Source organism: Paeniroseomonas aquatica, assembly GCF_030409335.1.
GTDB classification, from domain to species: domain Bacteria; phylum Pseudomonadota; class Alphaproteobacteria; order Acetobacterales; family Acetobacteraceae; genus Belnapia; species Belnapia aquatica.
Genome location: NZ_JAUFPN010000206.1, coordinates 55,983 through 112,259 on the forward strand (window position 1 = coordinate 55,983; position 56,277 = coordinate 112,259).

Genomic DNA, 56,277 nt, shown 5'->3' on the forward strand with positions numbered 1-56,277 from the left:
GATGGGCCGCGGCGTCGATGCCCCGCGCCAGGCCGGAGACCACCACCAGCCCGGCCGCGGCGAGCTGTTCGGCTAGGTCCTCCGCCATGCGCCGGCCCCCGGCCGAGGCATTGCGGGCGCCGACCAGGGCGACGGCACGGCCGGTCAGGGCGGCCGGGTCGCCAAGCACGGCCAGGACCGGCGGCGCATCCTCCTGCAGGTCGAGCAGCGGCGGGTAGGGGAGCTCCCCGGCGAAGAGGAAGCGGCCGCCGAGGCGCTGCACCGCGGCCCATTCCCGCCGCGCATCCGCCTCCGGGCAGATCACCAGCGGTGTGCCGCGGCGGGCGGCCAGCCGGGGCAGGGCAGCGAGCGCGGCGGCGGCGCTGCCGTGCCGGGCCATCAGCCGGCGGAAATTGACCGGACCGATGCCGTCGGTGCGGGCCAGCCGCAGGCGGGCGAGCTCCTCGGCCTCGGTCTGGCGCGGGCGGGCTGCGAACAAGGCGCCGGATCCTTCATTCTTGCAGCGCAAGAATAGCCGGTTTTCGCGCCTGGCGCCCTAATCTCGTGAGATGCTCAACTCCGCCGGCCGATCCTCGGCTCCGTCCCCGCCAGCAGCCGCGCAATGTTGCCGCGGTGGCGGATGACCACCAGCGCGGCGATCCCGGCGCTGAAGAGCGCCAGGTCCGGCCGCCCGGCCAGCAGGGCCACCACCGGCGCCGCGGCGCAGGCCGCCATCGACGCGGCGGAGGAGATCCGCAGGCTGAAGGCGACCGCCAGCCAGACCAGCGCCGCGGCGAGGCCGAGCCACCAGCCGGCGGCCAGGAGCACGCCGCCCCCGGTGGCGACGCCCTTGCCGCCCTTGAACCCTAGCCAGACCGGGAAGGCATGGCCCAGCATGGCGCCGAAGCCGGCCGCCAGCCCGGCCTGCTCGCCCCAGAGCTGCCCGGCCAGCCAAAGCGCCAGGGCGCCCTTGCCGACATCAAGCGCCAGGGTGGCGGCGGCCAGCGGCTTGTTGCCGGTGCGCAGCACGTTGGTCGCCCCGATGTTGCCGGAGCCGATGGCGCGGATGTCGCCGAGCCCGGCCGCGCGGGTCAGCAGCAGGCCCCAGGGGACCGAGCCCAGCAGGTAGCCCAGGGCCAGGGCCAGCAGCAGGCTCATGCGCCGAAGACCCGCCGCCCGGCCTTCCAGGTGCCGAGGACACGGCCTTCCAGGGCCCGGCCGTCGAAGGGCGAGTTCTGCGCCTTGCCCGGCAGCGCCCCGGCCTTGACCTGCCAGCCGCGGTCGAGGTCGAACAGCACGAGGTCGGCCGCGGCGCCCTTGGCCAGCCGCCCGGCCTCGATGCCGAGCAGCGCGGCGGGCCGCGCGGTCAGCAGGTCGAGCGCCTGCAACAGGGTCAGGTCGCCGCCATGGACCCGCGCCAGGGTGACGCCGAGCAGGGTGGCGAGACCGGCGCCGCCGGGCTCCGCCTGGGCGAAGGGCAGGCGCTTGTCGTCGGCGTCGCGCGGCTGGTGGTCGGAGGCGATGGCATCGATGGTGCCATCGGCCAGGGCTGCCACCACCTGCAGCCGGTCGGCATCCGGGCGCAGCGGCGGCGAGAGCTTGGCATAGGTGCGCCAGTCGCCGATGGCGGTCTCGTTCAGGTCGAAATAGGGCGGGGCGGTGTCGCAGGTGACGGCGAGCCCCTCGGCCTTGGCGGTGCGGATCAACGCCAGGGCCGCACCGGTGCTGACATGGGCGAAGTGGACGTGGCCGCCGGTGAGCCGGGCCAGGGCGATGTCGCGGGCGACCAGCATGGACTCGGCGGCGGCGGGGATGCCGGGCAGGCCGAGCCGCGTGGCCAGCTCCCCCTCGGTTGCGGCGCCGCCGGCGGCAAGGCTTGGCTCCTCCGGATGCTGCACCACCATGCGGCCGAAGGCGCGGGCATAGGAGAGCGCGAGGCGCATGGTGCGGGCACTGCCGATGGCCCGCCGGCCATCGGTGAAGGCGATGGCGCCGGCTTCCAGCAGCAGCCCGTATTCGGCCAGCTCGCGGCCCTCGCACTGCTTGGTGGCGGCGCCGTAGGGCAGCAGGGTGATGCAGCCGGTCGCCGCGCCGCGGCGGAGGACGAACTCCACCAGCGCCGGGTCGTCCAGCGCCGGATGGGTATCTGGCAGGGCGCAGAGGGTGGTGATGCCGCCGGCGACCGCGGCGCTGGCGGCAGAGGCGATGGTCTCGCGGTGCTCGAAGCCCGGCTCGCCGATGGCGGCGCGGAGGTCGATGAGGCCGGGGGCCAGGCAGAGGCCGGTGGCGTCGAGCGTCGGGATGCCCTCGGGGCGGCCGAAGCCGGTGCCGGTCTCGGCGATGCGGCCGTCCCGGATCAGCAGGTCGCCGGGCGAATCGAGGCCGGTCGCCGGGTCCAGCAGGCGGGCGCCAAGGAACAGAATATCATGCATTGCGGCGAAGGTCCCGGGCCAGCACGTCCAGCACCGCCATCCGGCAGGCGACGCCCATTTCCACCTGTTCGCCGATGACGCTCCGTTCCGGGTCGTCGGCGATGGCGCTGTCAATCTCGATGCCGCGGTTCATCGGGCCGGGGTGCATGACGATGGCGTCCGGGCGGGCCCAGGCCAGCTTCTCCGCGTCCAGGCCGAAGAATCGGAAGAACTCGCGGGAGGAGGGGACCAGGCCGCCGGTCATCCGTTCCTTCTGGAGGCGCAGCATCATCACCACATCGGCGCCGTCGAGACCTTTCTTCATGTCGTGGAAGACCTCGACGCCGAGCCGTGCGGCCTCGGCCGGGATGAGGGTAGGCGGGCCGATGAGGCGGACCCGGGCATTCATCGCCGTCAGCAGGTGGATGTTCGAGCGCGCCACCCGGCTATGCAGCACGTCGCCGCAGATGGCGACGGTCAGGCCTTCCAGGCGGCCCTTGCGGCGGCGGATGGTGAGCGCATCCAGCAGTGCCTGGGTCGGGTGCTCATGGGTGCCGTCGCCGGCATTGATGACGGCGGCGGAGACCTTCTGGGAGAGCAGCGCCGGAGCGCCGGACTGGCCGTGGCGGACCACCAGCAGGTCGCAATGCATGGCGTTCAAGGTGGTCGCCGTGTCGATCAGCGTCTCCCCCTTGTTCACGCTGCTGGTGGAGACCGCCATGTTGATCACATCCGCCCCGAGCCGCTTGCCGGCCAGCTCGAAGCTAGTGCGGGTGCGGGTGCTGTCCTCGAAGAAGAGGTTGATCAGGGTGCGGCCGCGCAGCAGGTCCCGCTGGGTCTTTCCCTGACGGTTGAGCAGCGCATAATTCTCCGCCAGGTCGAGCAGGGCGCCGATATGCGGCGGCTCGAGCCCCTCGATGGCGAGGAGGTGGCCATCGGGGAGGATGGGGAAGGAGAAGGACATTCAGGGACAGCCTGTACCGGGTGGCGGCACCCTAGCCGCCGGGCCCCATCTGTCCAAGCTGGTGGCGTCCAGGGCCGACTGCAGCATCCAGGCCGCCGCCGCTGCATCCACCGCCGCGGCCCGCTTGGCCCGGGTCAGGTCCGCCTCGCCGATCAGCATGCGGTTGACCGCGGCGCTGGACAGCCGCTCGTCCCAGAGCGCCACCGGCAGGCCGACCGCGGCGGCGATGGCCATGGCCCAGTCCTTCGCCGCCTGGGCCGCCGGGCCGAAGCTGCCGTCCATCGACAGCGGCAGGCCTGCGACCAGCCCGCCGACCGATTCCTTGCGGATGATCGCGGCCAGCTCTGCCGCATTGGCGGCCAGCTTGCCGCGCCGGATCACGCCGTAGGGGCTGGCCAGCATCAGCGAGGGGTCGGACAGTGCCAGCCCCACCACCCGGCTGCCGGGGTCGAGGCCGATGAGGCGTTGGCCGCGCGGCAGGCCGGCGCGGAGGTCGATCAGGTTGAACAGGGCCATGGGGGGCCTTATAGCCCTCCGGCTGCGCAAGACTGGAATGGACCATGTCCCTCGATCTCGACCAGGTGAGGCGGATTGCCTCGCTCGCCCGCATCCGGCTGAAGGAATCCGAGCTCGGCCAGGCCCAGGCCGAGCTGAACGGCATCCTCGGCTGGATCGAGCAATTGCAGGCGGTCGATACCGACGGCATCGAGCCGATGGCCGGCGGCGGCGCCGTCGCGCTGCGGCCGCGGCCGGATGCGGTGACCGATGGCGGCCAGGCCGAGCGGGTGCTGGCCAATGCGCCGGACCGGCAGGGCGAATATTTCGGCGTTCCGAAGGTGGTCGAATAACATGCACCCGACCGATTTCACCCTGCGCGGCGCGATCGACGCGCTGAGCGAGGGCATCATCAGCTCAGTCGAGCTGACGAGCGCGCACCTGGACGCGATCGCGAAGCTGAACCCTCGGTTGAACGCCTATATCAGCGTGACCGGCGAGCAGGCGCTGGCCCAGGCCAGGGCCAGCGATGCCCGCCGGGCCGAGGGCACCGCGGGGCCGCTGGACGGCGTGCCGCTGGCGATCAAGGACCTGTTCTGCACCGCCGGCACCCGCACCACGGCCGGCAGCCGGATCCTCGGCAATTTCACCCCGCCCTATGAGAGCACCGTCTCGGCCAACCTGCTGCGGGATGGCGCGGTCTTCCTCGGCAAGGCGAACCTCGACGAATTCGCCATGGGCTCCTCCAATACCACCAGCGCCTTCGGGCCGGTGGAGAACCCATGGTCGCGGCGCAACGACCCGGAGACGCGGCTGGTGCCCGGCGGCTCCTCCGGCGGGTCGGCCGCCGCCGTCGCGGCGCGGCTGGCGCTGGGGGCGACGGCGACGGATACCGGCGGCTCGATCCGCCAGCCGGCGGCCTTCTGCGGCATCGCCGGCATCAAGCCGACCTACGGGCGATGCTCGCGCTTCGGCATCGTGGCCTTCGCCTCCTCCCTCGACCAGGCCGGGCCGGTGGCCCGCACCGTCGAGGATTGCGCCATCCTGCTGAGGTCCATGGCCGGCTTCGATCCGAAGGACAGCACCTCGGCCGACGTGCCGGTGCCCGACTTCGGCGCCGCCTGCGCCCGCGGGGTGAAGGGGCTGCGGATCGGCGTGCCGAAGGAATACCGGCTGGACGGGACGCCGCCGGAGATCGCGGCGCTCTGGGAGCAGGGCCTCGCCTGGCTCCGCGCGCAGGGGGCCGAGACGGTCGAGATCAGCCTGCCGCACACGCAGTACGCCCTGCCGACCTACTACATCGTGGCGCCGGCCGAAGCTTCCTCCAACCTCGCCCGCTACGATGGCGTACGCTTCGGCCTGCGGGTGACGGAGCCGGGCAGCGACCTTAAGGACCTCTATGAGCGGACCCGGGCCGAGGGCTTCGGCGCCGAGGTGCGGCGACGCATCCTGATCGGCACCTATGTGCTGAGCGCCGGCTACTACGACGCCTATTACCTGAAGGCGCAGAAGATCCGGGCGCTGATCAAGCGGGACTTCGACGAGGCCTTCCGGACGGTCGATGCCATCGTCACCCCGGCGACGCCCTCCGCCGCCTTCGGGATGGACGAGAAGCAGGACGACCCGGTGAAGATGTACCTGAACGACGTCTTCACCGTGACCGCCAACCTCGCCGGCCTGCCGGGCCTGGCGGTGCCGGCCGGGCTGGACGGGCAGGGGCTGCCGCTCGGCCTGCAGGTCATCGGCCGGGCCTTCGACGAGGAGACGGTCTTCGCCGTCGGCGCCGCCATCGAGCATGCCGCCGACTTCACCGCCTTGCCGGCTTTGAGGGCTGGGATATGAGCTACACACTCGAGGGCCGCACCGGCACCTGGGAGATCGTCTGCGGCCTGGAGGTCCATGCCCAGGTCACCTCGCAGTCCAAGCTGTTCAGCGGCGCCGCCACGGCCTTCGGTGCCAGCCCGAACAGCCAGGTGTCGTTCATCGATGCCGGCTTCCCCGGCATGCTGCCGGTCATCAACCAGGAATGCGTGGCCCAGGCGGTGCGCACCGGCCTCGGGCTGAATGCCGAGATCCATCTCTGGTCGCGCTTCGACCGCAAGAACTACTTCTATGCCGACCTGCCGCAGGGCTACCAGATCAGTCAGTTCGCCCATCCCATCGTCGGGACCGGCACGGTCGAGATCACCCTGGCCGACGGCAGCACCAAGCCCATCGGCATCACCCGGCTGCATCTCGAGCAGGATGCCGGCAAGTCGTTGCACGACCAGCACCCGCAGAAGAGCTTCATCGACCTGAACCGCTCCGGCGTCGCGCTGATGGAGATCGTCTCCGAGGCCGACATCCGCAGCCCCGAGGAAGCCGGCGCCTACCTCACCAAGCTGCGGCAGATCCTGCGCTACCTCGGCACCTGCGACGGCAACATGGACGAGGGCTCGATGCGGGCCGACGTCAATGTCTCCGTCCGCCGCGCCGGCGAGCCCTACCGCACCCGCTGCGAGGTGAAGAACGTCAATTCCATCCGCTTCGTCATGCAGGCGGTGGAGGCCGAGGCGCGGCGGCAGATCGAGGTCTGGGAGGAGGGCGGCGAGGTCCAGCAGGAGACCCGGCTGTTCGACACCGGCCGAGGCGTCACCCGCTCCATGCGCTCCAAGGAGGATGCGCACGACTACCGCTACTTCCCCGACCCCGACCTACCCCCGCTGGTGCTGGATGCCGCCTGGGTGGAGAGTCTGAAGGCGGCGCTGCCGGAGTTGCCGGATGCGCGGCGGGCGCGCTACGCAGCCATGGGCCTGTCGCCCTACGACGCCCATGTCCTGACGCTCGAGAAGGAGACCGCGGCCTTCTTCGAGGCGGTGGCCCAGGGCCGCGATGCCAAGACCGTGGCGAATTGGGTGACCGGCGATTTCTTCGCCGCCCTCAACCGCACCGGCCACGACATCGGCTCCAGCCCGGTCGGCGCCGCCGGCCTGGCGGAGCTGCTCGACCTGATCGCCGACAAGACGATCAACGGCAAGATCGCCAAGGACGTGCTGGCGCTGATGTTCGAGACGGGCGAGGGCGCGACCGCCATCGTCGATGCCCGCGGCCTGCGGCAGGTCGTGGATACCGGCGCGATCGAGGCGGCCATCGAGGCGGTGATGGCGGCGAATGCCGGCAAGGTCGCGGAATACCGCTCCGGCAAGGACAAGCTCTTCGGCTTCTTCGTCGGCCAGGTGATGAAGGCGATGCAGGGCAAGGGCAACCCGGCCCTGGTCAACGACGTGCTGAAGCAGAAGCTGGGCTGAGTCAGGCGCGGCGCCGGTTGGCAGGCGCCGCACCGCTCCAGTCCGGTCGGTCGCGGCACCCCGGGGGGAGGGAGCCGCGATCGGTCAGGCGCCGGGGACCGGGTCGTTCAATTCGCGGGTCATGCTGGGGATCAGCAGCGCATCGGCCAGCGCCCAGGTGCCGGTGGTGACGAAGCCGAGCAGGCCGAGGCCGCTCCAGATCAGCGGCACCGAGAGGACCGTGATCGCGGCCATGCCGGCGGCCGAGAGGGTACGGCCGAGATAGAGCCGGTGCAGCCCGAACAGGCCGAACAGGGCCCAGAGCATATAGGCAAGGCCTACCGACTTTCGGCGCGGCGCCCGAAGTGTCATCGCCAGCATGAAGATCATCCCCCAAAGGTCGGCGCCGCAACCATTTCCCCAGCCCGGTGCCGCCCTGTTGCATGTGCGGCAGCGCGTCGCGGTTGGGAAGCCGTTTCGCGGGACTCGCTTGTCTTCTTGGCCGCGCGTGGCCCCGCCGCCACAATCGCAGGTTGCTCGCCAGCATGACGGTGCTCGGCTAGGCTCCCCGCCAAGCAAGCGGAGAGAGGCAGCCCATGATCGAGCTACACACCTGGAATACCCCGAATGGCCGCAAGATCAGCGTGGCGCTGGAGGAGATGAGGCTGCCCTATACGGTGAAGGTCGTGAATATCGGCAAGGGCGAACAATTCAACCCAGAGTTTCTTGCCTTCAGCCCGAACAACCGGATCCCGGCGATCGTCGATCCCGACGGCCCGGGCGCGGCACCGATCACCGTCTTCGAGAGCGGCGCCATCCTGCTGTACCTCGGCGAGAAGACCGGCAAGTTCCTGCCCAGCGACCTCCGGGCCAAGGTGCCGGTGCTGGAGTGGCTGATGTGGCAGATGGGCGGCTTCGGCCCGATGCCCGGGCAGGTCCATCATTTCCTGATGCAGCCCGATGGCCCGGCCAAGGACTACGGCGTGAAGCGTTACGGCGACGAGACCAAGCGGCTCTACGGCGTGCTCGACCGGCGGCTGGCCGGGCGGGACTTCGTCGCCACCGAGGGTGAGCCCAGCGTGGCCGACTTCGCCATACTGGGCTGGGCTTGGCGGCATGAGCGGCATCTGGTGCCCTTCGACGACCTGCCGCATGTCGCCGCCTGGTATGCGCGGATGATGGCGCGGCCGGCGACGACGAAGGGCTTCGAGGTGGCGCTGGGCTGACGGCTGCGGCCGGGAGGATGCCGCCTCCCGGCCCCACCCGGCCTAGAGCCGATCGATCAGGGCTGCCCCGCCCTTCATCACCAGGGGGATACGCTCCCCCTGGCCGGTCAGCACGCCGATGTCGGCCAGCGGGTCGCCATCCACCAGGATCAGGTCGGCCAGTGCCCCGGGCGCCACCACGCCCAGCTGCCCCTCCTTCTGCAGCAGCGCCGCATTCACGCTGGTCGCGCTGCGCAGCACCGCCGCGGCCGGCAGCACTTGCCGGCGGATGATGAATTCATCCGACTGCCGCCGGTGCATGGCGCCCAGCAGGTCGGTGCCGAAGCCCATCCGCACCCCGGCCCGGCCGAGGATCTCGAGGCTGCCGAGGCCGGCCTCCCTGACGCTGGAGAGCTTGGCCATGCTCTCGGGCGGCATGCCCAGCGCCGGGCCTTCCTCGGCCAGCGCGTCGTAGGTCACCAGCGTCGGCACCGCGAAGGCCTGCTTCTCCGCCATGAAGGCAGCGGTCGCCGCGTCGATCAGGTTGGCATGCTCGATGCTGCGGACCCCGAGCCGCACCGCCCGGTGGATGCTGTCGGGCGTATAGGCATGGGCGAGGACGTAGCTCCGCCAGGCCTTGGCCTCCCAGACGGCGCAGGCGATCTCCTCGTCGCTGTACTGCAGGGCATAGATCGGGTCGGAGGGGGAGGCGACGCCGCCGCTGGCCATGATCTTGATGGCATGGGCGCCGCGCTTGAGCTCGCCCCGCACCGCCTTGCGGACCTCGTCCACCCCGTCGGCGATGACGGCGATGGCCTGGGTGGGCGCGCAGCAGCCGCAGAACTGGTCCAGCATCACATTGGCCCGCATGTCGCCATGCCCGCCGGTCGGCGACAGCGCCCGGCCGGGATAGAAAAGCCGCGGTGCGGTGATCAGCCCGGTTTCGCAGGCGATCGCCAGGCCCCAGTCGGCGCCGCCGGCGTCGCGGATGCTGGTGAAGCCGCGCTTCAGCGAGTCCTTCAGCCGCTCCGCCGCCTGCAGCGCCTGCAGGCTGCGCGGCAGCTTGTCCAGCCGGCCCAGGTCGGCATCGACGCCATAGGCATGGACATGCGCATCGATCAGCCCCGGCATCAGCACCCGGCCGCCGCAATCCACCACCCGCGCGGCGCTGCTGGCGATGGGCCGGTCCGCGACCTCCTTGATCCGCTCGCCCTCGACCAGCACCTCCATCCCCTCCGCGAGGGAATCGGCCAGCCCGTCGAACAGGCGCAGGTTGCGGAACAGCGTGGTGGCCATGGCGGACTCCCGGAGTAAGTCCGCCCAGCTTGCCGCCGCCCGCCGGTTCTGGCGAGGGTTTCATCCGCGTCGGGTACCGGCTGGGGCATATGGTGGCGGCATGATCCTGCGCCTGTCCTGGGTGGCCCTGCCGCTGCTTCTCGCCGCCTGCTCGCTGAGCGGCACCATCACCGACCACAGCATCGCCTACAACGCCACCGTGGAGACGGCGACGGATACGCTGCTGGTCACCAATATCCTGCGCGCCCGCGACCGGGCGCCGCTGCACTTCACCACCATCGGCGCCATCCATGGCTCCTTCAGCCTTTCGGCCGGTCTCGGCTACGATCTGACGGCGGTGAACAACGGGACCCAGCCGGCCCTGCTGGCCGCGAGCAGCCCGAGCTTCGATATCGGCCCGCTCGACCGGCAGGAATTCGCCCGCGGCCTGCTGCGGCCGATCGACCCGGTGCTGCTGCGGCTGCTCTCGGATCGCGGCCTGCCGGACCAGCTGCTGCTGCACCTTCTGATCTCGAAATTCGACGAGGGTCCCGGCGGCCGCATCATCACCAACGACCCCGCCGCGCGGCAGGCGCTGGACCCCGCTGCCCAAGCGGCCTGCGCCGCGGCCGGCGCCGCCGCGCTGCCACCCTGCGACCGCTTCCAGGCCGTGGTGGACCAGCTCACCCGCTTCGGGCCGCTGCGCTTCAATGGCTACACCCGGCTGATCCCGCTGGGCCCGCCGCTCAGCCGGGCGGAGGCCTCGGCGCCGGAGCGGCTGGCGATGCTGAAGGAGGCCGGCGTCAGCCTGCGCCGGTCCGGGCCGGGCTGGCAGCTCTACCGCGCCGTCAACCAGCTCGTCATCTGCGTCCCCGGCCGGCCCGGGTCGCGGCCGCCCTTCACCGCCCTGGCCCTGGACAACGAGCCGCCGCAAATCTCGCCTATCACCCAGGAGGGTGACCCCTGCAACGCCGACGAGGTGGCGGACCATGCTATTCCCGCGGGCCACGCCGCGCCCACCGGCCTCGCCTGGTACCTGCGCTCGGTCGAGGAAGTGCTGCACTACCTGGGCGCGGTGCAGCGGCGGGAGGAGCAGGGGATTCCCTATCGCTTCGTGGTGCCGCGCGCCGGCGGCGGCACCGTGATGCCGCGGCTGTTCCGGCTCTGGCCGCAGCCGCCGCCTCGGTCGCGCATCGGCACCGAGTACCGGGGCGAGCGCTGGTTCGTCGCCGAGCAGGATGATGCGGAGGACCAGACGCTGCGGGTCCTGGCGCTGACCACGCAGTTGCTCAACCTGCAGAAATCGGCCGGCGAGATCCCCTCGTCGGGGACGCTGCGGCTGGTGCGCTAGCCGCTGCTCAGAACAGCAGCCCCTTCTTCAGCAGCCCGTGCACGCCCTTCTCGCCGTTCACCGTCTGGGTCACGTGGAAGTCCACCGCCAGGGAGCAGAAGGCATAGGCCTGTTCGCGGGATAGATTGGTGCGGGAGACGATGAAGGCGATCATCTCCCGCAGCGCGCCCTGCATCGCCCGATCGAGATCCTCGTGCAGGCCCATGGTGATGTGGTGGGTCGGCGTCTCCGCCCGCGGCCGGGCCAATAGCGGCGTGCCACCCTCCGCCTTGTGCAGGATGAAGGTGAAGGCCCCGGTCAGGCAGGTCTCGAGCGCGGTGACGCAGACCTCGCCGTCGCCCTGCACGCCATGCCCGTCGCCCACCGAGAAATTCGCTCCCGGGACGAAAACCGGCAGGTACAGCGTGCTGCCCGCCGTCAGCTCCTTGTTGTCGAGGTTGCCGCCATGGATCCGCGGCTCCTTGGAGCCGATCCGCCCGAAGGCCGGCGGCGGCGCCACCCCCATCACCCCGAAGAAGGGCGCCAGCGGCAGGTCGAGGCCCCAGGGCAGCCGGCAGGTGCGGGCCGCCCGGTCGATCGGGATGATCATCAGCGAGGTTTCGTGGAAATCCTCCGGCAGGGTGCCGGCCAGCGGCCGGATCATGTTGTAGCCCCAGTCGGCGCCAGGCTCGATCGCCTCGATCCGCACCTCCAGCATGTCGCCCGGCATGGCGCCGGCGATGGCGATGGGACCGCTGCAGATATGGCCCGGGACCATGCCCGGATTGGCCGCGATGATGGCCGTGAGCTCCGGCGGCACGGCCAGGCCGCTGCCCGGGGGCGGCAGCACCTCCTCGCGGCCGGAGACGCATTGCACCTGCACGGTATCGCCCGAGGCGACGGTCATCACCGCGGGGAAGCGGGCGTCGAAGGCGCCGATGCGGACGGTCTCCGGGGTGGCGCGAAGGCTATGCTGGGCCATGGCAGGGTCTCTCGGGCAGGAAGCCGGCAGTCTCGGCATGCCGCTGGGCCATGGTCAACCGACCGCCGCTGTGGGGTAGTCTGTCGCCCAGGAGGAAACCAGCCATGTCCGACCAGTCCGAGGCGTCGCGCCTCGTCGCCGAGCTGAATGCGCTGTTGCGGCTGAAGACCACCGTGACGGCCATGAAGATGTACGAGACGGTGGCCGAGATGGAGGCGATTCCCCGCATCCGCCGGCCGAAGACCGTCCATGCCACGGACCAGATCGTCAGCATGGCCTCGCGGCTCGGCTGGACCGTCGGCATCACCGGAGCCGACCTGGTCGGCAGCCAGTGCCGCGCCGTCATCGGCCTGGCGCCCCATGACGAGGAATGGCGGCGGGGCGAAAAATATGTCGGCATCTGGCATGGCACCCAGCCGGATGCCCAGGCCCGGCAGGAGGCGCTGGATGTGGTGCCCTATGGCCGCTACCAGGCGATGGCGGTCAGCCCGTACGAGAGCGGCCGCATTCCCGACCCCGACATCTGCCTGGTCTATGCCACCCCGGGCCAGATGATCATCCTTATCAACGGGCTGCAGTACCGCAATTACCGGAAGTTCGAATGGAGCGTCGCCGGCGAGAGCGCCTGCGCCGACAGCTGGGGCCGGGCGCTGAAAACCGGCGAGCCCAGCCTCTCGCTGCCCTGCTACGCCGAGCGCCGCTACGGCGGGGTGCCGGACGAGGAGATGCTGATGGCGCTGAAGCCGGCCGACCTGCGGATCGCGGTGAATGGCATGCAGGCGCTGGCGAAGAACGGGCTGCGCTATCCCATCGCGCCCTATGGCATCCAGAACGATCCTTCCGCCGGCATGGGGGTGAGCTACGCCAAGCCCTGAGGATTTCTCTTGAAGCTTGCCCGGACGGGACGCGATGCTCCGGGCAAAATCAGGGAGAGGTCCGATGGGGTTCCTGACGGAGGACGAGGTCGCCGCGCTGCGTCCGGCGCAGGAGGCGATGTTCCGCTCGCCGATCCCGACCCAGGTGGTCTCATCGGATGAGTTCGCCCCGGTGCCGCAGACCGCGCAGCAGCGGCAGGTCGAGGCCCGGATCAAGTCCATGGCGGATGAGCTGGGCGGGCACCAGGGGCTGGACCGCCGCCGCTTCCTGGCCACCGCCGCCGGCATGGCGGCGGCCTTCGTGGCGATGAACGATGTCTACGGCCCGGTCTTCGGCGTGAACCGCGCCGAGGCGGCCGAGCCCGACCGTGCGGAGGCCCGGTCCGCCGCGCTGCGCGACCAGTTCATCATGGATGTCCACACGCATTACCTGCGCGAGGACACAAGGCTGATGGGCTTCGTCGAGATGCGGAAGGCGGTGGGACGTGCCGGCTGGAACCCGGCACTGAATCCGCAGGACCAGAGCATCGACAGCCTGATGTATGCCAACTGGTTCAAGGAGGTCTTCCTCGACAGCGACACCAAGGTGGCACTGATCAGCGGCGCCCCCTCGGACGAGCCGGCCGACTGGTTCCTGACCAACGAGATGAAGTTCAATGCCCGCCGCCGGATCAACGAGGCCGCCGGCACCCGCCGGGCGATGAGCCATGCCATCTTCACCCCCGGCCAGCCCGGCTGGCTGGAACAGGTCGACCGCGCCATCGAGGAGCTGAAGCCCGATAGCTTCAAGGGCTATACGATCGGCGACAATACCAACAAGAACCTGGCGCAATACCCCTGGCGGCTCGACGACGAAACGCTGCTCTATCCTTTCTACGAACGCCTGCTGAAGGCCGGGCACGACATCGTCTGCGTCCACAAGGGGCTCTTCCCGCCGAGCATCGAGGCGCGATTTCCGCATCTGCGGCCCTATGCGACGGTGGATGACCTCGGCCGCGCGGCGAAGGACTGGCCGCAGATGCGCTTCGTCGTCTACCACTCGGCCTATCGCTTCGCCGGCGGCGGCACGGCGGAGCAGGGGCTGGAGCAGTTCGACCGGACCGGCCGGGTCGAATGGACCAGCGACCTCGCCGAGATCCCGGCCAAATATGGCGTCAGCAACGTCTATGGCGACCTTGGCCAGATCTTCGCCCAGACCACGGTGGTGCAGCCGCGGCTGGCGGCGGCGCTGATGGGCATATTGGTGAAGGGCCTGGGTGCCGACCATGTGGTCTGGGGCACGGATGCGGTCTGGACCGGATCGCCGCAATGGCAGATCGAGGCGCTGCGCCGCCTCGAGATCCCCGAGGACATGCAACGCCGCTACGGCTACGCGCCACTCGGCGCCGCGGATGGTCCGGTGAAGTCGGCCATCTTCAGCGAGAACTCGGTGAAGATGTACCGCTACGACACTCGCCGCGCCGCCCTGGACGGCGACGGCGTTTCCCGCGCCAAGGCGCAATACGCCGCCGCCGGCGGCGAGCGCAGCAACCTCGCCTACGGCTACGTCGCCGCCGGCTAGCCCTGGATCAGGGAGAGCAACTCCCGCCGCGTATCGGGATTGGCGCGGAAGGCGCCCAGCATCCGGCTGGTGACCATGGTCACGCCGGTCTGGTGCACACCGCGCGTGGTCATGCACTGGTGGGCGCTTTCGATGATCACCGCCACACCGCGCGGCTGCAGCACCCGCTCGATCGTATTGGCGATCTGCGCCGTCAGCTTCTCCTGGATCTGCAGCCGCTTGCCATAGGCCTCGACCACCCGCGCCAGCTTGCTGATCCCGACCACCCGGCGGTCCGGAAGGTAGGCGACGTGGCAATGTCCGATGATGGGCACCATGTGATGCTCGCAATAGCTCTCCAGCCGGATGTTCTTGAGCAGCACGATCTCGTCGTAGCCCTCGACTTCGGCGAAGGTACGCTCGAGCATCGCCACGGGGTCGGTGGCGTAGCCGGCGAAGTATTCCTCGTAGGAGCGGACGACACGGGCCGGCGTGTCCAGCAGGCCCTCCCGCGTCGGATCGTCGCAGGCCCAGCGGAGCAGGACGCGGACGGCGGCTTCGGCTTCTTCCCGGCTCGGACGGCCGGTTGGGGTGGCGGGCAGGGTCATAGTGGTCCTCCTGTGGATGCCAACGCGCGTGGAACCGCATCGTTCGGATACTGATGTTCCAGCCCGTACCGGTCGCTCCGCTGGGGCGGCGGCTGGAAAGTCCTGATTGCCGGGCCAAACCTCAGCCGGCGCCGCCGGCAGCGCCATCCAAGGCTCGTCCTGCCGCTTGCCTGCGCCACGTCCACGGCTATTCGGCCGGCGCCAGCGTTGCGGCCGTCCGCTGCCGCTTCCGGCCAAAGCCGTCGAGTGCCAGATAGACGACCGGCGTGGTGTAGAGCGTCAGCAGCTGCGACAGCAGCAGGCCGCCGATGATGGTGACGCCGAGCGGCTGGCGCAGCTCGGCGCCGGCACCGGAGGCCAGCGCCAGCGGCACCGCACCGAAGACCGCCGCCAGGGTCGTCATCAGGATAGGCCGGAACCGTTCCTCGCAGGCCGCCATGATGGCCTCCACTCCGCCGATGCCCTGGCTCCGCTCATGTTCCAACGCGAAGTCAACCAGCATGATGGCGTTCTTCTTCACGATGCCCATGAGCAGGATCACCCCGATCAATGCGATGACGGTGAAGGGGGTGCCGGTGACGATCAGTGCCAGCAGCGCGCCGATGCCCGCCGTCGGCAGCGTCGACAGGATGGTGATGGGGTGCAGCAGATGCTCGTACAGTACGCCAAGGACGATGTAGATCGTCAGCAGCGCCGCCAGGATCAGCAGCGGCTGGTCCCGGGCGAAGGACTGGAAGGCCTTGGCATTGCCGGCGAATTCGGTCCGCATCCCATCCGGCAGGCCGACATCGATCGCCGCCTGTTCCACCGCCGCCGCCGCCTGGCCGAGCGACATGCCCGGCGCCAGGTTGAAGGTCAGCGTCGCCGCCGGGAACTGCCCCTGGTGGGTGACCGCCAGCGGCGCCGTCGTCCGGCTGAGCTGCACGACGCTCGAGAGCGGCACCTGGGTGCCGCCGGCGCCCGGGACGTAGATGTCGTCCACCTGCTCGGGGTACTGCTGCAGCCCAGGCTCCAACTCCAGCACGACCCGGTACTGGTTGCGGGCGCGATAGATGATGGAGACCTGCCGCTGCGAGAAGCCGTTGTTCAGCGCGGTCGCCACGGCCGAGATGCTGACGCCGAGCCGCGCCGCGGCCTCCCGGTCGATCACCAGCCGGGTCACCAGCCCGGCCCGCTGCTGGTCGGAGGAGACATCGGTGAGCCCCTCGACCGTCCGCAACCTCTGCACCAGGATCTCGGACCATGTCTCGAGCCCCTCGAGGTCCGGCGAGAGCAGGACGAACTGGAACTGCGCATTCCCCGCCCGCCCGCCGATGCCGATGTCCTGCACCGAGCGCAGGAAGACCTGCATTCCCGCCATGCCCGCCAGCGGCCGCCGCAGCCGGTCGATCACCTGGCTGGCGGTGGCATTGTCCCGTTCCGCCAGAGGCTTGAGGCTGACGAAGAGCCGCCCCTGGCTGACCGAGGAATTGCCGCCGCCGCCGCCGACGGAGGAGGCGATGCCGGCCACCGCCGGGTCCCGCATCACGATCGCCACCACCCGCTCCTGCATCTGCTGCATGGACTGGAAGGAGGTCTCCGGCGGTCCCCGGGTGGTGCCGATCAGCAGGCCGGTGTCCTGGTCCGGGAAGAAGCCCTTCGGCACGATCATGTAGAGCCAGACGGTAAGCCCGATCAGCGCCAGGGTCACCACCAGCATGATCCGGCGGAATTGCAGCACGTGCTGCAGGGACCAGAGGTAGCCGCGGGTCAGCTTCGCCATGGACCAGTCGACGCCGCGGTTGATGACGCCCGGCTTGGGCGGGGCCGTCCGGGCGAGATGCGCCGCCATCATCGGGGTCAGCGTCAGCGACACCACGCCCGAGATGGCCACCGCGATGGCCAGCGTCGCCGAGAACTCGCGGAACAGCCGCCCGACGATGCCGCCCATGAACAGCAGGGGGATGAAGACCGCGATCAGCGAGACGGTGATCGAGACCACGGTGAAGCCGATCTGCTTCGCCCCCTCCAGCGCCGCCTCGAAGGGCCGCATGCCGCGTTCCATCAGCCGCGCCATGTTCTCGATCATGACGATGGCATCGTCGACCACGAAACCGACCGAGATCGTCAGCGCCATGAGCGACAGGTTGTCGAGCGAGTAGCCCAGCAGCCACATCACCGCCAGCGTCCCGAGCAGCGACAGCGGCACCGAGGCGCCGGCCGCCGCGACGGCCGAGGTCCGCCCGAGGAAGAGCGCCACCACGGCGATGACCAGCGCGATCGAGATCAGCAGGGTCTGCTGCACGTCGTGCACGCTGGCGCGGATCGTCTCCGACCGGTCGCGGATCGTGCTGATCACCACGCCGCCCGGCAGCCATTTCTGCAGTTGCGGCATCAGCGCCTGGATGCCGTCCACCACCTGGATGACGTTGGCGTCCGACTGCTTGAAGATGATCATCATCACCGCCGGCCGGCCATCGACCGACCCGCCCTGGCGGCGGTCCCGCACATCCAGGGAGACCCGGGCGACCGAGGAGACGCGGACGATGGAGCCATTGGCCGATTTGACGATGATCCGGCCGAAATCCTCGGGCGTGCTGAGGCGGTCGTTCACCATCACCGCCGCGGATTGGTCGGTGCCGTCGATCAGCCCGGTCGCCTGGGTCACGTTGTTGGCGGCGATGGCGCGGCGCAGGGCCTCGAGGTCGACGCCGGCGGATTTCGCCGCCGCCGGGTTCACCGTCACCCGGATGGCCGGCTGCTCGGCGCCTGCGATGATGACCTGGGCGACGCCGCGGACCTGGGCGATGCGGGGCGCCACGACGCTGTCGGCCGCGTCGTAGACCGCGCCGGGGGAGACGGTCTCGGAGGCCATCGACATGATGAGCACCGGCGCATCGCCCGGATTGGCCTTGCGGAAATTGGGCGGGGAGGGAAGCCCGGCCGGCAGGTCGCTGCCGGCCGCGTTGATCGCCGCCTGGACGTCGCGCGCCGCTCCCTCCACGTCGCGGGAGAGGTCGAACTGCACCACGATGCTGGTGCTGCCAAGCGAGGAGGTCGAGGTCATCTCGGAGACGCCGGCGATGGCCCCGAGCCGACGCTCCAGCGGTCCCGCGACAGAGGAGGACATGGTCGCCGGATCGGCGCCGGGCTGGCTGGCGGAGACGACGATGGTCGGCAGGTCAACGCTCGGCAGGGGTGCCACCGGCAGGTTGAAGTAGGCGACAAGCCCGGCAAGCGCCACGCCGATCGACAGCAGCGCGGTGGCGATCGGCCGGCGGATGAATGGCTCGGAGACCGACACGGCTATTCCGCCGGCAGGGTGCGGGCGGGCCGCGCCAGGCGGATGGCGAAGGCCCGCACCTCCTCCATCGCCAGGTAGATCACCGGCGTGGTGTAGAGGGTGATCACCTGGCTCAGCAGCAGCCCGCCGACCACCGAGACGCCGAGCGGCAGGCGCAGCTCGGAGCCGGTGCCGCTCTCCAGCACCAGCGGCAGCGCCCCCAGCAGGGCTGCCATGGTGGTCATCATGATGGGCCGGAAGCGCTTGAGGCTGGCCTCGACGATCGCCTCGCGCGGCGCCAGGCCGTGGTCGCGCTGCGCCTCCAGCGCGAAGTCGATCATCATGATGGCGTTCTTCTTGACGATGCCCATCAGCAGCACGATGCCGATCAGCCCGACCACCGACAGGTCGAGGCCGAAGAGCTGCAGCGCCAGCAGCGCGCCGATCCCGGCGGAGGGCAAGGTCGAGAGGATCGTGATCGGATGGATGAAGCTTTCGTAGAGCACCCCCAGCACGATGTAGATGACGATGAGCGCGGCCAGGATCAGCCAGGGCTCGCCTTCCAGCGACCGCTGGAACTCCGCGGCGTCGCCGGCGAAGCTGCCGCTGATGGTATCGGGCATGCCGATCTCGGCCTCGGCCGCGCGGATCGCCTTGACCGCGTCGCCCAATGAGGCGCCATGCGCTAGGTCGAAGCCGATGGTCACCGCGGGGAACTGCCCCTGCTTGGTCACCGTCAGCGGCCCGGCGCCGCGGCCGATGCGGGCGATCTCGGACAGCGGCACCTGGGCCGTGCCGGTGCTGGTCGCCGGGGTGCCCTGGGCGGTCGCCTGCTGCCCCGCCGTCGCCGGCACCCGCAGCAGGCCGATCATCTGCGGGTCGTCGCGGATTTCGGGGGAGGCCTCCAGGACCACGCGGTACTGGTTGTTCTGGGCATAGATGGTGCTGATCTGCCGCTGCCCGAAGGCATCGTAGAGCACGTCGTCCACCGCCTGCATGGTCACCCCGAGCCGCCCGGCCAGGTCGCGGTCCACGTCGACCGTGACGCGGATGCCCCCGTCGCGCTGGTCGGAGGCGATGTCGCGCAGCATCGGCAGGGTGCCGAGCTTCGCCTCGAGCAGCGGTGCCCAGCGGCCCAGCTCCACCGCGTCGGGGTTCATCAAGGTGTACTGGAACTGCGTGCTGCCGGGGCGGGAGCCGATCTGGATGTCTTGCACCGGCTGCAGGTGCACCACCACGCCGACCAGCGCATCCAGCTTCGGTTGCAGCCGGGCGACGATGGCCCGGACATCGGCGGCACGCTCGTCGCGCGGCCGCAGCACGGCGCTGATGCGGCCGGTGTTCTGCGCCGAATTGACCACCCCGGCCCCGACCACCGAGGCCACGCCGATCACGTCGGGATCGGCCCGGATGACCTCCGCCACCAGGGCCTGCAGGCTCGACATGCGGCCGAAGGAGACGTCGTCGGGCGCCTCCACCGTCGCCACCAGCTGGCCGGTGTCCTGCTGCGGCAGAAAGCCCTTCGGCATGGTGACGTACATCCAGACCGTGCCGGCGACGGTCAGCGTCGCCAGCACCAGCATCAGCCCCTGATGGCGCAGCGCCACCTGCAGGCTGCGGCCATAGGCATCCCGGCTGGCATCGAAGAAGCGCTCGGTGGCCTGGCTGATGCGGCCCGGCTGGCGGTCGTCCTGCGGCCGCAGCATGTAGGCGCACATCATCGGCGTCAGGGTCAGCGAGACGACCATCGACACCAGCACGGCGATGGTGAGGGTGAGCGCGAACTCCTGGAACAGCCGCCCGACCACCCCCGGCATGAACAGCAGCGGGATGAAGACCGCGATCAGCGACACGGTCAGCGAAACCACGGTGAAGCCGATCTGCCGCGCGCCCTCGTAGGCGGCCTCGAGCGGCTTCTTTCCCTCCTCGATCAGCCGGACGATATTCTCGATCATGACGATGGCGTCGTCGACCACGAAGCCGGTGGCGATGGTCAGGGCCATGAGCGAGAGGTTGTCGAGCGAGAAGCCGCAGAGCGCCATGACGCCGAAGGTGCCGACGATCGAGAGCGGCAGCGCCACGCCGGGGATGATGGTGGCGCGCAGGCTGCGGAGGAAGACGAAGATCACCGCGACCACCAGCACCACCGCCAGCGCCAGGGTGAACTGCACGTCGTGGACCGAGGCGCGGATGGTCTCGGTCCGGTCCGACACCACCGCCAGGCGCGCGCCCTGCGGCAGGCCGCGCTGCAGCGCCGCCAGCTGGCCGCGGATCTCGGCCACGGTATTGACGATGTTGGCCCCGGGCTGGCGCTGCACGTCGATCAGCACGGCCGGATGGCCGTCGTACCAGGCACCGGTCAGGGTATTCTCCAGGTCCTGCACCGCGGTGGCGACGTCGCTCATGCGCACCGGCGCGCCGTTGCGCCAGGCGACGATGAGGCCGGCGAAATCCTCCGGCCGGGTGATCTGGTCGTTCGCCATGACGGCGCTGGCCTGGCGCGGCCCGTCGACGCTGCCTTTCGGCGTATTGACGTTGCCGGCGGAGACGGTGGTCCGCACGTCCTCGAGGGAGAGCCCGTAGGCCGCGAGCCGGACGGGGTCCGCCTGCAGCCGCACCGCCGGCCGCATGTTTCCCTGCACCAGCACCCGGCCAACGCCGCTCACCTGGCTGAGCCGCTGGCCGAGGAGGGTATCCGCCGCATCCGACAGCCGGTAGATCGGCAGTGTCTCCGAGGTCAGCGCCAGGGTGATGATCGGCGGATCTGCCGGGTTCACCTTCGCATAGGTCGGCGGGTAGGGCAGGTTGGCCGGCAGGGTGCCGCGCGCCGCGTTGATCGCCGCCTGCACGTCCTGCGCGGCATCGTCGATGTTGCGGCCGAGGTTGAACTGCATGGTGATGCGGCTGGTCCCCGGCCCGCTGGTCGAGACGATGTCGGTCAGCCCGGCGATCATCGCCAGCTGCCGCTCCAGCGAGGCGGTCACCAGCAGCGCCACCGTCTCGGGCGAGGCGCCGGGCAGGCTGGTGGTCACCTCGATGGTCGGGAAGTCCACCTCCGGCAGCGCCGAGACCGGCAGCCGGAGGTAGCCGAAGAGGCCGCAGAGAAGCACCGCGATCGACAGCAGCATCGTGGCGATCGGCCGGGCGATGAAGGGGGCGGAGATGTTCACCGCGGGGCAGGCGCCGCATCCGCCGCCTGCCGCGGCCGCAGGCGCCGCTGACCTGGCGCCGGTGCATTGGTCGGCGGCGCCTCGTCCGTCGGGTTCACCGCCGTCCCGGCGCTGAGCCGCAGCGCGCCCGAGGTGACCACCTTCTCCCCCGGTTCGACTCCGCGGCGCACCACCGCCTCGCTGGCCGTCAGCACGCCGAGCTGGAGCGGCCGCTGCTCCACCGTATTGTCCGCCTTGAGGACGAAGGCATAGGCGCCGTCCGGGCCGCGCTGCACCGCCACGAGCGGCACCGTCACCGCGTCGTTCACGGTATCGACCCGCAGCCGCACGGTGACGAAGGCACCCGGCCAGAGCCGGCCGTCCTCGTTGCCGAAGGTCGCCTTCAGCTTGATCGTGCCGGTGGTCGCATCGACCGCGCTGTCGATGGTGAGCAGCTCGCCGGTGATCGGGGCGGCATTGCCGGCGCCGCCGCCGGCTGGCCGCAGCGCCTCGACGGGGACCGAACCGCGCCCGAGCGCTTCCAGCACCCGGCCGATCTCCTGCTGCGGCAGGGTGAAGGTCGCCGCGATGGGCTGCAGCTGAGAGACGGTGACGATGCCGGTCGCATCGCCCGACCGCACCAGGTTGCCCTGGTCCACCAGGCGCAGCCCGACCCGACCGTCGATCGGCGAGCGAATGGTGGTGAAGGAAAGCTGGGTTTGCGCCGCGTCGATCGCCCCCTGGTCGGAGGCGACCAGGGCCTCGAACTGCGCGACCTGGGCGCGCTGCGTGTCCTGTTGCTGGCGCGAGACGCCCTCGTTCCGCGCCAGGGTGACGTAGCGCTGCAGGTCAAGCCGGGCATTGGCGAGCTGGGCCTCGTCCTGCGCCTTCTTGGCGATCGCCTGATCAAGCGCCGCCTGGTAGCTGCGGGGGTCGATCCGCGCCAGCACGTCGCCTCGCTTGACCATCTGCCCCTCGATAAAGCCGATCTCGACCAGCTGGCCGTCGACCTGGGCCCGGATGGTGATGGTGTTGAGCGCCTGCACCGTGCCGATGGCGTCCAGCATGATCGGCACGTCCTGGCGCTGCGCCGGCGCCACCGTGACCGGCACCACGCCGCCCCGGGGCCCGCCCCGCGGCCCACCGCCGCCCCGCGGCGCCTCCGCCGTAGGGGCGGCCTGCCGGCCGGGCCAGTATCTCCAGGCGGCATAGCCGGCACCGCCGAGCACTCCGATGGCCAGCAGCAGGATCAGGAAACGGCGCATGGAAGATCGGCTACCTCGAGACAAGGGGCTAACGTACTACGCCCGGCCTGGCACCACCCCATGAAAGGGCTCGGTGACGAACCGCAACCTCATCGCCGTGATTTCTAGGAGCCGGGCGTGCCCCAGCCGCCGCCGAGCGCCCGGAAGAGCCCGACCGCCGCCTGCAGCCGGGCCAGCCGGGCATTCGCCAGCGTGGTGCGGGCGGAGAACAGCGTCTGCTGGGTGTTCAGCAGGGTCACGAGGTCGATGGTGCCGGCCTGGAGCTGGGCCTCGCTGATGCCATAGGCGCGCTCCGCCATCCGGACGGCCGCCGATTGCAGGCGTTCCTGCTCCGTCGTCTGGCGCAGCGCGACCAGGGCATTCTCGGTATCGACCAGGGCGTTCAGGATCGTGCCGCGGTAATTCGCCAGCAATTCCTCGGCCCGGGCTTCGTTCACCCGCACCTGGCCCCGCAGGGCGCCGCCGCGGAAGATCGGCTGGGCCAGCCCATTGGCGATGTTGAAGACGACCGCGCCCGGGCGGAGCAGGTTCTCGAGCGCCAGGCTGGTGAAGCCGCCGGTCCCGGTCAGCGTCACCGAGGGGAGCATCGCCGCCCGCGCCACGACGATATTGGCATTCGCCGCGGCCAGGGTCGCCTCGGCGGTCAGCACGTCGGGCCGCCGCACCAGCACCTCGGCAGGCAGGCCGGGGATCACCACCGGCACGTCGAGCCGGTTGAAGACGCCGCCTTCCACCACCAGCGTCTCCGGCGGCCGGGCCACCAGCGTGCCGAGGGAATTGCGGTTCTGCTCCAGCTGCTGGAGCAGCGGCGGGATCTGCGCCTGCTGCTGCGCCACCACGGTTTCCTGCTGGGCGAGGTCGAGCCCGGTCCCGGTGCCGACCGCGACCCGCTGGCGAATGACCCGCAGCACGCGGGAGGCGATGTCGAGGTTCTGCTGCTGGATCGCCAGGGTTTCCTGCCCCGCCAGCACGGCGAAATAGGTATTGGCGACCGAGGCCTGGGTGGTCAGCGTCACCGTCCCGGCATCGAAGCGGGTGGCCGCGACGGATTGCTGCGCCGCCTCGACCTGACCCCGGTTCTTGCCCCAGAAATCGACCTCATAGGCCGCGCTCAGGCTCAGCTGGTTGCTGGAGCTGACGCGGATGCGCTGGCTCGTTCCGCCGACGCTGGCGATCGCGGCGCCGCCGGTCTGCTGGCGGGTCGCCCGCGTCGCCAGGTCCAGCGTCGGCAGCAGGGAGGCCCCGGCGATGCGCAACTGGCCGTCGGCCTGGCGGATGCGGGCGACGGCGGCGGCGATGTCGGTATTGGCCGCCATGGCCTCGGCCATCAGCGCATCCAACTCGGGCGCGCCGAAGCCGCGCCACCAGACGGGGTCGGGCCATTGCACCGGCAGCGCCGAATCGACCGCCGCCAGCCGCCCAGGCAGGGCGATGCCGGAGGAGGTCCCGGGCGGCGTCAGCCAGGCACAGCCGCCGAGCAGCAGCGCCGCGGCGGCGGGTGCCGCGCGGCGGACCAGGCGAGGGAGCATGCTCAGCCGCCCGGCCGGCGGGCGGCGGCAACCTTGGCGCGGCCTTCGGGCGACACCGCCCCGAGGGCATCGGCCAGGGTGTCGCCGAAGGCGGCGTTGAAGGCGGTCATCCGATGGGACCATTCCTGCAGCGCGACGCGCAGCGCCTCCGGATCGTAGGGGGTGCGGCGCATCACCGCATCCACCTCGGCGCTGGCGGCGCGCATGGCGGTGAGCGCGCCGGCATAGCGGTCCCGCTCGGTGGCGAGCACCTCGCGGAAGCGCGGCCGGTCCGGCTCCGGCAGCGCCGCCTCGATCCGGCCCACCATGCGATCGAAGCCGCGCGCGGCGCGGTTGGGCTGGCCGGGGCGCCAGAGCAGCAGCCCGCCCAGCACCAGGTTGAGCGCCAGCGAGGCACCCAGCACCGCGGCCAGCAGGGTCCGTGCGGAGGGACGCGGCATCAGAAGGATTCTCCGGCAAGCGGCAGGGTCTGCAAGGGGCCGAAGGGATCCTCGGGCGCCGGCCGGGGCGGCGACAGGCTGAGCCACAAGGCGCAGGTCGCCATCGCCGCCAGCGCGCCCCAGCCCGCCGGCACCGCCGGGCGCAGCGCCTGACGCAGCCGGGCGAGCGGGCCGGGCCGGGCCGGCAGCGGCACCCGGGCGATGCGGCGTGCCACGGCCTCCTGCAGCCGCGCGACCGCGGCGGGGTGGGGTTGCGGCAGGTCACGCCGCAGGCGCATGTCCAGGGCGGCGGCGGCCTGCAACCGGCCGCGGGCCTCCGGCGAGGCGGCGAGCAGGGCGGCGGCGGCGCTGCGCTCGGCGGCGGGCCAGGCGGCCAGGGCCGGGCCATGGCGGTCGAGCAGGCGGGTGAAGCGGTCCAGGCTCATGCGGGCGGTGGTCATGACCCCTCCAATCGGCTGCGCAGCAGCAGCCGGGCCCGGCGCAGCAGGCCTTCCAGCGCCCGTTCGGAAATCGACAAGGCCGCGGCGGCCTCGGCCCCGCTCAGCTCCTGCTCATAGGCCAGGGCGATCGCGGCGCGCTGCCGCGGCGGCAGGTCGGCCAGGGCCAAGGCCAGCGCGGCCCGCGCCTGCGTGGCGACGGCCGCGGCCTCCGGCCCCGGTGCCGGGTCGGCCAATTCGCCGACGGCCTCGAGCCCGGCCGGGGGGAGGGGCGCCCGCCGCCGGGTGCGGTCGATGGCGAGGTTCACCACGATCCGGTGCAGCCAGGTGGTGAAGCGGGCCCGCGCCGGGTCGAAGCCCGCGGCGGCCTGCCAAGCCCGCAGGAAGGCTTCCTGGGCCACTTCCTCGGCTTCCGCCGGATCGCCCAGCACGCGCAGCGCGAGGCGCAACGCCCGCGTGCCATGCCGGCCGACCAGCAGGTTGAAGGCGGTACGATCGCCGGCGCCGGCACGCGCCATCAGGGCGGCGTCATCCAGCTCGCCCAGGTCGGGCGCGGCATCGCCCCTGCCGGCCGGCCGGGCATCGGTCATCGTCCGCGGCACCGGTGCGGAGCGGGTGACCGGGGCGCCCGCGGCGATGCGGGGAAGAGAGAGGAGGAACTGCATGAGAGGGCTGGCGATGGTACGCACCCGGGCCGCTCCCCCCACGGCCTATTGCTGTCCTTCCGGGAAGCGCTGGTCACCCGCCATCGGTCCAAGCCATCCACCGAACCTTGCATGGCCCGGCCGTAGCCAACCTCAAATCGCCTGGCCAGTGACGGAGTGTAAGCGTTGCCTCCCCCCGGCCGTCATGGGCCCGGGAAGACGGCGCCCATCCGCCCCATCAGGCGGTAGGACAGCAGCCCGACCCATTCCCGGGTGCCCCATTCGAACTCCCGCAGCCGCTCCGGAAAGGAGGCATCCAGCCGGACCGCGGCGGTATTGCCGGTGCGATAATTCACCGGCCAGGGCGTGATGTCCCAGCCCGCCTGGCGGAATACCCCCGCCGCCCGCGGCATGTGGCTTGCCGAGGTGACCAGCAGCCAGGTTTCGCCGGGCTTGGGCTGCACCAGGCGGTGGCTGAGGACCGCATTCTCCCAGGTGTTGCGGGCCTCCCGCTCGAGCAGCAACCGGTCTGCGGGAACGCCGAGGTCGCGCCAGAGCGCTGCGGCGACATCGGCTTCGGTCACCCCGCCATGCACCAGCGAGCCTTGGCCGCCGGTAAAGACGAGCTTGGCCTCGGGGTGGCGCCGCAGCAGGGCGACCGGTTCGGTCATCCGCTCCGCCGCGCCGTTCAGCGCGGGGATGCCGCGCGCCTCGGTCAGGTTCTGCTCGACCGCGCCGCCGAGCACGACGATGCCGGCGATGGTGGCCGGCTCGGTGGCCGGGCGGGGGAAGCGGTCCTCGAGCGGTTGCTGCACCCATTGGTGCAGCGGCAGCAGGTTCAGCAGCACGAAGAAGCCGAGCCCGGCCAGCGCCGGCCAGCGGCCCCAGCGGCGCCCCCGCCAGAGCAGCGCCAACCCGAGGCAGGCCAGCAGCAGCGCCGCCGTGCCTGGCCGGGCCGGGATCCACAGCAGCTTGGAGATCACGTAGGTGACGTCGTCCATCGCCTAGAACTCCAGGATGCGGCCGGGATGCAGCCGGCCCCGGATGAGGTCGGCCAGCGCCAGCATATTGCCGCGGAACCGGCCCCAGCGGTCGGCCCAGGGCTCGGGGAAGGGGCTGCGCGCCAGATTCATGGCGCAATGCCGCGCCATGCTGCGCAGCGCCCGGTTCCAGGGATAGGTACCCTTGCGGGCGAGGTAGATGGAATTGGCGATCTGCGAATAGCCGAGCTTCAGCCCCGGCGTCCGACCGACCTTGGCGCCGAGGTGGACGCCCCGCGCCCCCGCCAGCCGCAGGATGGCGCCGTGGCGGCCGAGCAGCCGGGTGACGTCGAGATCCTCGTACCAGCCATAGGCGGGCAGCGCCTCATCCACCCGGATGCCGTGGACGCGGACGGTGGCCATGCGGAAGGCCATGTTGCAGCCATATCCGTTGAAATGCGGCGTGGCGGCGGCGGGGTGGGCCGGCGGCCGGTCCGCGGCCAGCATCGCCCGGCCTTCCGGTACGGAGATGCCCGGGCCCGTCGCGCCATCGGCGATGACGGTGCCGGTGGTGACCACCACCTCGGGCCGCGCCGCGAAGGCCGCCTCGGTCACCGCGCAATAGGCGGGCGCCGCCAGGAAGTCATCGTCGAGGAAGAGCAGCAGGTCGCAATCGGCGACCGCGTCCATGATGGCATTGCGCTGGCGCGGTAGCCCGGCCGGTGCCGTCAGGTATTCGATGCCGGGCAGCGGCTCGCCGATATCCTCCGGTCCGACGTGGCAGACCAGGATGCGGTCCGGCGCCCGGGTCTGGCGGCGCAACTCCGCCAGCACCTCGGCCAGGATCGCCGGCCGGCCACGGGTGGCGATGCCGATGGCAAGCCTCACCGCGGCGCCTCCGGCAGGGGCGGCAGCGGCAGTCCCGCGGCGGGGGAGGGCGCCAGGAAACCGGCCAGCCGGCCGCGCAAAGTCGCCCAGTAGTACCGCGCCGCCAACCCGCGCAGGCGCAGCGCGCTCAGGACCGTCCCGCCGAGCGGGCGAATGAGGAAGGGCAGCCAGACCGCCGCCGGCACCGCATGCCGCCGCAGCACGAAGCCCATGCCCCGGCCATAGAGCAACGCCCGTTCCACCGCGACCGGCGTCAGCCGCTTGTCCGGATGGACGATCCGCAGCGCCGGCTCGTAGCGCGCCGCATGCCCGGCCTCGACCGCGCGCAGCACCAGGTCGTTGCCCTCGGCGGAGCCGAAGGCCGTGCCCGGCCCCAGACGCTCGTCGAAGCCGCCGAGCGCCAGCGCCACCGGCCGCCGCAGGAAGAGGTTGAACTCGATGACGCTGGTCCAGACATTGGCCGGGGTGATCGACCCGGCTTCCTCCCGCCAGCGGCCGGAGCCGAGGCCGCCCTCGGGCGAGGCCGCCGGCCCGGTCAGCACCGCCAGATCGGCATCGGCCTCGAAGGCCGCCACGACCTGGCCCAGCACCCCATGCGGCAGCAGGCAGTCATCGTCCGGGAAGCCGACGATCGCACCCCGGGCCAGCGCCAGCCCCAGGTTTCGCGCATGACAGGCATTGGCTACCGCCGAGCGGCGCCAGAGCAGGGGCAGCCGGGCTTCATAGGCCGCGATGACGGGTGCCAGCCGGTCATCGGCATTCTGGTCGACGACGATCACCTCGAGCGCCGCTTCCTGCGCCAGCAGGCTCTCGAAGAGCTCGGCCAATTCGCGGTCCCGGCCGCGGGTGGCGACCACCAGGGAGAAGGTCACGGCAGCAGCGCTTCGACATGCGTCCGCATCCGTTCGCGGAAGGCGGCCTCGGAAAAGCGCAGCGCATTGGCGCGGCAGGCGGCGGGGTCAATTGCCATGGCCTCGAACTGTCCGACCGCGGCGATGATGGCCGCGGCGCTCTGAGGCTCGAAGAGGATGCCGGTCGGCGTCGACCCGGTCTGCACGATGTCCCGGGCGCCGCCCCGACCGAAGGCGATCAGTGGCGTGCCGCAGGCCTGGGCTTCCACCATGGCGATGCCGAAATCTTCCTCCGCCGCAGCCAGCACCGCGCGTGCCGATTGCGTCAGAACCACCAGTTCGGCCTGCGGTACCCGGCCTCGGAATTCGATATTGGATGCGCCGGCCGCGGCGGCCCGCACCAACGCCTCGGAGGGGCCGTCCCCGGTCACCACCAGCCGCCGGTCCGGCATGCGCCGGAAGGCCTCCACCACCAGCTCCACCCGCTTGTAGGGCACCATGCGGGAGGCAATCAGGTAATGCCCCGACCGCTCCGCACCCAGGCTGAACCGCGTCACGTCGACGGGGGGGTGGATGACTGTGGAGTCGCGCCGCCAAACCTTGCGGATGCGGTCCGCGATATAGCTGCTGTTGGCGACGAGGCTGTCGACCCCGGCGGCCGAGCTGCGGTCCCAGAGCCGCAGCCGATGCAGCAGCCAGCGGGTATAGGCCCCCTTCAGCCCATGCTCCATGCGCGCCTGCCGCAGGTACTGGTGCTGCAGGTCCCAGGCATAGCGCATCGGGCTGTGGATGTAGCTGACATGCAGCTGTCCTGGACCGGTCAGCACCCCCTTGGCGACGGCATGGGAGGAGGAGACCACGAGGTCATAGCCGGAGAGGTCGAATTGCTCGACCGCCAGCGGCATCAGCCCGAGGTAATTGCGGAACATCCGCCGGGCCATCGGCAGGCGCTGGATGAAGCTGGTCGTCACCTTGCGGCCGCTGAGGAAGCCGCGTTCCGCCGCCGGCAGGAAGTCACAGACGGCGAAGAGGTCGGCCTCCGGCCAGATCGCCAGCAACTGCTCGACCACCCGCTCGGAGCCGGCATAGCTGTCGAGCCATTCATGCACCACCGCAACCTTCATATGGGGGCACCCGGCAACAGCGAGACCAGTCGTTCCGCTGCACCGCGCCAGGAGAAATCCCTGGCGCGGGCGAGGCCGCGCGCCGTCAGGGTCGCGGCAAGCCCGGCCTCTTCCAGGAGACGCGCCAGCGCATCCGGCAGGCGGCGGGGGCCGTCGTTGTCGAACCACAGCGCGGCGTCGCCGCAGACCTCGGGCACCGCGGCGGCCTCGGCGGCGACCACCGGGCAGCCGCAGGTCATGGCCTCCAGCGGTGGCAGGCCGAAGCCTTCGTAGCGGGAGGGAAAGATCAGGCACAGGGCCGCTTCGTAGAGTGCCCGCAGCTCGGCATCGCTGACCCGGCCGAGCGGCACTACCGCTTGGCCGGCAGGGTCGCCGCCCTGGCGGAAGACCGCCCCGTCGGTCGCGCCGGCCACTGCCAGCGTCAGCCCCCGCGAGGCCAGCATCACCTGCGTCTCGACCAGCCCGCCGAGCCCCTTGTGCGCCGCCTTGGTGCCGACGACGAGGGCGAAGCGTCCAGGCACCAGCCCATGCCGGGCCAGCACGGTTGCATCGGCCGCTTCCCGCAGGATGTGCTCCCCGCCTTCATGCACCACGCCGATCCGCTCCGGCGCGATGCCGATGTTTGCGGCAATCCGCTGGCGGGAGAATTCGGAAACCGTCAACAGCCGCGCTCCCGCCCGGGGCAGTGCCCAATGCAGGCTGCGGTACCAGGCCCTGAAGGCCGCGGAATAACTCTCGGGCGTGTCGAAGGCGCCGGCATCGTGGATCACCACCGCCTGCGGCCGGCCGGGCGCCAGCGGCGCGGTATTGCCGAGGTTCACCAACACGTGGCGTCGGGCACGGGTGGGCAGTTCAAGCTGTTCCCAGGCCTGTCCGCGCAGCCGCCCGAAAGCCTCCTCGGCTAGATGCGGGAAGGGGGAGGGCGGCCCGCCTGGCGGCCGTAGCAGTCGTGCAGCGGGGAGGTCGCCTGCGGCAGCCATAGCATCCAACGCGTGGGTAATCTCGGTTGCGAAGCGCTGAACGCCGGTAACGCGTTGTGTCAGGAAGCGGCCATTGATGGCGATTGGGTTCATGTAAGCTCCGGCCGCAGCAGCAGGGCCGGGTGGCGGACCATACTGCCGAGCTGGTTGCGCTCCATCGGATCGAGGGTTCGAAAGGCAGCCGTCAGGAAAGCGGCGAAGCCGAAACACCCCGCCACCACCATGCCCGGCAGCCCGGGCATTGGCAATAGCAGCAATAACCCGGCGCCGCCGGCCAATAATGGCAGCGCCAGCTGCCGTGCTGTCGTCGCCGCCGGCGGATAGAGCCATCCCACCAGCCAAAGCTTGCCCAGGCAATCCGTCGCCGCCCGCAGAGCCCAGGCGATGGCCGCACCCTCGATGCCGATCAGCCGGATCAGCAACATCGCCAGCGGGATGAAAACCAGCGCCTGCAGGAGTGAGAATTTTGCCGTCGCATCTGGCCGGCCGATCGCATCGATCAGCGCATTCGGGGCGAAGGCGACACAGCTGAAGAAGATGCCGCAGCCAAGCCATTGCAGGACCCGGCCGCTACCCTCGGCGAAGCCCTGGCCGAGCCAGAGGGAGAGAATTTCGTGGGCACCGCCCACCAGCACCAGGCAGGCCGGCAGCACGAGCAGCATGACCAGCAACCCTCCGCGCCGCAGCAGCGCCGCGGTTGGTCCCGGCGCGGTGACGAAGGCGGAGGCGAAGGCCGGCAGCAGGGTTTGCGCGACCGCCACCGGCAGGATCCAAACCCGCATCACGAGATCCAGCGGTGTGGCATAAAAGGCGACCGCCGAGAGAGTGAGGATGGCGCCGATCAGGAAGCGGTCTGCATAGAGCAGCGCCTGGGTCAGCAGGCCGGAAAAGGTCATCCAGCCGCCGAGCCGCAGCAACGGCACCACCAGCGCGAGCCGGGGCCGGTGCAGCCCGAGGCCCGGCAGCAGCGGCCGCACCAACCAGAGGTAGGAAAGGGTATTCGCCAGCCGGCAAGCGACCAGCGCCAGCATGACCCCGATCAGGCTGTCCCAGACCAGCAGCACCAGCACCGGGCCTAGGTAGTAGAAGAGGTTGACCGGGATGGTGGCCAGATTGGCCGCACGGAACTTCTGGTATGCCGCCAGAACGCCCCAGAGCGCGGCATTCAGCACCACCAGCGGGGCCGCCGCCGCCAGCACCCGCATGGCGCCGATCGCTTGGTCGCGCAGCCCCAGCGGGACCTGCAGGATGCGATCCACCAGGACCGGCACGAAGATCCAGAGGCCGATGGCGACCAGGATGCTGATGCCAAGGAGTGCGCCGATCGCCGCCTCGACCAGGGCGGTCGCATCGGCGTTCCGCCCCGTACCGATTCGCTCGGACAGCGCCCGTGTCAACGCCTGGCCGACGCCGAAGTCGAAGACGCCGAAAACACCGACCATGGCCAGTGCCAGGGTGAACAATCCCCAGCGCTCGAGCCCGAGCTGCTGGACCAGAATAGGTGTGAGAACAAGGGCCAGAAGCAGCGGAAGGCCGCGCCCAAGACCGTTCCACACAACCCCGGAGACCATCGTACGAGTATGGGTGCGGGAGGCTGCCGAATGAGACATGAGATCCCTTGAACCTGTCTACAGCGCCGAAACAACGTCGCACCCAAAGACCAAAATCTTGGTGCGTACATCGCATTGCCGGATGGTCAATAGGCACCGCGCCGCAACAGCACCGCGGCCGGAGTCCGCAGCAGGATGCGGAGATCCTCCAGCAGGGAGGGGTTGGTGGCATAGCGCACATCGAGCGCCACCCGGGTTGCGTAGCTGGTGCTGGACCGGCCACTGACCTGCCAGAGACCCGTGATCCCGGGGCGCACCGAGAGGTAGTGCTCGGTCGCCGCACCGTAATGCGCCGCAAGCTCGGCGGCGATGACCGGGCGGGGACCCACCAGGCTCATGTCACCGCGCAGCACGTTGATCAGCTGCGGCAACTCGTCCAGGCTGCTGGCCCGAAGGAAGCGGCCCACCCAGGTGATGCGGGGGTCGTGGCGCAGCTTGCGGGTCGCATCCCATTCCGCCCGCGCGACCGGGTCATGGGTCAGCAGCGCCTCGAGCCGGGCCGCGCTGTCGGTCACCATGGAGCGGAACTTGAGGCAGCCGAACCGCCGGCCACCAAGGCCCACCCGCTCATGCGCGTAAAAGACCGGGCCGCCATCCGCCCGCACGCACAAGGCCAGCACCAGGAAGACGGGCAGGCTCAGCAGCAGCAGGCTGCCCGCACCGGCGATATCCAGCGCCCGCTTCATGGCTGGCTGCGCCACCCGCGCCACCTGTGGGCGGACCGGAAGAGACAGGCCGCGTCCGGCGGATTGCTGATGCGCCAGACCCCGAAAGGATTCAACGCTGAACATGGACAACCTCGACCGCTCGATGGGTGCCGGCGCCAGAAGATCGGGACGCCGCTTGGTCCTGCCCAGGCGGATCGACGCCGGTCACCGACCGTCCGCAATCCTTCCGAACAGGCGCATCATGGGGGAAGGGTCGTGCGGGAATGCGACGTGGTTGCGGCCGGATTGTGGCATCGCACAATTATCCGATAGCGGGACGATCAACCATTGCGCGAATTGATGTCCATTTGCCCGCGAGGAACGGGCTTGGCGGCAGGAAAGCAACAGTCGAACTGCCGTCAGTGCCTGATTGACCGGACTCGGCGGTAACATGCCCTTATGGGAAGGAGGCCTGGCTGCCCAGCATGTAGCGCAGACCCAACGTCCTTTCCCACCATCCCTTGACGGACTGCTTGCGGCAGGACGGTTCCGCGTCAGGAAACCTCAGTTGGCCGGCGGCGTCACGCGAATATGGATCCGCCCACTGCCCAGCAGCAGAGGCCTTGGCACCACCGCGCTGATCCGACCCTGCAGGGGCAAGGCGCCACCCTGCAGCAAACCGTCGAGTGCCTCACGCTCTGCTGGCGGTAGCCGTCCAAGCCGGATTCCGGTGGTGGACCAAGCCTCGACCTCGCGCCCGCCGCGCAACAGGCGCAACTCAACCGAATCGCCGACGCGCGGCTCGCTCAGGCCAGGGACCGGCAGGGACGCATCGGTCAAATAGGTCAGCATTTCGGCATCGGCGACGGCAGACACAGGTTGCACGGCTCGGTCCTTCCTCGGTGCGGCGGCCCAATGCGGGAAGGACGGGATTCGATCCATCGCAGCGGTATGACACCTGAGCGAAAACCCAGCTTATGCCACCCCACTTACGAAAAGGTGAACTTTTCAGGCTATAAAATGCCCAAGACTTCAACCGTAAGCTGCGCCAGCGCCAGCGAGGCGGTCAGCCCCGGACTCTCGATGCCAAACAGATGAACCAGTCCGGGCACGCCATGCGCGGCGGGACCCTGGATGGCGAAATCCTGACCGGCCGCCCCCTTCGGCACGGTCTTCGGCCGGATGCCGGAATAGCCCGGCGCCAGGGCTCCATCCTTCAGATCCGGCCAGTAGCGTCGGATGGCGGCGTAGAAGCTGTCGCCGCGGCGGGGATCGACCTCGTAGTCGAGGCTGTCGACCCATTCGACATCGGGCCCGAAGCGTGCCTGGCCGCCGAGGTCGATGGTCAGATGGGTCCCGAGCCCGCCCGGCACCGGCACCGGGTAAATCAGCCGGGAGAAGGGATTCTTGCCCGTCAGGCTGAAGTAGTTCCCCTTGGCGTAATAGGCGGTCGGGATCAGCTGACTAGGCATCCCAACCAGCCCCCGGGCAAGCTTCGGCGCATGCAGCCCGGCGGCATTGATGAAGCTGCGGCAGCGCAGCGCCATCGGTTCGGCACCGCCGACCTCGATCTCGATGCCGTCCTCGGTCACCCGCCCGCCCAGGACCGGGGCATGGAAGACGAAGATCGCCCCGGCATTCGCCGCATCGCCTTGCAGGCTAAGCATATAGGCGTGGCTGTCGATGATCCCTGTCGAGGGCGAGAGCAGCGCCGCGGTGCAGGCCAGTGCCGGCTCCAGCGCCAGCGCCTCCGCCCGCTCGAGCCGTCGCAGGTCCGGCACGCCATTGGCCGCCGCCCGCGCCTGGATGGCAGCAAGCCGCTCGGCCTCCTCGGCATCGGTCGCCACGATCAGCTTCCCGCAGTTGGCATGCGGCAGGCTTCGCTCGGCGCAATAGGCGTAGAGCATCTGCTTGCCCGTGACGCAGGCCCGCGCCATCAGGCTGCCGGCAGGGTAGTAGATGCCGGCATGAATGACCTCGGAGTTGCGCGAGGAGGTCTCGGTGCCGATGCCTTCGGCGGCGTCCAGCACCAGCACCTCGCGGCCAGCAAGGGCGAGGGCCCGGGCAATGGCCAGGCCGACGACGCCGGCACCGGCGACGACGCAGTCGAATTCTTCCATGCGACCCTCAGATGCGAGTTCGGGGGAGACGGTCACCTCCCCTACTTCAGGTGGGGACTCAGCGGCCCTTGAACACCGGTTTGCGCTTTTCCTGGAAGGCCATGAGCCCTTCCTTGATGTCCTCGCTGTCCTTCGCGGCCTTCATTCGGGCCTCCAGGTCCGGGACATCCAGCGCCTGATGGCCGATCTCGTTGATCGCCCGCTTGGCACCCTGCACCGCCAGCGGCGCCAGCTCGCCCAGCCGCGCCGCGATCGCATCGATCCGGGCATCGAGCTGATCCGGCGTCACCAGGTCGGTCAGGTAGCCGATCCGCAGCAGATCCTCGGAGGACTGCTGCTCGGCCAGCATGAAGAGCCGCTTGGCATCGTTGAAGCCGAGCCGGGAGACATAGCGCCGCAGCCCGCTCTCGTAGTAGTGCACGCCGATCCGCGCGGCCGGCATGAACATGACCGTCGCCGGCGTCACGCCGACCCGGAAATCGCAGGCCAGCGCCATGTCGGTACTGCCGCCGTAGACCCCGCCATGCAGCCGGGCGATGGTCGGAATCTTGAGCATTTCCAACCGGTTGACAAAGTCCTCGAAGCTGTTGCCAGGGGCATCGCTGATGCCGCCGCTGTTCGCTTGCTGCGCCATGTTCCCGAGATGCGCCCCGGCCGAGAAGGCCTTGCCGGTCGAGGCGATCACCAGCACCCGCACCGTGGGATTGGTCTCGACCTCGCTCAGGATGCGCAGGATCTCGCGGATATCCTCGGGCTGCACCCGGTTCATCACCAGCGGCCGGTTCAGCAGGAGGGTGGCGCGGCTGCCCTGGATGCTCAGGGTCGGCAGGCCGCCCTCGTCCTTGGGGCTGGTATCCGTGGTCCTGGCGGCAGCGCTCATGGGTTCGTTCCTCCGGCTCTGCCGGCTTTGTGCCGAGGCGCAGGCGCCGCGGCAAGGGTCTGGCGCCACAGCGGGCTGCCCGGGCGCTGGCGCTCCGGCGCTGGCGGGGGCACCATTGGCCGAAGCGAGACAGCCAAAACCTGAACGGGAGCAGCCCCATGGCCGACCTGCCGCCGCATGTGGACATCTTCGAGGAGGGCCCGCGCGAGGGCTTCCAGATCGAACCCGGCCCAATCCCGACCGCGGACAAGGTCGCGCTGATCGAGGCCCTGGCCGAGACCGGCCTGCGCCACATCCAGATCTGCTCCTTCGTGAACACCCGCCTGGTGCCCGGCTGGGCCGATGCCGAAGCGGTGGCGACGGGCTTCCGCCCGAAGCCGGGCGTCCATTACGCCGCCCTCTGGTTCAACGAGACCGGGTTGAACCGCGCACTCGCCTTCGCCGGCAAGCTGGCGATCTCCGGCTCGATCTCGCTCGCCGCCTCGAATGCCTTCTCGATCAAGAACCTCAACCGCGGCCATGCCGAGAACCTCGAGGCCATGCGCAAGCAGACCGCGGCGCATCAGAAGAACGGGGTGAAGGTGACGCGGGTCGGCGTCATGGCCGCCTTCGGCTGCAACTACCAGGGCGATATCGCGCCGGAGCTGGTGGTGCGGACGGTGGCCGATGGCCTGGCCGTTGCGACCGAGTTCGGCGAGACCATCACCGACGTCTCGCTCGCCGATACCATGGGCTGGGCGACGCCGACCCGCATCGAGCGCGGCGTGGCGGCGGTGCGGGAGCGCTGGCCGGAGCTCCGCATCGGCCTCCATCTGCATGACACCCGCGGCCTGGCGGTCGCCAATGCCCATGCCGGGCTGCGGCTGGGGGTGACCAAATTCGACAGCACCGTGGGCGGCCTCGGCGGCTGCCCCTTCGCCGGGCAGAAGGGCGCCGCCGGCAATATCGCCACGGAGGAGCTGGCCCTGCTGTGCGAGGAGATGGGCATCGATACCGGCATCGACCTCGATGCGCTGATCGAGGTGGGACGGCTGGCCGAGCGCATCGTCGGCCATCAACTCCCGTCCGAGCTGCTCCGCGCCGGCAGCCTGGACGCCTTCCGGCGGAAGGCGGCATGAGCTTGTCCGATGATCGCGAAGCGCGGCCCGAAGGCCTGGATCGGCCGGCAGAAGCAGCCAATCCGGCACCGCTGAAGGGCCTCAGGGTCCTCGAATTCTCCCATACCATCATGGGGCCCTGCGCCGGCCTGGTCCTGGCGGATCTCGGCGCCGACGTGGTGAAGATCGAGCCCGCTCCGGCCGGCGACCATACCCGCCGGCTGCCGGGCTTCGCCGCCGGCTTCTTCGCCGCCTTCAACCGCAACAAGCGCAGCCTGGCGCTGGACCTGAAGTCCCCCGAGGGCCGCGCCACCGCGCATCGGCTGGTCGCCCAGGCGGATGTCGTGCTCGAGAACTACGGCCCCGGCACCATGGAGCGCCTGGGCTGCGGCTGGGAGGATCTGAAGGCGGTCAACCCGCGGCTGGTCTATCTGGCACTCAAGGGCTTCCTGGCAGGGCCCTACGAGCACCGCCCAGCGCTCGACGAGGTGGTGCAATTCCAGTCCGGCCTCGCCTACATGACCGGCCCGCCGGGCCGGCCGCTGCGCGCCGGCGCCTCCATCGTCGACATCCTCGGCGCGGTCTTCGGCGTGGTCGCGGTGCAGGCGGCGCTGCGGGAACGCGATACGACGGGGCAGGGGCAGCGGGTCAGCGGCGCGCTGTTCGAAAGCGCGGTCTTCCTAATGGGCAGTCACATGGCCGGCCTCGCCGCCACCGGCGAGCCGCCGCCGCCGATGCCGGCCCGCCGCGGCGCCTGGGGCATCTACGATGCCTTCGCCACCGCCGGTGACGGCCAGCTCTTCGTCGGCGTCACCAGCGACCAGCAGTGGCTGCGCTTCACCGAGGCCTTCGGCCTCGGCAACCTCGCTGCCGATGCCCGCCTGGCCACCAACGCCCAGCGCAGCCGCGAACGCTCATGGCTGATCCCCGCCCTGCAGGAGGTCTTCGCGCAATACCCGCAAGCCGAGGTGGCCCGCCGCTGCGAGGCGGCCGGCATCTCCTGGGCACCGGTCGGCCAGCCCGCCGATCTCTTCGAGGACCCGCACCTGCTCGCCGGCGGCGGCCTGCTGCAGACCGCCATCTCGGCGCTCGGCGGCGGTGGCGCCCTGTTCGGCCTGCCGGCCCTGCCGGTGGAATTCGGCGAAGGCCGTACTCGCGCAGGCCTCACCCGTCAGCCCCCGCGGATGGGGGAGCACAACGGCGAGGTGCTGGCCGAGGCGGGCTTCGCCGCCGGCGAGATCACCGCGCTTGCGGCCGCGGGGGTGATCGTCGCCGCCCCGCTGGCCGCTGCCTCGGCCTGAGGCGGGCGCCCGAGGGAGGCTGGGCCCCCCTCGGGCGCGCCTCAGGTCGCTTCTGCTTCCAGCACGAAGAGCAGCACCGACCGCCCGGTGACGCCGTAGTTGTCGCCGAAGCCGAAGACCTCCTCCTCGCCATCGGGCTGGTTGGTGTCGATCAGCCGCTTCCAGCCCTGGCCCGCCGGGCTCGGCGGCAGGGTGAAGCCGACAAGGTCGTGGTAGGAATTCAGCACCAGCAGCAGCGTCGCATCGCTGCCGCGCTGCCGGATGCCGGTGGTCTGCGCCCGCCCGTCCATCAGCATGCCGAAGCAGCGGGTGGACTCGTCTTCCCAGTCGGCGGCCTGCATTTCGGACCCGTTGGCATTCACCCAGGTCACGTCCTTGACGTCGAGTTCCTCGTTGTAGGCGCCGGTCAGGAAGCGGCTGCGGCGGAGGATCGGATAGGTCCGCCGCAGGGTGGTCAGCCTCTGGGTGAAGCTGATCAGTGCTTGGCCTTCCTCCTCGATGTCCCAGTTCAGCCAGCTGATCTCGTCGTCCTGGCAATAGGCGTTGTTGTTGCCGCCCTGGGTGCGGGCGAACTCGTCCCCGGCCAGCAGCATCGGCGTGCCCTGCGAGAGCAGCAGCGTCGCCAGCATGTTGCGCATCTGCCGCTGGCGCAGCGCGTTGATCTCGGGGTCGTCGGTCTCGCCCTCGACGCCGCAATTCCAGGACCGGTTGTGCGAATGGCCGTCGTTGTTGTTCTCGCCGTTCGCCTCGTTGTGCTTCTCGTTGTAGGTGACCGTATCCTTCAGCGTGAAGCCGTCATGGGCGGTGATGAAGTTCACGCAGGCCCAGGGCCGGCGGCCCTGGTGGGCGAACATGTCGGCCGAGGCGCAGAGCCGGGGTGCCAATGCCGCGGCGGAGGCATCGCCGCGCCAGAAGTCCCGGACGGTGTCGCGGTAGCGGTCGTTCCACTCCGCCCAGCCCGGCGGGAAGCCGCCGACCTGATAGCCGCCCGGGCCGCAGTCCCAGGGCTCGGCGACCAGCTTCACGGTATTCAACACCGGGTCCTGGCTGCAGGCCTTGAGGAAGCCGGACTGGTTGTCGAAGCCGTTGGGCTCGCGGGCCAGGATGGTGCCGAGGTCGAAGCGGAAGCCGTCGACATGCGTCTCCTGCACCCAGTAGCGCAGGCTGTCCGTCACCATCTGGATGACGCGCGGATGCGAGAGGTTGACCGTGTTCCCGGTGCCGGTGTCGTTGATGTAGTACCGCGGGTTGTCCGGCATCAGCCGGTAGTAGCTGGCGTTGTCGATGCCCTTGAAGGACAGCGTCGCGCCACGCTCGTTGCCTTCGGCGGTGTGGTTGTAGACCACGTCGAGGATGACCTCGAGGCCTGCGTCATGGAAGCGGGCCACCATCTCCTTGAACTCGCGCAGCGTCTGCTCGCGTTCCCAGGCGTAGCGCGGATCGGGGGCAAAGAAGCCGATGCTGTTGTAGCCCCAGTAATTCCGCATCCCCTTGTCTTGCAGGTAGTCGTCGTCGATGAAGCTGTGCACCGGCAGCAACTCGACCGAGGTGACGCCGATCGACTTGATATGGGCCAGCACCTCCTTGGTGAAGCCGGCATAGGTGCCGCGCAGCTTCTCCGGCACCTTGGGATGCAGCTTGGTGAAGCCCTTCACATGGGTCTCGTAGAAGACCGTCCGGTCCCAGGGCACCGGCTTGCGGTTCGGCTCGCCGTTCCAATTGAAGTCCGGGTCGACGACCACGCATTTCGGCATGAATTTGGCGCTGTCGCGCGTATCGAAGGACAGGTCCTCGTCGGCATGGCCGATGGTGTAGCCGAACAGCGCCGGGTCCCACTTCAGCTCGCCGGTATGGCCGCGGGCATAGGGGTCGAGCAGCAGCTTGTTCGGGTTGAAGCGATGGCCGGCGTCGGGGGCATAGGGGCCATGGACGCGGTAGCCATAGACCTGGCCCGGCCCGAGGTCGGGCAGCCAGCCGTGGAAGATCTGGTCGGTGTATTCCGGCAGCTCGATCCGCTCGAGCTCGGTCTGCCCCTTGGCATCGAAGAGGCAGACCTCGACCTTGGTGGCATTGGCGGAGAACAGGGAGAAATTGACACCTCTGCCGTCCCAGCTCGCTCCTCGCGGATGGGGCAGGCCTTCACGGATACGGCTTTTGGGAATGGCGGCCACCGGCATATGCTCCTGGGCATTCGGGAATTGCGCGAAGGCAACGGACAGGGCCGCTCGCGGTTTCGCTGCGATGCGAAATCAGCGGCCCGACCGCGTCAGAGGTTGCCTTGTTCCTCGACCGGCACCGCCTCGTCCGGCTTGTGCAGCAGCGCCGTGCATTCCCGCTTCAGGATGCCGCCTTCCAGGCTGATGTCGTCCCGGAAGGCATCGACGACGAAGTCGATGGTGTCGAGCTGCGCCCCCTCGAAATACATGTGGTGCACGTCGTCCCGCCCGGCGCCGTAGACGATGCGACCGATCTTGCCCCAGATCGATGCCATCGAGCACATGCCGCAGGGCTGCAGCGTGGAATAGAGCGTGGCCCCGCGGAACTCGGAGGTGCCGAGCCGCTTGCCCGCCCGGCGCATGGCGACCATCTCGGCATGGGCTGTCGGGTCGTGGAGGATATCCACCTCGTTGTGCGCCTCGCCGATGACCTCACCATCGAGAACGATGACGCAGCCGATCGGCGAGGCGCCTTCGGTGCGGCCGCCCGCCTCGGCCAGGGCGACGGCACGGCGCATGTAGTCTTCATCCTGGGTCATCGGCATGTCCTCGGTGCGCCGACCGGCAACTGGATCGGACGTGGCGAGGTGGAACACCGGACCCGGGCGGGCAGTTGCAGCGGGCTGCCTGGCGAAAGCCCTTACCGCGCGCTGCGCCAGGCGAGGATCGCGCCCATCCCCGGCAGCAACGCCAGCAGCCCGAAGGCCAGCGCATAGGACCCGGTCAGCGCCACCGCCAGCCCGAACAGCGACGGCCCGACCACCACCCCGGCGAAGGCCACCGCCAGCACCCCGCCCGCGGCGTCGCCCGCCTTGCCCGGCGCCGCCAGCCGCGCCGCCTCGGCCAGCAGCAGCCCGTTCCAGCCGGCCGCGCAGGTGCCGAGTAGACAGAGCAGCGCCACCAGCGGCACCTCGGGCCCGGCCAGCGCCGGCGGCAGCAAGGCCCCGCCGAGGCTGGTCAGCACCCCGATGGCCGCAAGGGTCTTCATGCCCGAGCGCCACCAATCCGCCACCACGCCCCAGGCGATCCGGGCGCCGATGCCCACCCCCTGGCTGACCGCGGCCACCAGGCCGGCGGCAACCGGCGCCCAGCCCGCCTCCTCCACCAGCATGGTGACGGTGCAGGAGCCGAGGGCGAGCTGGAAGCCGGAGAAGGCGGCCGAGATCAGTGCCAGCACGGGCAGCCCCGGCCGGGTCCTGAGGGCGATCAGCCCGCCGGTGGCCCCGGCGGCGATCGGGAAGCGCGGGTCGCGGTCGCCGTCCCAATGCCGATGGAAGACCCCGAAGCCCAGCGCCGCGCCCAGCAGCACCACCCCGACCAGCACCACCGCCGGCCGCCAGCCGAGCGTCCCCGCCAGCCCCGGCAGCAGGGCCCCGGCCAGCGCCCCGCCGATCGGCACGCCGGTCTGCTTGATGGCGAAGACCCGGTTGCGCCGCGCCGGCGTCGCCAGCCGCGCCAGCACCTGGGACGCCGCCGGATTGGTCAGCCCGTAGCCCACCCCGATCAGGAAGGACCCGAGGATCGCCCCGGCCAGCCCGGTCACCATCAGCAGGCAGGCGAGCCCGGCCGCCGCCAGGGCGAGCTGGGTGCAGCGGGCCGGGCCCAGCCGCCGCAGCACCCCGGCCGAGAGCAGCGAGGTGATCGAGGCCGCCAGGTAGATGCAGGCCACCTGCCAGCCCAGCCAATGCGGCTGCGCCCCGAGGTCGCGGGCGGCGAAAGGGGCCAGCACCGGCAGCACGAAGACCGTCAGCGTCGCCAGAGACTGGGCCGCGGTGGTCGCCGCCAAGGCCGTGCCCAGCCCGCCGGCATGCCGGCGGAGAGCGGCTACCGCTTTGGCATCCGGCACGCGGTCAGCGAACCCGCCGCAGGTACTCGGCCGAGAGCTGGCTCAGCTCGGTGATGCCGAGCATGGCCATGTTCCGGTGGATTTCCTCCCAGAGCAGGGTGATGGCATGACGCACCCCGGCTTCCCCGCCCACCGCGGCGGCATAGAGGAAGGGCCGGCCGACGAAGACGAAATGCGCCCCCAGCGCCAGCGCCTTCAGCACGTCGGTCCCGCGCCGGATGCCGCAATCGAGGATCACCGCCATCCCGCCGGCGACCGCCGCGATCTCCGGCAGCATCCGCAGCGGCGCGATGGCGCCGTCGAGTTGCCGGCCACCGTGGTTGGAGACGATGACGCCATCGGCGCCGCAGTCGCGGGCGATCTTCGCATCCTCGGGCGAGAGCAGACCCTTCACCAGCAGCGGCCCCCGCCAGCGTGCCCGGATCAGCGCCAGATGCTCCCAGGAGAGCCCGTCCCGCCGGCCGATCTTGCGGATCAGGTTGGCCGAGAGCACCGGCGGGCCGCGGGTCGCGTCCATGTTCTCGAAATGCGGCATGCCGTGGTTCTTCAGGGTCCGCAGCGCCGTCCCGAACAGCCAGCGCGGATGGCTGATGCCTTCCCAGGCCAGCCGCAGGTTGGGCTTCAGCGGCAGGCTATAGCCGTTGCGGACGTTGTTCTCCCGGTTGGCCGAGACCGGCACGTCGGCGGTCAGCACGAAGGTGTCGTAGCCGGCGGCGGCGACGCGGTCGACCAGCGCCTCGATCCGCGGGGCCTCGCCCGGCAGGTAGGCCTGGTACCAAGCGGTCGGCCCCTCCGCCCGCACCTCCTCCAGGCGGATGAGCGAGGAGGCGCTGAGGATCATCGGGATGCCCGCTGCCGCCGCCGCCCGGGCGAAGACCAAGTCGCCGCGATAGGCCGACAGCGCCGAGGCCCCCATGGGCGCGATGCCGAAGGGCGCCGCATACCGTCGACCGAGCAGGGCGGTGCCGGTCTGCCGCGCCGAGACATCCGCCAGCACCCGCGGCACGAAGCCCAGCTCCTGGAAGGCCGCCCGGTTGTCGCGCAGCGCCGCATCGGTCTCCGCGGCACCGGAGACGAAGCCGTAGAGCATGCGCGGCAGGTGGCGCCGCGCCGCGGCCTCGAAGTCGTCCAGGGCCAGGAAACGCCGCAGCCCGGGCGGCACCTCCGGGCCGGGCGGCACGGTGGCCACGGAGGCCGCGCTCACCGACCTGGCGCTCACGGGTTGGGCGCTGGCCTGCTTGTCCTGCAATGCCGGGACGGAGTCGCCCGGGATCTCGCCATCCGGTGGCATGCCTCGTCTCCATTGCCAGTACTGACCGGGGCGCAGGGTCGGGCGAAAGCGCCGGCGGGTCAACGCATCGGCGGCACGGGTCAGCCGGCCGGGCCGGATCCCGGATCGGCATAGGCGAAGACGATCCCGGTCACCGCGATCGACAGCAGCCTGTCGTCGCCGCTGACGCCGTCCTCGGCCGGGCTGCCGCCGGCCAGGGCCTGCAGCCGCAGCACCTGGCATGGGGCGGCGCCGCCGGGTGGGGTGATCCGCAGCCGGTAGTGGTGCGGACCTTCGGGCGATACCTCCACCAGGCAGGGCTTGGCATCGAAGCTGGCCTCCAGGGCCGGGGCCGGGGCGCCGTAGAGATGCCCGACCGCCACCTCCACCCAGTCCACCGGGCGCATGGGCGCCGGGTTGCGGACCAGGCCCTGCAGGCTCATCCAGCGGAAGCCGCCCTCCGCATCCTCCTCGGCGGCATGCCAGCCGAGGTCGAAGCCGGCATCCGATGGCGCCAGCATCGCCTCGCCACCCGCCACCGGCGGCGGGGCTGGCGGCGGGCTGACGGCACCGGCGATCAAGGCCCGCAGTGCCGCGCCCGCCGTCTCCTCCGGCCCTTCCAGCAGAAGGCGGTCCAGCAGCAGGCTGGCCGCGGCCTCGATGAAGGCGTCGATCCGGTCCTGCTGCTGCTCCAGCCGGCGGTCGAGCATCGCCTGCAGGCCGGCCAGCGTGGTCTGCCCCGCCTGCTCCAGCCGCAGCACCCGCGCCTCCAGCGCGGCCAGCGGCTCGGCGCCGGGCAGGGCAGGGGCCCAGGCGAAGCGGGCCAGGGGCGCCTCGGTGCCGGGTGCGTGCAGGGCGATGTCCAGCCCGCCGCCGTTCAGATCCGCCGGCTCCAGCGCCATGGCGAAGCGGAAGGCGCAGCCGCCCTCGGCCAGCGGCACCGGCCGCTCCACCTGGACCGCCCGGACGGCGCTGCCGTTGAGGATCGCATGCAGCACCGGCCGCACCAGGCCGTTCCGACGCTCGATCCCGGTGCCGCGCAGCATCCCGGACTCCAGCCGCAGATCCTCCAGCACCGGTGCCCCCGGGCCAAGCAGGGCCAGCGCCGCCTCGGGCGAGGCGATCGGCCAGGGCGCCGCCAACTCGGGCCCCGCCGCCGCGGCGGCGATTCGCAGCGAAGCCGGCAGGGGGACGCAGGGCAGCCGGGTGACCGGCAATTCGAGAATGTCCCCTGCCGCCAGCACCCCGGCCAGCGGCAGCCGGCCGACTTCGATCCCGCGGCACCAGGCCTGCAGCGCCGCGCCCGGCGTGCAATCCCGCAGCGCCCGGAGCCGCAGCCCGCCGGCGCCGGCACCCACCACCAGGAAGGGAAACTCTGCGAGGGCGGGCCTGTCCATCGGGTTCCGCCGCTAGCACGGGCCCGGCCGGCCCAGCAAGCGACCACGCTTGGCGCCACCCGCCGAACAGGGGAGATTGCCGGCGATGGATGCCCTGCTGCCCTCGCTGCTGCTCGTCAGCCCGCTGCCGCCGGCGCGGAACGGCATCGCCGACTACGCCGCCGCGCTGCTGGACGGGCTCGCCCCGCACTACCGCTGCACCGTCGCCTGCGAGGATTGGCTGGCGGCGGCGCCCGGCGCCGCCGTGGTGGACCCTGCCTTGGCGCATCGCCTGCCGGAAGCCGGTGGCCGGGTGCTGCACCAGATCGGCAACAACCCGGACCATGGCTTCGTGTTGCGGGCGCTGCGCCACCTGCCCGGTGTCACCACCCTGCACGACCCTGGCCTGCTGCACCTGCATGAATCGACGGGCGAGAGCCGGGCGACCATCCTGGCCGGCCTCCGCCATGCTGCACCGGGCATGGCCGCGACCTTCGGGGCACAGCTGCGCGACCATGGGCTGTCGACGCGCTCCAACCATCTGCTCTTCGACCTGGCGGGGGAGGTGCTGGCGCGCTCCCGCGCCGTGGTGGTGCATTCCCGCTTCGCCCAGCGCCGCCTGCGGCTGACCCATGGCGAGGCGGCCACTGCCCATGTCGCTGTCATCCCGCACCCGCTGCCGCCCGGAGAGCCGCCCGCCCGCGGCGCCGCCCGGGCCCGGCTCGGCATCCCGCCCGGGGATTTCCTGCTGGTCACCGCCGGCTTCGCGGCCCGGGCGAAGCGGCTGGACTGGGTGGCCGCGGCCCTCGCGGCGCTGCCCGGCATCCGCTGGATCCATGCCGGTGGCGCCGATCCGGAGCAGGCGGCGGCCGTGGCGGACCGGGCCAGGGTCACCGGCCACCTCGACGCCGCCAACTTCGCCGATCACATCGCGGCGGCCGACGTGCTGGTGACCCTGCGCTTCCCGTCGCAGGGTGAAAGCTCCGGCCCGCTCGCCCGCGGCCTCGCCGCCGGGGTCTGCTGCCTCGTCTCCGATACCGCCGCCTACGCCGAGCTGCCACGCGACGCGGTCATCCACCTGCCGCTGGCCGGCGGGGCCCGGGCGCTGGCGGCGGCGCTCGCCGGCCTCCTGGCCGATCCGGGAAGGGCCGCGGCCATCGGCGCCGCCGGCCGGCGCCACGCGCTGGCGGAGATGGCCCTGCCCAGCGTCGCCGCCCGCTACCGCGACGTCATCGAGGCAAGCCGCGACCGGCCGGTGGCGCCCCTCGCCGGCAGCGCCGCGCCGCCGCCGCTGCTGCGGGCGCGGCCGGAACGGGCCGCCATCGCGCAGGTGCTGGCCGGGCGGCAGGGCGCGTGCCGGCTGCGGCTGGATGTCTCGGAGCTCGCGGCGCTCGCCGACCTCAGCCTGGCGCCCACGGGCCTGCTGCCCGGCCTGCTGCCGCCGCGGGCCGCGGTCCGGGCGTTGCGGGTGGAACCGGACGGGCTGCTGCTCGACCTCGACCTGGCCGGGCCCGGTTGAGCGCGGCGCCCGTCCTGGCAGCCTTGCTGGCGCGCGCCTTCCCGGGGCTGGCCGCGCGCGACCTCAGCCTGCCCCATGGTCGGCTGCTGCCCTGGCTGCCGGGGACGCGGGCGGGCCTCGCCGCCCCGGTGCCCGCGGCGGAAGCCGCGCTGCTGGCCCGCTTCCGCCAGGCCGGTCGACCGCTGCTCGGATTGGACCCGGAGGCCGACCTGGCGGCCGATCCGGCCTGGGATGCCGCGCCCGAACGCCTGGCCTGGCGGGAGCGTCCCGGGCCGGCCGACGGCGCCACGCTGACGCTGCTGCAAGGCGGCTCCGGGGAGATGCCGGCGCACCCCGGCCAGGCGCGGATCATGCTGCTGTTCGGCCGCAATGCTGCGCCGGAACGGCATGTCCTGCTGCTGGCCGAAGCCCGCCTGGCCGAGGTCTTCGGCCGCCTGCGCGACGCCGCCGCCGGGCTCGCCGGCATCGGCTGGCAGGTGGGCGGCCGGCTGGTCTCCCCCCGCCTCGCCAGCCTGGGCGCTCTGGCGCCGGAGGGGGCGGTGCGGCGGATGGCGGTGCCGGCGGCCGGGCTGCCGAGCGACCTGGCGGACCCGGCCACCCTCGGCGGCACCCGGCAGGCGCGGCTGCTGCTCGGCGCCCTGCCGCCGCAGCCCTGGCAGCTCCGGCTCGGCTTCGCCGGCGCGGCGCCGGGACCGCTGGCATTCTTCCTCGACGGCCGCCGCCACCCGGCCGGCCTGACACAGGCCACGACCTCCGGTGAGGCCGGCGGCACGCTGTCGGTCCGGCTCGCCGCCCCGACCGGCCAGGCGCAGGTGCTCGGCCTCGCCTGGCCCGGGGCGGCACCCGCCGGGCTGCGCCTGACCCTGCTGGAGCTCGAGGGATGAGGCGCCCGCCCCGCCTGCTGATCGTCTCGCCCATCGCCTCGCATCCGGCCGACCAGGGCAATGCCGCCCGCATCCAGTCCCTCGGCGGCGCCCTCATGGCGCGCGGCATCGCCTGCGAATTCCTCTGCTTCGCCACCGAGGGGCTGGCCCCGAGCCAGCAGGCCGCCATGGCCGGATTTTGGCATGCCCTGCACGTCGAACCGGGGGTGGTTACCGGAGAATCCTCCATGCCGGGCTGCTGGGGTCTCGACGACTGGTGCCCGCCGGCTCTGGTCGAGCGGGTCGCCGGCCTGCAGCGCGCCCGCCGCTACGACGCGGTGCTGGTGAACTACGTCTGGCTCTCCGCCGCCCTGGCCGGGAGTGGGGGAGCCCTGCGCATCCTCGATACCCACGACCTCTTCGGTGGCCGCGACGCGGTGGCCCGCGACCAGGGGCTCGATCCCTCCTGGTTCTTCACCAGCGTCGCGGAAGAGTCCCGCGGCCTCGACCGGGCCGAGCTGGTGCTCGGCATCCAGGCCGAGGAGGCGGAGGTGCTGCGCCGACGCTGTACGGTGGAGGTTGCGGTGTTCGGCCACATGCCGCCGCTGCGCTTCCTCGGCGCCCCGGCCCCGGCGCCGGCCATGCCCTTCGGCTACCTTGGCAGCGCCAATCCCTGGAACCTCGCCGCCGTGCGCACCCTGGATGCCGCCCTGGCGCCAGCGCCGGAGCTGCCCTGGCTACTCGCCGGCCGCATCCTGCGCCGGCAGGACCTGCTGCTCGCCTCGCGCCCGCGGCTGCTGCCGCAGCTCCCCGATGCCGCCGCCTTCTATGCCCAGGTCGATTGCGTGCTGAACCCGATGGCCGGTGGCACCGGCCTCAAGGTCAAGACGGTCGAGGCGCTGGCCTTCGGCAACCCGGTGCTCGGCACCCGGGATGCCTTCGCCGGCCTGCCGGCCGAGCATCACGGCCACGCTTGCGCCGATGCCGCCGGGCTGGTCGCCTGCATGCGCGAGTTCCTCCGCAGCCCCGCCTTCGCCCGCGAATTGCGCCTGGCGTCCCGCCTGCTGGCCCTGCGCCATGCCGCGGCGGTCACCGCGCAGCAGGATGCGCTGGCGGCCCGGCTGCGCGCCGCCGCGGCTTGACGCGGGCGGCTGGCCGGGGCGCAGTCCTTCCCGACCGGCTGAGGGGTGGCACGATGGACGGATTGACGCTGCAGGCACGCCTGCCCTTCGCCGAGGGCCAGTCCTTCGGCGCCACCGGCCCCTACGAACTGCTGCTCGGCCGCGCCCGCTACGCGGTCGACCCGCGGGCGCCGGGCAATGCCCCGATCACCGATCTCGCCCTGGCGCCGCGCGACGCCGACGGGCTGATCCGCTTCGAGGGCGACGTGCAGATCCTGCGCCCGGTCGACCTCGCCCGCGGCAACCGCCGGCTGTTCTTCGACTGGGGCAACCGCGGCAACAAGCGCTGCCTGCAGTATTTCAACGACGCCCCGGGGTCCAATCTGCCGCTGGCCGAGGAGCACGCCGGCAACGGCTACCTGATGCGCCGCGGCTACAGCATCGTCTGGGGCGCCTGGCAGGGCGACCTGCTGCCGGGCAACGGCTGGGTCATCCTGGATGCGCCGGTGGCCATGCGGGACGGCGCCCCGGTCACCGGCACCGTTCGGGCCGAGTTCATCGGCCAGGAGGGCGTGAACACCTTCCCCCTCGGCGTCTACACCAGCACCTACAGCCATCCCGCGGTCGATGGCCCCGCCACGCTCACCCGCCGCCGCTATCCCTGGGCGCCGCGCGAGGCGGTGCCGGCCGGCGAATGGCAGTTCGGCCGCCACGAGGCGGGCATGGGGCTCGAAGTCTTCGGCCGCGACTCGATCGTCGCCCCCTCCCGGCGGCACCTGCACATGCCCGCCGGCTTCCGCCCCGGCTGGATCTACGAACTGGTCTATACCGCCGAGGCGCCGCGCGTGCTGGGCCTCGGCCATGCCGCGGTGCGCGACCTGGTGAGCTGGCTGCGGCATGACGCGACAGCGGCCAATCCGCTGCGTGGCGCGGTCGACAAGGCCTATGGCTGGGGCCGCAGCCAGACCGGCCGGACTATCCGCGACTTCCTCCATGCCGGCTTCAACGCCGATGCCGCGGGGCGCCGGGTCTTCGACGGGCTGCTGCCGCATGTGGCCGGCGCCGGGCGGCTGTTCATCGGCCGCTTCGCCAACCTCACCGTCCCCGCCGGGCAGCAATACGAGGATCATGACAATGCCGCCGATGCCTTCCCCTTCAGCTATGCCGAGACCACCGACCACCTGACCGGCGCCACCGACGCCATCCTGAAGCGCCCGGCGACCGACCCGCTGGTGATGCACAGCCAGAGCGCCACCGAATACTGGCAGCGCCGCGGCAGCCTGGTGCACACGACCACGCAGGGCGAGGATCTGCCGCAGCCCGAAGGCGTCCGCATCTACCACTGGTGCAGCAGCCAGCATGCCGCCAATCCGCGGCTGACGAAGCCCGCCACCGGACCCTTCCTCAATACCGAGAACGTCGTCTGGACCAGCATGCTCTTCCGCGCGCTGCTGGAGGCGATGGACGCCTGGGCGACGGATGGCACGCCGCCGCCGCCCTCCGCCATGCCGCGCCGGGCCGATGGCACCGCCGCCACCATGGCGGAATGGCGCGGCCGGTTCCCTGCCATTCCCGGCGTCGCCGTGCCGCGCGGCCCGAGCGACTTCCCGCTGTACGACTTCGGCCTCGAGGCCGGGGTGCAGACCATCCTGCCGCCGCGCGTCGCCGATGCCGCCGGCTATGCGGTGCTGGTCCCGGCGGTCGATGCCGATGGCAACGACCTCGGCGGGGTGCGCGCGCCGATGGTGGCGGCGCCGCTGGCGACCTACACCGCCTGGAACCTCCGCGCCCGCGGCAATGCCGCCGGTGCGCTGCACGAATACACCGGCAGCACCATCCCCTTCGCCGAGACCGAGGCCGAGCGCGATGCCACCGGCGATCCGCGGCCCTCGGTGCAGGCGCGCTACGGCGATGCTGCCGGCTATGTCGCCGCCATCACCGCGGCGGCGGAGGCCCTCGTCGCCCAGCGCCTGATGCTGGCCGAGGACCTGCCCCGCGGGGCGCGAGCCGCAGCCCGCTGGCATGCGCCGCGGCACGATGTGGGGCTCGGATGAGGGGCCGTCGTTCAGCCGAGGCGCAGCTGCCGCAGCAGCCCGGCGCTGCGCTGGCATTGCGCCATGCTGAGGCCCCCTGTGGCTTCCTGCGCAATGCGCGGCGTCCGGCCCTGCCGGTGGTCCTCCAGCAGCGCCAGCACCGCCGGCACCGCGCCGCAGCCGAGAAGAAAGAGGCCCAGCGTCATCCAGGTCGTGTCCATGGCGATCTCCCGCATCGGTTCCGGGCACCGGCGGCGCCCCTGATTGCGCCACCATGGGGGAGGCCGCCTGAACCGGCGCTGAGCCGGCCGTTCAGCCAGGGTTCAGCTTCGCGGCAGCAGGCTGGCGGCATGAAACGCGCCCTGCTCGCCCTTCTCCTCGCGCTGCCGGTCCTCGCCGCGCCGTTGGCGCTGGCCCCGGCCGCCCGGGCGGACGACGACCACGAGCGTGCCCGCGCCGCCGTGCTGGCCGGCGAGATCCGTCCCCTGACCGCGCTGCTGGCCGAGGTCGAGCGGCGCTTCATGGGCCAGGTGGTCGATACCGAGCTGGACCGCGAGGATGGCCGCTGGGTCTATGAATTCAAGCTGCTGCCGCCCTCCGGCCGGATCTACGAGGTGGAGCTGGATGCCGCGACCGGCGCCGTCCGCCGCACCAAGGGGCCGGTGCAGGAACGGTCCCCAGGTCAGCCCCCGGCCTCGCGCTGATGCGCGTGCTGGTCGCCGAGGACAGCGTGGAACTGGCCGCCCAGCTCCGCGACGCCCTGGCCGCGGCGCATTTCGCGGTGGACGTCGCCCCGGATGGCGAGGAAGCCCAATTCCTCGGCGAGACCGAGCCCTACGACGCGGTGGTGCTCGACCTTGGCCTGCCCCGGCTCGATGGCCTGTCGGTGCTGCGGCGCTGGCGGGCGGCCGGGCGGGGCATGCCGGTGCTGATCCTGACGGCGCGCGACAGCTGGACCGAAAAGGTGGCCGGCCTCGATGCCGGGGCCGATGACTACCTCGCCAAGCCCTTCGCCATGGCGGAGCTGCTGGCCCGGCTGCGGGCGCTGGTCCGCCGCGCCCACGGCCGCGCCCAGGCCGAGATCGCGGTCGGCGACCTCCACATCGACCCTGCCGCCGGCAGCGTCGCGCTGCGCGGCATGCCGGTGCGGCTGACTGCGCTGGAATTCCGCCTGCTGGCCTATCTCGCCCATCGGCCGGGCGAGCTGGTCTCGAAGACCGTGCTGACCGAGCACCTGTATGCCCAGGACTTCGACCGCGATTCCAACACGCTCGAGGTGGTGATCGGCCGGCTGCGGCGGAAGCTGGATGCGGCGCTGATCGAGACCGTGCGGGGCCAGGGCTACCGGCTGGTCGCGGGCTGAATGCTGTTCCGCTCGCTGACGCTGCGCCTTGGGGTCCTGTCGGCGGTCTGGGTGGCGCTCGGGCTGACCCTGGCCGGCTGGCTGGTGCTCGGCATCGCCACCGAACAGGTGCGGCGCAGCTTCGACAGCCGGGTCACCACCCTGCTCGATACCGTCGCCGGCGCCGCGGTGCTGGGCCCGGACGGCAGGCCACGCCTGGAGCGTGCGGTCTCGGAGCCGAATTTCGGCCAGCCCTTCTCCGGCATCTACTGGCAGGTCGCCACGCCGGCCGGGGCCCGCGCCGGCTCCCGCTCGCTCTGGGATGCGGTGCTGCCCGGGTACGACCGGGCCGAGGGGCCCGGCCCGCGGCTGCGCGACGCGCCCGGCCCGCGCGGCGAGCGGCTGCGGCTGGCCGAGCGCGAGGTGGTCCTGCCGGACAGCCCCGCCCCGTTGCTGGTCCAGGTGGCGGTCGCCCGTGGCGCGATGGATGGCGAGGTGCGGCGCCTCCGCCTGCTGCTCGCCGTCGCCTTCGGCGTGCTCGGCATCGGCCTGGTGGCCGGGGTGGCCGGGCAGGTGGTCTGGGGCCTGCGCCCCCTGCGCCGGGCCCGCGACGCCCTGGCCGAGGTCCGCGCCGGAAACCGCGCCCGGCTCGCCGCCGTCGCCATGCCGAGCGAGATCGCGCCGCTGCTGGAGGAGATCGATGCGCTGATTGAGCAGAACCGCGCCACGGTCGAGCGGGCACGGGCGCATGTCGGCAACCTCGCCCACGCGCTGAAGACCCCGATCGCCATCCAGCGCGGCGCGCTGGACACCGCCCCGCCCGACCTGCCGACGGCGCTGGCGCAGAACCGGGCCATGGAGCGGCTGGTCCAGCATCACCTGACCCGCGCCCGGGCCGCCGCCATGGCCGGTGCCGCCGCGGCGGAATCGGTGCCGCATGCGGTGGGGGAGGAGCTGGCCCGGGTTCTGCGCCGGCTGTTCCAGGACCGCGGCATCTCTATCACCGTCGAAGGCGACCGCCGGGTGCGGGTCCGCGTGGACCAGCAGGACCTGACCGAGATGCTGGGCAACCTGATGGAGAATGCCTGCAAATGGGCCGGCAGCACGGTGACGCTTGAGGTCGCGCGGGAGGCGGCGGAGGTCGTCGTCGCCATCGCCGACGACGGTCCCGGCCTCACCGGGCAGCAGCGCGCCATGGCCCTGGCCCGGGGCGTCCGGCTGGACGAGGCGGCGCCGGGCAGCGGGCTCGGCCTCGCCATCGTCGCCGATCTCGCGGCGCTCTACGGCGGCTCCCTGACGCTGGAGCCGGCAAGCCTGAGCGGCCTGCGCGCCGTGCTGCGCCTGCCGGGTCGCTGAACGCCGCTACACCACCCGGAAATTCTGGAACTGCCAGGGGTCGTCGGTTGCCAGATCCTCGGCGAAGAGCTGCGCCCGGTCCTGCAGCGGGGTCCAGCCGGAATATTCGCCGACGACCTCGCCGAGGTAGGGCCGCATGATCTCGAGGCAGCGAGCATGGTCCAGCTCATCCGCCTCGACCACGCCGGCGCGCGGATTCTCCAAGGCCCAGACCATCCCGGCCAGCACCGCCGCCGTCACCTGCAGCGAGGTGGCGTTGTTGTGCGGCGCCAGCGCCCGGGCTTCGTCGATGCCGAGGCGCGAGCCGAACCAATAGGCGCCCCTGGCATGGCCCATCAGCAGCACGCCGAGCTCATCCATGCCGCCGGTGATCTCCGCCATCATCAGCCGCTGGCGCGGCAGCATCGCCCAGTTCTTGCCCGCCAGCTCGTGCACCGAGAGCACCGCACCGTCGCAGGGGTGGTAGGCGTAATGCGCGGTCGGCCGGTAGGCCACGGCACCCGCCGCGTCGCGCACGGTGTAGTAGTCGGCGATCGAGATCGACTCGTTGTGGGTGATGAGGAAGCCGTGGAAGGGCCCCTCCAGCGGGGTCCAGGACCGCACCTTGGTGGAGGCGCCCGGCCGCAGCAGATAGATCGCCGCATCGCCGCCGAATTCATGGCGCCGACCATCGGCCGGCAGCGCCCGCTCATGCGTGCCCCAGCCGAGCTCGGCCGGCTGGCAGCCCTCGCCGACGAAGCCGTCGATCGACCAGGTATTGACGAATTCGCCGACCTGCTTCGGGCGGTCCGCCACCTGGGTGTCGCGCTCGGCGATATGGATCACCTTGACGCGGAGCCGCTGCGCCAGGGCCGCCCAATCCTCGCGGCTGCCGGGCGCGGCCGTGGCGACGCCGGTATCCCGCGCGATGTTCAGCAGCGCCTCCTTGACCAGATGCGAGACCAGGCCCGGATTGGCGCCATGCGTCATCACCGCGGTCGGTCCGCTGCCGGCCTTCAGCGCCAGGGCGCTCTCGCGCAGCGCGTAGTTGGATCGTTGCGACGGGCTCAGCGCCGGGTCGGTATAGCCGCCGGCCCAGGGCTCCACGCAGGTATCGAGGTAGAGCGCGCCCAGGTCCTGGGCCAGCGCCACCAGCGCGACCGAGGAGACGTCCACCGACAGGTTCAGCAGGAAATCGCCCGGCGCCAGCAGCGGCGTCAGCACGTCGCGGTAATTGTCCCGCGTCAGCGCCTGCTGCACGAAGCGCACGCCGTATTCGGCGGCGACCTCGGCCCCGCGCGGCTCGGCGGTGACGATGGTGATCCGCTCCCGCGGCATGCCGATATGGCGCAGGATCAGCGGCAGGACCCCCTGGCCGATGCTGCCGAAGCCGAGCATGACCAACCGGCCGGAGAATTGCGCATGAATCATCGGTGGGTCCTTCCCAGCATGGCGGCCGGCCCCGGCAAGGGACCGGCCGCCATGAATTGCGGCAGCCGCGTCAGGCGGCCAGTGACACTTCGGCGGCGGCCGGCTCGAGCATCGGCCGGTCCCGCACCTCGACCAGCCGCGCCCGGTCGAAGCCGTTGAAGGCGGTCCGCAGGCAGGCGCCATAGGCGCCGAGCTGGCCGAGCTCGATCCAGTCGCCCTCGGAGACGTCCTCGGGCAGCCAGAAGGGGCCGGCCATGCGGTCGGCGCTGTCGCAGGTCGGGCCGAACAGCACGAAGCCCGCTTCGGTGGTGGCCGGTGGCTTACCCTCCGGACGGATCAGCCGCACCGGGAAGGTGAAGCCCGGCGCACCGGCATCCGACAGCGCGCCGTAGACGCCGTCGTTGACGAAGAGTTCCTGGCCCCGCCGGCCCTGCACCTGCACCACCACCGAGCCGCCGGCGGCGACCAGCGCCCGGCCCGGCTCGGCCCAGAGCACCGCCCCGGGCAGCGCCAGCGCCTCGAACCCCGCCTCGATCTCGGCGAAGAAGGCGCCGAGCGGCGGCGGCTCGATCCCGGGATAGGCGACCGGGAAGCCGCCGCCGACGTCGATGACATCGACCGCAACGCCCGCCTCGCGGATCACCTCGCCGGCCAGCGCCAGCGCCTGGCGCCAGGCCAGCGGGTCCAGCATCTGCGAGCCGACGTGGAAGCAGAGGCCGAGCCGGGCGGCGGAGGGCCGCGCCGCCCGCAGCAGCGCCGCCGCCGCCTCCGGCGTCGCGCCGAACTTGCCGGAGAGGTCGTGCATCGCCGTGCCCTTGGGCAGCGCCAGCCGCACGAAAAGCCCGAGGCCGTCGGTCGCGGCGGCACCGGTCTCGGTCCGGATCTTCGCCAGCTCCTCGGCGCTGTCGAGCACGAAGTCGCGCACCCCATGCTCGCCCCAGGCGGCGCGGATCGCGCCACGGGCCTTCACCGGGTGCATGAAGTGGATGCCGGCCTCGGGGAACATCGCCCGCACCAGCGCCACCTCCGCCGCCGAAGCGCAGTCGAAGTGCTGCACGCCGCCCTCCCAGACCGCGCGCAGCACGGCGGGTTCCGGATTGCACTTCACCGCATAGAGCGTCTCGCCCGGGAAGCCGGCGACGAAGCCGGCCGCCGCCGCGGCGATGGTGGCCGGGCGCAGGCAATGCATCGGCTCCTCCGGCCGCTCGACCGCGACCAGGGCATCCACCGAAGGCAGCACGGCGTCGTCGAAGCGGCGGCGCAGCGGGGTCACCGCCGCACGGGTGCGGAGCAGGCTCATGGCAATATCCTCAGGGCATCGCAGGCGGGCAGGGAAGGGGAGACGGCGGACCGTCTCAGGCGATGCGGTCAGGTCTTCGCATCACCGACAGGCGTTCGAGCAACATAGGCAGATCCCTTGCGACCCCGGCCTCACGACCGGCATGGACGAAAAGGACGCGTCCCGTCGTTGCTGTGCCCCTTCACGGCAGGGCTCGCGGCACGTGCGATAGCGCCAGTGGCAGGCCTCGGCCAACCACGGCAGGATAAATAGTGCCTCCTGGCCCGGATTGCCATGTTTTTTTGCCGGGGCTCGGGCGATCCACCGGCATGGCCGCCTGAAACCCGGCAGTGTTGCAGGAAAGTTACCGGTCCAAGGCCTGCAAGGCCAGATATTCCCAGGCCAGCGTCGCCGCCGCCAGGGCGGTGATCTCGGCGACGTCATGGGCCGGCGAGACCTCGACGATATCCATGCCGCGGAAATCCACCGCCGCCAGGCGCCGCAGCAGGCCC

Annotated in this window: 51 protein-coding genes (2 of these 51 running past the window's edge); 16 read left to right on the forward strand and 35 right to left on the reverse strand. The window is 71.4% G+C overall.

Annotation, left to right across the window (positions count from 1 at the left end):
- The 5 genes from dprA to ruvX form a co-directional block, all read right to left on the reverse strand.
- Positions 1-478 carry the 5' end (the start) of a DNA-processing protein DprA gene (gene dprA / locus QWZ14_RS28405; protein WP_290320429.1) on the reverse strand. 662 nt of this gene lie to the left of the window's left edge, so only the first 478 of its 1,140 coding nucleotides appear in the window; the start codon lies at positions 476-478; its stop codon lies beyond the left edge, outside the window.
- Between the two features lie 74 nt (positions 479-552).
- On the reverse strand, positions 553-1,137 hold the full coding sequence (gene plsY / locus QWZ14_RS28410; RefSeq protein ID WP_290320430.1) for a glycerol-3-phosphate 1-O-acyltransferase PlsY: 585 nt from the start codon (positions 1,135-1,137) through the stop codon (positions 553-555).
- Positions 1,134-2,411 (reverse strand): dihydroorotase, encoded by a 1,278-nt coding sequence (locus QWZ14_RS28415; protein WP_290320431.1) that lies wholly within the window; start codon positions 2,409-2,411, stop codon positions 1,134-1,136. The genes plsY and QWZ14_RS28415 overlap by 4 nt, the downstream gene beginning before the upstream one ends.
- Positions 2,404-3,354, reverse strand: a complete 951-nt coding sequence (locus QWZ14_RS28420) for an aspartate carbamoyltransferase catalytic subunit (RefSeq protein WP_290320432.1) — start codon at positions 3,352-3,354, stop codon at positions 2,404-2,406. The genes QWZ14_RS28415 and QWZ14_RS28420 overlap by 8 nt, the downstream gene beginning before the upstream one ends.
- Positions 3,355-3,870: a Holliday junction resolvase RuvX gene (gene ruvX / locus QWZ14_RS28425; RefSeq protein WP_290320433.1), complete on the reverse strand. Its 516-nt coding sequence runs from the start codon at positions 3,868-3,870 to the stop codon at positions 3,355-3,357.
- A 44-nt stretch (positions 3,871-3,914) separates the two neighbouring features.
- Here ruvX and gatC point away from each other — a divergent pair, with 44 nt between their 5' ends.
- From gatC to gatB, 3 genes are read left to right on the forward strand one after another with little or no spacing between them, the layout of a single operon-like run.
- On the forward strand, positions 3,915-4,202 hold the full coding sequence (gene gatC, locus QWZ14_RS28430) for an Asp-tRNA(Asn)/Glu-tRNA(Gln) amidotransferase subunit GatC (RefSeq protein WP_290320434.1): 288 nt from the start codon (positions 3,915-3,917) through the stop codon (positions 4,200-4,202).
- 1 nt (position 4,203) lies between these two features.
- The gene (gene gatA, locus QWZ14_RS28435) at positions 4,204-5,691 is read left to right on the forward strand and encodes an Asp-tRNA(Asn)/Glu-tRNA(Gln) amidotransferase subunit GatA (protein ID WP_290320435.1); all 1,488 of its coding nucleotides are present in this window, start codon (positions 4,204-4,206) and stop codon (positions 5,689-5,691) included.
- Entirely contained in the window at positions 5,688-7,136 is a 1,449-nt protein-coding gene (gene gatB, locus QWZ14_RS28440) for an Asp-tRNA(Asn)/Glu-tRNA(Gln) amidotransferase subunit GatB (RefSeq protein ID WP_290320436.1), read from the forward strand. The genes gatA and gatB overlap by 4 nt, the downstream gene beginning before the upstream one ends.
- Positions 7,137-7,220: 84 nt before the next feature.
- On the opposite strand, the gene QWZ14_RS28445 is transcribed toward gatB, so the two are convergent.
- Entirely contained in the window at positions 7,221-7,505 is a 285-nt protein-coding gene (locus QWZ14_RS28445; RefSeq protein ID WP_353959358.1) for an NINE protein, read from the reverse strand.
- Positions 7,506-7,711: 206 nt separating this feature from the next.
- Between QWZ14_RS28445 and QWZ14_RS28450 the strand changes: the two genes are divergently transcribed.
- Positions 7,712-8,341 carry a glutathione S-transferase family protein gene (locus tag QWZ14_RS28450; RefSeq protein WP_290320437.1) on the forward strand — a complete coding sequence of 210 codons (630 nt, stop codon included), beginning with the start codon at positions 7,712-7,714 and terminating at the stop codon, positions 8,339-8,341.
- 42 nt (positions 8,342-8,383) lie between these two features.
- On the opposite strand, the gene QWZ14_RS28455 is transcribed toward QWZ14_RS28450, so the two are convergent.
- A complete protein-coding gene (locus tag QWZ14_RS28455) occupies positions 8,384-9,616 on the reverse strand; it encodes a metal-dependent hydrolase family protein (protein ID WP_290320438.1) in 1,233 nt (410 codons plus the stop codon).
- A 100-nt stretch (positions 9,617-9,716) separates the two neighbouring features.
- On the opposite strand from QWZ14_RS28455, the gene QWZ14_RS28460 reads away from it, so the two are divergent.
- Complete coding sequence (locus tag QWZ14_RS28460) at positions 9,717-10,946, forward strand: hypothetical protein (protein ID WP_290320439.1); 1,230 nt, start codon at positions 9,717-9,719, stop codon at positions 10,944-10,946.
- A 7-nt stretch (positions 10,947-10,953) separates the two neighbouring features.
- Here the strand turns inward: QWZ14_RS28460 and QWZ14_RS28465 are convergent, their stop codons facing one another.
- Complete coding sequence (locus tag QWZ14_RS28465; RefSeq protein ID WP_290320440.1) at positions 10,954-11,907, reverse strand: acetamidase/formamidase family protein; 954 nt, start codon at positions 11,905-11,907, stop codon at positions 10,954-10,956.
- Between the two features lie 104 nt (positions 11,908-12,011).
- On the opposite strand from QWZ14_RS28465, the gene QWZ14_RS28470 reads away from it, so the two are divergent.
- Complete coding sequence (locus tag QWZ14_RS28470; protein ID WP_290320441.1) at positions 12,012-12,782, forward strand: DUF169 domain-containing protein; 771 nt, start codon at positions 12,012-12,014, stop codon at positions 12,780-12,782.
- 64 nt (positions 12,783-12,846) lie between these two features.
- Positions 12,847-14,343 (forward strand): amidohydrolase family protein, encoded by a 1,497-nt coding sequence (locus tag QWZ14_RS28475; protein ID WP_290320442.1) that lies wholly within the window; start codon positions 12,847-12,849, stop codon positions 14,341-14,343.
- On the opposite strand, the gene folE is transcribed toward QWZ14_RS28475, so the two are convergent.
- From folE to QWZ14_RS28565, 18 genes are all read right to left on the reverse strand, one after another.
- On the reverse strand, positions 14,340-14,930 hold the full coding sequence (gene folE, locus QWZ14_RS28480; RefSeq protein WP_290320443.1) for a GTP cyclohydrolase I FolE: 591 nt from the start codon (positions 14,928-14,930) through the stop codon (positions 14,340-14,342). The genes QWZ14_RS28475 and folE overlap by 4 nt on opposite strands.
- Before the next feature lie 187 nt (positions 14,931-15,117).
- Positions 15,118-18,213, reverse strand: coding sequence for an efflux RND transporter permease subunit (locus QWZ14_RS28485; protein ID WP_290320444.1), 3,096 nt, complete (start codon positions 18,211-18,213; stop codon positions 15,118-15,120).
- Between the two features lie 2 nt (positions 18,214-18,215).
- Complete coding sequence (locus tag QWZ14_RS28490) at positions 18,216-21,362, reverse strand: efflux RND transporter permease subunit (protein ID WP_290320445.1); 3,147 nt, start codon at positions 21,360-21,362, stop codon at positions 18,216-18,218.
- Complete coding sequence (locus QWZ14_RS28495) at positions 21,359-22,606, reverse strand: efflux RND transporter periplasmic adaptor subunit (RefSeq protein ID WP_290320446.1); 1,248 nt, start codon at positions 22,604-22,606, stop codon at positions 21,359-21,361. The genes QWZ14_RS28490 and QWZ14_RS28495 overlap by 4 nt, the downstream gene beginning before the upstream one ends.
- Positions 22,607-22,710: 104 nt before the next feature.
- Positions 22,711-24,135 carry an efflux transporter outer membrane subunit gene (locus tag QWZ14_RS28500; RefSeq protein ID WP_290320447.1) on the reverse strand — a complete coding sequence of 475 codons (1,425 nt, stop codon included), beginning with the start codon at positions 24,133-24,135 and terminating at the stop codon, positions 22,711-22,713.
- A 2-nt stretch (positions 24,136-24,137) separates the two neighbouring features.
- Complete coding sequence (locus QWZ14_RS28505; protein WP_290320448.1) at positions 24,138-24,575, reverse strand: periplasmic heavy metal sensor; 438 nt, start codon at positions 24,573-24,575, stop codon at positions 24,138-24,140.
- The gene (locus QWZ14_RS28510) at positions 24,575-25,015 is read right to left on the reverse strand and encodes a hypothetical protein (protein ID WP_290320449.1); all 441 of its coding nucleotides are present in this window, start codon (positions 25,013-25,015) and stop codon (positions 24,575-24,577) included. The genes QWZ14_RS28505 and QWZ14_RS28510 overlap by 1 nt, the downstream gene beginning before the upstream one ends.
- On the reverse strand, positions 25,012-25,701 hold the full coding sequence (locus tag QWZ14_RS28515; protein WP_290320450.1) for a sigma-70 family RNA polymerase sigma factor: 690 nt from the start codon (positions 25,699-25,701) through the stop codon (positions 25,012-25,014). The genes QWZ14_RS28510 and QWZ14_RS28515 overlap by 4 nt, the downstream gene beginning before the upstream one ends.
- A gap of 158 nt (positions 25,702-25,859) precedes the next feature.
- Complete coding sequence (locus QWZ14_RS28520) at positions 25,860-26,657, reverse strand: YdcF family protein (RefSeq protein ID WP_290320451.1); 798 nt, start codon at positions 26,655-26,657, stop codon at positions 25,860-25,862.
- A gap of 3 nt (positions 26,658-26,660) precedes the next feature.
- Positions 26,661-27,524: a glycosyltransferase family 2 protein gene (locus tag QWZ14_RS28525; RefSeq protein WP_290320452.1), complete on the reverse strand. Its 864-nt coding sequence runs from the start codon at positions 27,522-27,524 to the stop codon at positions 26,661-26,663.
- The gene (locus QWZ14_RS28530) at positions 27,521-28,396 is read right to left on the reverse strand and encodes a glycosyltransferase family 2 protein (RefSeq protein ID WP_290320453.1); all 876 of its coding nucleotides are present in this window, start codon (positions 28,394-28,396) and stop codon (positions 27,521-27,523) included. Before QWZ14_RS28530 ends, QWZ14_RS28525 begins: the two co-directional genes overlap by 4 nt.
- The gene (locus QWZ14_RS28535) at positions 28,393-29,499 is read right to left on the reverse strand and encodes a glycosyltransferase (RefSeq protein WP_290320454.1); all 1,107 of its coding nucleotides are present in this window, start codon (positions 29,497-29,499) and stop codon (positions 28,393-28,395) included. The genes QWZ14_RS28530 and QWZ14_RS28535 overlap by 4 nt, the downstream gene beginning before the upstream one ends.
- A complete protein-coding gene (locus QWZ14_RS28540; protein WP_290320455.1) occupies positions 29,496-30,326 on the reverse strand; it encodes a glycosyltransferase family 4 protein in 831 nt (276 codons plus the stop codon). The genes QWZ14_RS28535 and QWZ14_RS28540 overlap by 4 nt, the downstream gene beginning before the upstream one ends.
- 242 nt (positions 30,327-30,568) lie before the next feature.
- Positions 30,569-32,089 (reverse strand): flippase, encoded by a 1,521-nt coding sequence (locus QWZ14_RS28545; RefSeq protein ID WP_290320456.1) that lies wholly within the window; start codon positions 32,087-32,089, stop codon positions 30,569-30,571.
- An 86-nt stretch (positions 32,090-32,175) separates the two neighbouring features.
- Positions 32,176-32,790 carry a sugar transferase gene (locus tag QWZ14_RS28550; RefSeq protein WP_290320457.1) on the reverse strand — a complete coding sequence of 205 codons (615 nt, stop codon included), beginning with the start codon at positions 32,788-32,790 and terminating at the stop codon, positions 32,176-32,178.
- 510 nt (positions 32,791-33,300) lie between these two features.
- Entirely contained in the window at positions 33,301-33,621 is a 321-nt protein-coding gene (locus QWZ14_RS28555) for a hypothetical protein (RefSeq protein WP_290320458.1), read from the reverse strand.
- Positions 33,622-33,749: 128 nt separating this feature from the next.
- The gene (locus QWZ14_RS28560; RefSeq protein WP_290320459.1) at positions 33,750-34,856 is read right to left on the reverse strand and encodes an NAD(P)/FAD-dependent oxidoreductase; all 1,107 of its coding nucleotides are present in this window, start codon (positions 34,854-34,856) and stop codon (positions 33,750-33,752) included.
- Positions 34,857-34,914: 58 nt separating this feature from the next.
- Complete coding sequence (locus QWZ14_RS28565) at positions 34,915-35,736, reverse strand: enoyl-CoA hydratase/isomerase family protein (RefSeq protein ID WP_290320460.1); 822 nt, start codon at positions 35,734-35,736, stop codon at positions 34,915-34,917.
- Positions 35,737-35,894: 158 nt separating this feature from the next.
- On the opposite strand from QWZ14_RS28565, the gene QWZ14_RS28570 reads away from it, so the two are divergent.
- Positions 35,895-36,854, forward strand: a complete 960-nt coding sequence (locus QWZ14_RS28570) for a hydroxymethylglutaryl-CoA lyase (RefSeq protein WP_290320461.1) — start codon at positions 35,895-35,897, stop codon at positions 36,852-36,854.
- On the forward strand, positions 36,851-38,134 hold the full coding sequence (locus tag QWZ14_RS28575) for a CaiB/BaiF CoA transferase family protein (RefSeq protein WP_290320462.1): 1,284 nt from the start codon (positions 36,851-36,853) through the stop codon (positions 38,132-38,134). The genes QWZ14_RS28570 and QWZ14_RS28575 overlap by 4 nt, the downstream gene beginning before the upstream one ends.
- A 41-nt stretch (positions 38,135-38,175) precedes the next feature.
- Here QWZ14_RS28575 and glgX read toward each other — a convergent pair whose 3' ends face one another.
- The 5 genes from glgX to QWZ14_RS28600 form a co-directional block, all read right to left on the reverse strand.
- Positions 38,176-40,305, reverse strand: a complete 2,130-nt coding sequence (gene glgX, locus QWZ14_RS28580; RefSeq protein ID WP_290320463.1) for a glycogen debranching protein GlgX — start codon at positions 40,303-40,305, stop codon at positions 38,176-38,178.
- Positions 40,306-40,400: 95 nt separating this feature from the next.
- Positions 40,401-40,889, reverse strand: a complete 489-nt coding sequence (locus tag QWZ14_RS28585) for a nucleoside deaminase (protein WP_290320464.1) — start codon at positions 40,887-40,889, stop codon at positions 40,401-40,403.
- A gap of 101 nt (positions 40,890-40,990) precedes the next feature.
- Entirely contained in the window at positions 40,991-42,136 is a 1,146-nt protein-coding gene (locus tag QWZ14_RS28590; protein WP_290320465.1) for an MFS transporter, read from the reverse strand.
- Between the two features lie 64 nt (positions 42,137-42,200).
- The gene (locus QWZ14_RS28595; RefSeq protein WP_290320466.1) at positions 42,201-43,400 is read right to left on the reverse strand and encodes an alpha-hydroxy acid oxidase; all 1,200 of its coding nucleotides are present in this window, start codon (positions 43,398-43,400) and stop codon (positions 42,201-42,203) included.
- Between the two features lie 167 nt (positions 43,401-43,567).
- Positions 43,568-44,863 (reverse strand): hypothetical protein, encoded by a 1,296-nt coding sequence (locus QWZ14_RS28600; protein ID WP_290320467.1) that lies wholly within the window; start codon positions 44,861-44,863, stop codon positions 43,568-43,570.
- An 85-nt stretch (positions 44,864-44,948) separates the two neighbouring features.
- On the opposite strand from QWZ14_RS28600, the gene QWZ14_RS28605 reads away from it, so the two are divergent.
- Genes QWZ14_RS28605 through QWZ14_RS28620 form a run of 4 tightly spaced genes read left to right on the forward strand, consistent with a single transcriptional unit; the run spans position 44,949 to position 50,399 of the window.
- Positions 44,949-46,361 carry a glycosyltransferase family protein gene (locus QWZ14_RS28605; protein ID WP_290320468.1) on the forward strand — a complete coding sequence of 471 codons (1,413 nt, stop codon included), beginning with the start codon at positions 44,949-44,951 and terminating at the stop codon, positions 46,359-46,361.
- Positions 46,358-47,245: a hypothetical protein gene (locus tag QWZ14_RS28610; RefSeq protein WP_290320469.1), complete on the forward strand. Its 888-nt coding sequence runs from the start codon at positions 46,358-46,360 to the stop codon at positions 47,243-47,245. The genes QWZ14_RS28605 and QWZ14_RS28610 overlap by 4 nt, the downstream gene beginning before the upstream one ends.
- A complete protein-coding gene (locus QWZ14_RS28615) occupies positions 47,242-48,366 on the forward strand; it encodes a glycosyltransferase (RefSeq protein WP_290320470.1) in 1,125 nt (374 codons plus the stop codon). The genes QWZ14_RS28610 and QWZ14_RS28615 overlap by 4 nt, the downstream gene beginning before the upstream one ends.
- Before the next feature lie 53 nt (positions 48,367-48,419).
- A complete protein-coding gene (locus tag QWZ14_RS28620) occupies positions 48,420-50,399 on the forward strand; it encodes an alpha/beta hydrolase domain-containing protein (protein ID WP_290320471.1) in 1,980 nt (659 codons plus the stop codon).
- Positions 50,400-50,410: 11 nt separating this feature from the next.
- Here QWZ14_RS28620 and QWZ14_RS28625 read toward each other — a convergent pair whose 3' ends face one another.
- Positions 50,411-50,599, reverse strand: coding sequence for a hypothetical protein (locus QWZ14_RS28625; RefSeq protein WP_290320472.1), 189 nt, complete (start codon positions 50,597-50,599; stop codon positions 50,411-50,413).
- 129 nt (positions 50,600-50,728) lie between these two features.
- Between QWZ14_RS28625 and QWZ14_RS28630 the strand changes: the two genes are divergently transcribed.
- From QWZ14_RS28630 to QWZ14_RS28640, 3 genes are read left to right on the forward strand one after another with little or no spacing between them, the layout of a single operon-like run.
- Entirely contained in the window at positions 50,729-51,082 is a 354-nt protein-coding gene (locus QWZ14_RS28630; RefSeq protein WP_290320473.1) for a PepSY domain-containing protein, read from the forward strand.
- Positions 51,082-51,741, forward strand: a complete 660-nt coding sequence (locus QWZ14_RS28635; RefSeq protein WP_290320474.1) for a response regulator transcription factor — start codon at positions 51,082-51,084, stop codon at positions 51,739-51,741. The genes QWZ14_RS28630 and QWZ14_RS28635 overlap by 1 nt, the downstream gene beginning before the upstream one ends.
- Positions 51,742-53,076, forward strand: coding sequence for a sensor histidine kinase (locus QWZ14_RS28640; protein WP_290320475.1), 1,335 nt, complete (start codon positions 51,742-51,744; stop codon positions 53,074-53,076).
- A 6-nt stretch (positions 53,077-53,082) separates the two neighbouring features.
- Here QWZ14_RS28640 and QWZ14_RS28645 read toward each other — a convergent pair whose 3' ends face one another.
- From QWZ14_RS28645 to speB, 3 genes are all read right to left on the reverse strand, one after another.
- Positions 53,083-54,486: a homospermidine synthase gene (locus QWZ14_RS28645; RefSeq protein ID WP_290320476.1), complete on the reverse strand. Its 1,404-nt coding sequence runs from the start codon at positions 54,484-54,486 to the stop codon at positions 53,083-53,085.
- A 70-nt stretch (positions 54,487-54,556) separates the two neighbouring features.
- Positions 54,557-55,786, reverse strand: a complete 1,230-nt coding sequence (locus QWZ14_RS28650; RefSeq protein ID WP_290320478.1) for a type III PLP-dependent enzyme — start codon at positions 55,784-55,786, stop codon at positions 54,557-54,559.
- 343 nt (positions 55,787-56,129) lie between these two features.
- A protein-coding gene (speB, locus tag QWZ14_RS28655; RefSeq protein ID WP_290320479.1) for an agmatinase crosses the window boundary here: on the reverse strand, positions 56,130-56,277 show its 3' portion. It continues 749 nt past the right edge of the window; 148 of the gene's 897 nt are visible here — the last part of the coding sequence; its start codon lies off the right edge, out of view — the gene reads right to left on this strand; the stop codon is at positions 56,130-56,132.

Bases quoted from the DNA above. Each gene is read 5' to 3' on its own strand.
- plsY (WP_290320430.1), bottom strand. From the start codon at position 1,137: ATGAGCCTGCTGCTGGCCCTGGCCCTGGGCTACCTGCTGGGCTCGGTC.
- QWZ14_RS28415 (WP_290320431.1), bottom strand. From the start codon at position 2,411: ATGCATGATATTCTGTTCCTTGGCGCCCGCCTGCTGGACCCGGCGACC.
- QWZ14_RS28420 (WP_290320432.1), bottom strand. From the start codon at position 3,354: ATGTCCTTCTCCTTCCCCATCCTCCCCGATGGCCACCTCCTCGCCATC.
- ruvX (WP_290320433.1), bottom strand. From the start codon at position 3,870: ATGGCCCTGTTCAACCTGATCGACCTCCGCGCCGGCCTGCCGCGCGGC.
- gatC (WP_290320434.1), top strand. From the start codon at position 3,915: ATGTCCCTCGATCTCGACCAGGTGAGGCGGATTGCCTCGCTCGCCCGC.
- gatA (WP_290320435.1), top strand. From the start codon at position 4,204: ATGCACCCGACCGATTTCACCCTGCGCGGCGCGATCGACGCGCTGAGC.
- gatB (WP_290320436.1), top strand. From the start codon at position 5,688: ATGAGCTACACACTCGAGGGCCGCACCGGCACCTGGGAGATCGTCTGC.
- QWZ14_RS28445 (WP_353959358.1), bottom strand. From the start codon at position 7,505: ATGATCTTCATGCTGGCGATGACACTTCGGGCGCCGCGCCGAAAGTCG.
- QWZ14_RS28450 (WP_290320437.1), top strand. From the start codon at position 7,712: ATGATCGAGCTACACACCTGGAATACCCCGAATGGCCGCAAGATCAGC.
- QWZ14_RS28455 (WP_290320438.1), bottom strand. From the start codon at position 9,616: ATGGCCACCACGCTGTTCCGCAACCTGCGCCTGTTCGACGGGCTGGCC.
- QWZ14_RS28460 (WP_290320439.1), top strand. From the start codon at position 9,717: ATGATCCTGCGCCTGTCCTGGGTGGCCCTGCCGCTGCTTCTCGCCGCC.
- QWZ14_RS28465 (WP_290320440.1), bottom strand. From the start codon at position 11,907: ATGGCCCAGCATAGCCTTCGCGCCACCCCGGAGACCGTCCGCATCGGC.
- QWZ14_RS28470 (WP_290320441.1), top strand. From the start codon at position 12,012: ATGTCCGACCAGTCCGAGGCGTCGCGCCTCGTCGCCGAGCTGAATGCG.
- QWZ14_RS28475 (WP_290320442.1), top strand. From the start codon at position 12,847: ATGGGGTTCCTGACGGAGGACGAGGTCGCCGCGCTGCGTCCGGCGCAG.
- folE (WP_290320443.1), bottom strand. From the start codon at position 14,930: ATGACCCTGCCCGCCACCCCAACCGGCCGTCCGAGCCGGGAAGAAGCC.
- QWZ14_RS28495 (WP_290320446.1), bottom strand. From the start codon at position 22,606: ATGCGCCGTTTCCTGATCCTGCTGCTGGCCATCGGAGTGCTCGGCGGT.
- QWZ14_RS28500 (WP_290320447.1), bottom strand. From the start codon at position 24,135: ATGCTCCCTCGCCTGGTCCGCCGCGCGGCACCCGCCGCCGCGGCGCTG.
- QWZ14_RS28505 (WP_290320448.1), bottom strand. From the start codon at position 24,575: ATGCCGCGTCCCTCCGCACGGACCCTGCTGGCCGCGGTGCTGGGTGCC.
- QWZ14_RS28510 (WP_290320449.1), bottom strand. From the start codon at position 25,015: ATGACCACCGCCCGCATGAGCCTGGACCGCTTCACCCGCCTGCTCGAC.
- QWZ14_RS28520 (WP_290320451.1), bottom strand. From the start codon at position 26,657: ATGGACGACGTCACCTACGTGATCTCCAAGCTGCTGTGGATCCCGGCC.
- QWZ14_RS28535 (WP_290320454.1), bottom strand. From the start codon at position 29,499: ATGAAGGTTGCGGTGGTGCATGAATGGCTCGACAGCTATGCCGGCTCC.
- QWZ14_RS28545 (WP_290320456.1), bottom strand. From the start codon at position 32,089: ATGTCTCATTCGGCAGCCTCCCGCACCCATACTCGTACGATGGTCTCC.
- QWZ14_RS28560 (WP_290320459.1), bottom strand. From the start codon at position 34,856: ATGGAAGAATTCGACTGCGTCGTCGCCGGTGCCGGCGTCGTCGGCCTG.
- QWZ14_RS28565 (WP_290320460.1), bottom strand. From the start codon at position 35,736: ATGAGCGCTGCCGCCAGGACCACGGATACCAGCCCCAAGGACGAGGGC.
- QWZ14_RS28570 (WP_290320461.1), top strand. From the start codon at position 35,895: ATGGCCGACCTGCCGCCGCATGTGGACATCTTCGAGGAGGGCCCGCGC.
- QWZ14_RS28575 (WP_290320462.1), top strand. From the start codon at position 36,851: ATGAGCTTGTCCGATGATCGCGAAGCGCGGCCCGAAGGCCTGGATCGG.
- QWZ14_RS28585 (WP_290320464.1), bottom strand. From the start codon at position 40,889: ATGACCCAGGATGAAGACTACATGCGCCGTGCCGTCGCCCTGGCCGAG.
- QWZ14_RS28600 (WP_290320467.1), bottom strand. From the start codon at position 44,863: ATGGACAGGCCCGCCCTCGCAGAGTTTCCCTTCCTGGTGGTGGGTGCC.
- QWZ14_RS28605 (WP_290320468.1), top strand. From the start codon at position 44,949: ATGGATGCCCTGCTGCCCTCGCTGCTGCTCGTCAGCCCGCTGCCGCCG.
- QWZ14_RS28615 (WP_290320470.1), top strand. From the start codon at position 47,242: ATGAGGCGCCCGCCCCGCCTGCTGATCGTCTCGCCCATCGCCTCGCAT.
- QWZ14_RS28620 (WP_290320471.1), top strand. From the start codon at position 48,420: ATGGACGGATTGACGCTGCAGGCACGCCTGCCCTTCGCCGAGGGCCAG.
- QWZ14_RS28625 (WP_290320472.1), bottom strand. From the start codon at position 50,599: ATGGACACGACCTGGATGACGCTGGGCCTCTTTCTTCTCGGCTGCGGC.
- QWZ14_RS28630 (WP_290320473.1), top strand. From the start codon at position 50,729: ATGAAACGCGCCCTGCTCGCCCTTCTCCTCGCGCTGCCGGTCCTCGCC.
- QWZ14_RS28635 (WP_290320474.1), top strand. From the start codon at position 51,082: ATGCGCGTGCTGGTCGCCGAGGACAGCGTGGAACTGGCCGCCCAGCTC.
- QWZ14_RS28640 (WP_290320475.1), top strand. From the start codon at position 51,742: ATGCTGTTCCGCTCGCTGACGCTGCGCCTTGGGGTCCTGTCGGCGGTC.
- QWZ14_RS28645 (WP_290320476.1), bottom strand. From the start codon at position 54,486: ATGATTCATGCGCAATTCTCCGGCCGGTTGGTCATGCTCGGCTTCGGC.
- QWZ14_RS28650 (WP_290320478.1), bottom strand. From the start codon at position 55,786: ATGAGCCTGCTCCGCACCCGTGCGGCGGTGACCCCGCTGCGCCGCCGC.